Genomic DNA, 55,862 nt, shown 5'->3' with positions numbered 1-55,862 from the left:
GAACTCGCGCGCACGCACCACCTCGACCTCGGCGTCCTTCACCCAGGCCGGGTAGTACGGGCTCGTCTCCACGGCGTTCTTCATGCCGTCGCGCGACTTCACTTCCTTCTCGTCGCGGCTGACGATGGCCACCACCATGCGCAGCTCCGGCCAGTGCTTCTCGTCGAAGCGCTGCACCGCGTAGCTGTCCGTGCCGTCCGGGCGCTCGCCCCGCAACCACTCGCAGAAGCCGCCCTGCACGCTGCGGCACGCCGAGCCGCTCCCCAATCGGGACAGGATGCTCGCCGCCCGTGGATCCGCCGGCAGCCCCGCCGCCGCGCGAGCCGCCACCGCCAGCGCCGCGAAGCCCGCCGCGCTGCTCGCCAGGCCCGCCGACGCTGGGAAGTCCCCGCGCGACACCATCTTCGCCGGGCCGAGGTTGCGGCCCTTCGCCTCGGCGCGCACCGCGTCCAGCACGCGCAGCACGCGGTCGCGCTCGCTGCCCTTGGCCACGTAGCCGTTGAGCTCCACCTCGTCGGCCGAGCCCTCGCCGAAGGCCACCGTCGTCCGCACCGACAGCGGCGACAACGTCATGGAGAGGCTCGACTGGTGCGGGAGGATGAGCGCGTCGTCGCGCTTGCCCCAATACTTCACCAGCGCCAGGTTGGGATGAGCTCGGGCGGTCGCCTTCATGCCGCCCCCCTCGTCCCCTCGGAGCGCGGACCCGCGAGCTGGCTGTCGAAGCACCGGATGCCGAGCCGCGTGAGCTCGTGCACCGCCGGACCCGTGTCGTGGAAGAGGCCGATGACAGCGCCGCCATCCCCACCCGCTCCGGTCAGCTTGGCGCCCAGCGCGCCCATGTTGCGCAGCCGGTGCACCATGTCATCCAACCCCGGCGACGACAGGCCCAGCGCCGCGAGCAGACCGTGGTTGACGTTCATGACGTCACCCAGGGCCTCCAAGTCGCCCTCCTCCACGGCCTCGGCGCCCTCGGAGGCGAGCAGGCCGATCTCCCGGAAGATGCGCTGGTAGCGCTCCGACCAACGCTTCTGACGCTCGCGCAGCGCGCCCACCGTCAGCTTCGTCGGGCTGCGAGCGCCCGCCATCACCACCACCAGCTTCACCGGCTTGGGGCTCTCCACCACCTTCGCCCGGCCCTGCTCCGCGCCCGGCTTGCGGCGGTAGAGGATGAGCTGCTCCATGGCGCTCGTCGTGTGATCCACGCCCGAGGGCGTGCCGTGGAACTCCTGCTCCATCTCCCACGCCACGGCCGCCACCTCGGTCGCGGACGCCTTGCGCCCCGCCGCCTGCAGCAGCACGCGCGCGCACGCCACCGACAGCGCGCCGGAGCTACCCAGGCCCATGGACAACGGCAGATCCGTGTCGAACGACACCTTCACCCCGGGCTCGCCGCAAGCCGCCATCGCCCGTCCGAAGGCCGCCTTCAGCACCTTGCGCTGCTCCGCAGTCAGGGCCTCCGGAATGACGAGCTGGCACTTGTTCGACGCCTCGCCGCGCGCCCTCACGCCTCGCGACAGCGGACCGGCAAGCGCCGGGTAGCCGTACACCACGCTGTGCTCACCCAGCAGGATGACCTTGCCCGCGCCGAAGCCAGACAGGGAGGAAGAGTCGTTCGTGTCCATGTATTTCCTGTTTCTCCCAGGGGAAGTTGGGAGGTTTCAGCCCTCGGTGCCTGTGGCCGCGCGGAAGTCCTCGGCCGACAGGGAGGCGATGATCTCCCGCGCCTTCTCCACCTTCACGTGGCCCGCCGTCACCAGCAGCTCGGCGATCTTCTCCACCCAGTCGCCCCGCGCGCCCGCCGTCACCGCCACGCACCGCGCATGCAGCGCCATGTGGCCCTTCTGGATGCCGATGGAGCCCAGCGCGCGCACCGCCGCGAAGTTCTGCGCCAGTCCCACCGCTGCGAACACCATGGACAGCTCGCGCGCCGACGACACCTTCAGGATCTTCATGGCCACCTGCACGCCCGGGTGAATCTTGATGGGGCCACCCACCAGGCCCAGCGCCATGGGCAGCTCGATGCGGCCCACCAGGTGCCCGTCATCCACGTGCCACGTCGACAGCGGCCGGTACTGACCGTCCCGGCACGCGAAGGCATGCGCGCCCGCCTCGATGGCGCGCCAATCCTGGCCCGCGGCGATGGCCGCCGAGTCGATGCCGTTCATGATGCCTTTATTGTGCGTCGCCGCCCGGTATGGATCTGCCAGCGCGAAACGGCTCGCCTGGTAGATGCCCTCGGCGATGGACGCACCCGGCATGTCGAAGTCCGCCAGCAGCTCCACCGGAATCCGGCACGTGGCGCGCGCCAGCCGCCGGTCCGCCAGGTTGGAGAGGATGCGCAGGAACACCTTGCCGCCGGTGAGCTGCTCGAGCAGCGGCGCCACGCCCTCGGCCATGGTGTTGATGAGGTTGGCCCCCATCGCCTCCTGCGTGTCGATGATCAGGTGGACAACGAGCAGCGGCTCACCGCGCGGGCCCTCGGGGGCCGGCAGCACGCGCACCTCGATGTCCTTGCAGCCACCGCCCCGCTTCACCATGGACGGGTGGAAGCTGTTGGCCAGCGCGAGCAGCGCCTCCTTGGACGCGAGGATCTTCTTCGTCGCCTCGGTCGGGTCCCCATAACGGGTGAGCTGCACCTGGCCGATCATGACGGGATCATCCGCCTCGGCGGTGAAGCCGCCCGCCTCGCGGACGATCTTCGATGCGAAGGAGACCGCCGCCACCACCGAGGGCTCCTCCACCGCCATGGGCACCAGGTAGTCCCGGCCGTTGATCTGCAGGTTCAGCCCGAGCCCCAGCGGCAGCGAGAACGTTCCCACGGCGTTCTCGATCATCTGGTTGGCCAGACCCGGCTGGAGCGCGCTGATGCCCTGGAGCTGCGCCAGGTCCATCTCGTCCAGGTTCAGCATCTGGGAGAGCTTCTCGTGCCGCTCCACCATCGACAGCTTGTGGAAACCAGACAACCGGGACGTCAGCGTTTCAGACATTCGTTTCTCCGCAACGGAAGGCATTTCGGGGGGCCGCGGGAATAATCCCTACAGTGCCTCGAGCCAGTCCTTCAACTGGCCCATGATCACGCGGGGTTTCCGCCGCAGCTCCTCGCAGCTTTTGCTGCCAGTGAGTACGAGTGCCTGACGGAGACCGGAGAGGATGATGGCGAGCGCCTGCTCGGCCCCTTCCAGTCCGCCTGTCTGCTGGGCACGGAAGAGAGGGAGCGCCATGCCGGCCACATCCGCACCGAGCGCGAGCACCTTCGCCGCATCCAGTCCGGTGCGCAGTCCACCTGAGGCCACCAGCCGAGGCTCCGGACCCACCGCCCTGCGCACGGAGGCGATGGCCGCTGCAGTCGGAATGCCCCAGCTCGAGAACTCAGCGCCGACCTGGGCCTGCACGCCCGTGGCGCGCAGCTGCTCCACCCGCACCCACGAGGTGCCACCCAGCCCCGACACATCCAGGTTGCGCACGCCCAGGTCCACCAACCGGCGCGCCACCTCGGGACCAATGCCGCACCCGGTCTCCTTCACCAGCAGGCGGGAGCCGAAGACGCGCACCAGGCCCTCCACCACCTTGTAGCCACCGCGAAAGTCGCGATCGCCCTCGGGTTGGGTGAGCTCCTGGCCAGCGTTGAGGTGCAGCGCCATGCCGTCCGCGTTGATGGCCTCCGCCAGCCGCTGGACTCCGTCCACGCCCAGCTCCACGGCCTGGTACAGGCCGATGTTGCCGAGCAGCGGCACCGTGGGCGCCACCTGCCGCACCACGTAGCTGTCCGCCGCTTGCGGGTTCTCCGCCATGGCGCGTTGGCTGCCCACGCCAAAGGCCAGCCCGTGCCGCTCGGCCAGTGTCGCCATGTCCCGGTTCACGACCCCGGCCCGCTCCGTCCCACCTGTCATGCCGGTGATCAGCAACGGATAGCGCAGCTTCTTGCCGAGGAACTCAGTGGAGAGGTCCACCTCTTCCACCGCCATCTCCGGCATCGCGCAGTGCACCAGCCGCACGCACTCCAGCAGCGTGGTGTTCTCCGCCGGCTCGACATCCCCGGTCGCGCACAGGTCGAGGTGGGCGTCCTTACGCTTCGCCGTTGCCTCCTCACCCATCACGTCCCGCCTGCCCTGTTTAGGAACCATGTGCCTGAAAAATTACAAGAACGCCGATAGTGTCCGATATTCTGGAATCCCTAGCAAGTAGGGCAAGCAGGCGCAAGCCACGCCTCTTCAACAGGATCATACCCTGAGTACGAATGGACCCCGAGGCAGGGGAGCAGGGGCTCCCTGTGAGCCGAGTCCTGTGCGTACGAGACGTCGAGCGATTGCCAGGCCCGCTGGGGCACCCTCCTCCTCTGGGGCTACTGCCAGCGCGTTTGACGCACCCCGCCGCCTGCTTACGTTCAATCAGACCCCAAGAAAGGGAAAGGAAAGGCAAGGCAACGTCATGAGTGCTGGCGGAAGGTATGGATCGTCGATGCCCACGGAGGGCCTACGCGGGAGCGGCTGGGGCCACCGGCTGAGCAACGCGCTGAAGACGACGGTGCTGCTGGCCGGACTCACGGCGCTCCTGCTGTTCGTGGGCGAGCGCCTGGGCGGCCCGCAGGGGCTCGTCATCGCAGGCTTCTTCGTCGTGGTGATGAACTTCGCCTCGTACTGGTTCAGCGATCGGATTGCGCTGGCCATGCATGGCGCGCAGCCGCTGGAGTACGCCGAGGCGCCGTGGCTGCACCAGATGGTGGAGCGGCTGGCTGCTCGGGCGGGCATGCCCAAGCCGAAGCTCTACCTGCTGCCCACCCGGACGCCCAACGCGTTCGCCACGGGCCGCAACCCGGAGCACGCCGCAGTGGCGGTGACGGCCGGCATCGTGGACATCTTGGATCAGCGCGAGCTGGAGGGAGTGCTGGCGCACGAGCTGGCGCACGTGAAGAACCGCGACACGCTCATCGGCACCGTGGCGGCCACGCTCGCGGGCGTCATCAGCTACGCGGCGCAAATGCTCTTCTGGTTCGGCGGCTCCATGCTCAGCCGCGATGACGACGAGGACGGTCTCGGCCACACGCTTGGCAACCTGGGCGTGCTGCTGGTGGCCCCCATCGCCGCCACCCTGCTGCAGCTCGCGGTGAGCCGCTCGCGCGAGTACGGCGCGGATGCGACTGGCGCGGAGCTGTGTGGAGACCCCAATGCCCTGGCGGATGCGCTGATGAAGCTGGAGCGCGGCGCGGAGCTGATGCCCTATGACCGGGCGCCAGCCACTTCGCACCTCTTCATCGTCAACCCGCTGTCCGGCGGCGCCATCATGCACCTCTTCTCCACCCACCCGCCCATCCCCGAGCGGGTGCGCCGCCTGCGCGAGATGGGGGCCCGCCGGGGCTCGCCTCGCGCCTGGCGTAATGCCTGGGCGTAGGCTCCCTCTCCCTTCGGGAGAGGGACGGGGTGAGGGTACCAAGACCCCGGGTTGAACCCCGTGTCCACACTGAGCTCCATGGTTGGAAGAACAGGCTCGGATACCCTCACCCTAGCCCTCTCCCAGGGGGAGAGGGGACATTCCATCCAAAGGCTTTGGGGATACTCCACTAGCCCACGGCCGATACCGGCGGAGTGGCTTCCGCCGGCAACGAGGGGGCCACTTCGTCGATCTTGTCGAAGTGCTCGAAGGGGTTCTCCAGCATCTCGCGCAACGTGTTGGCCAGAACGCTGGCGTGGAAGCCGTCGATGAAGCGGTGATCAAACGACGCGTTCACGTTCATGATCTTCCCCGCCACCACCTTCCCGTTCTCCACCACCGCCGCGTCCTTGATGGCGCCCGGGGCGATGAAGATGGGCACGCGCGTATAGGGCACCAGCGGCACGTACGCCGTGTCCAGCCCCAGCGAGCCCACGTTCGTGATGATGGCCGAGCCGAACGCATCCCTCGGCATGCCCGCCCACCGCATGTCCAGGTTCAGCGTGTACATGAAGAAGGACATCAACCAGGTGAAGAGGTTGAGGAACATGTAGGGGATCTTCTGGACGGTCCCCTTGCCCTTCTCCAGCATCTCGTCCTTGCGCTGGCGAACCTTCTGCACCGCCGCCTCGAGCTCCGCGGCGATCTGCCGCAGCGACTTCTGCTCCGCGTCGTCAATCTTCGCCGAGGTCAGGTCCACCTTCCCGCCATCCGTCTGCACCACCAGCGCGGAGACGGTGATCTGCTTGCGCAGGTAGATCTTGTTGAAGCGCAGGATGGCGTTGGCGTCCGGACAGCGGCGCAGTGCCTCGGCCATGGCCTTGGCCAGCAGGTGCGTCACGGTGAGGCGGATGCCCGTCTTCTGACGGAAGGCCTCGATGTAGGCCAGGGCCTTGTCCATCCGCAGCGTCATCGTCCCGTAGACGGTCGGATCGTACGAGGTCTTCCAGCTTCCGATGGCGAGCTTGCGGAAGCTAGAGACGTTCTCCTTGGGAATGAGCTCCAGGTGAGCCATGACGCGGGGGTGCCTCCAGACGATGCGGGACCTCCAGCAATACCCCTTTTTCCCTGTTCGGAGAAAGCCCCCCTGCCCCACTGACACCCGGGCCCTGCAAGCGCGTCAACACATGGACTCCTAGTTTCCAGGAGCGGCTGACGTCCTCAGTTGGGGGAGGACGGGCGAGGTAGGGCCTGCTCTGCCGGCCTGAGAGCGGGCGACGAGACCTATTGACGTCCCGCCTCCTAACGCTAGGCTGCGCCGCTTTTTGCATCCTCCCCGGAGGTCAACCTCGTGCTGGAAGTTCTCCTCGTCGTCGTCTCGGTGCTCTTCCTCGCGGCGCTGGGCTACATCTTTTTCGGCCAGAAGCAGGCCACGGCGCTGCCCCCTCCCACCCACGCGAAGGCCGCCGAGCTGGAGTCCGACTCCAAGGCCCGTGCACGTCTGGAGGCCGACCTGGAGCGTAAGCGCAAGGAGCTGGATGAACAGCGGACGCAGCTCCAGGACGTGAAGGAGCAGCTCAAGCAGGCCAAGCGCAAGATCTACGAGCAGAAGGAGTCGGAGAAGGGCGAGAAGGACCTGGCCCGCGCTCGTGCGGAGGTGGAGCGCAACGCCTCCTTGCAGCTCGAGGTGGTCCGGGGCGAGCTGGCCCAGGCCGAGGCGGAGATCGCTCGATTGAAGTCCGAGATGGAGATGGGCCGGGGAGGTCGCCGGGGTGGTGCTCCCGCGGCCGCGCCTGCTCCCGCCGCCGTGGCCGCTCCGGCGCCGCAGCAGCAGCTCTCCGCCCCTGCTCAGCCGGAGGAGCGCGTGGTGACCGCGACCACGACCGTGGTGCCCGCCGCCACCCCCGCCGAGCCCGCCGCGGAGAAGGGCCCGCGCCGCTACCGCGACCTGAACGACGCCGACCGCGAGAAGATGGAGCGGCTGGAGGCGACGGCGAACAAGGAGCGCAGCCGGGCCGCCGAGCTGGAGCGTGAGCTCAAGCGCATCAAGGGCCGCGCGGACTCGCAGCAGCGCATCTTCGCCGCCAGCAAGAACGAGCTGGAGCTGGTGAAGGACAAGTACAAGGCGCTGGAGAAGCGCCTGAACCGCACGCTGCTGGAGCGGGATCTGCTGCGCCGCGCCATCAAGGACCTGGAGAAGAAGACGGGCATGCTGGCCGAGCGCACGGAGCTGACGCCGGACGAGATGGCGGCCAGCGACCGCAAGGTGGAGGAGGCCGCGCAGGCTCGCAGTGCCGCCGAGGCCGCGCAGCAGCAGGCAGCCGCCGCCGCGCCCGAGCAGTCCGGCGTGCCCAACGAGCAGCCCGCGTCGGGCGAGTCCAAGCAGGACGAGAACCCCTCGACGCCGACCGCGTAACACTCCCTCTCCCCCTGGGAGAGGGTCGGGGTGAGGGTATCGGGGGTCCCGGCCGCACTACCGGGCCCCCGATGTCCGAGGGTTCAGTCCAGGGGTACCGGCGTGTAGATGACCACGTCACCCAGCGTCGTCCGCCGGGCCCCGTTGTCCTCCAGACCGCCCACGACAAGCACCGAGCCATCCTCGAGGACCGTGCACGAGTGCTGGTGACGCGCCTGCGCCAGCGGCATCAACCCGAGCAGCGCCGTCGGGCCACCGTCCTTCCCCGGAACGAGCAGCTCCACGTGCGAGTCGCTCACGGGTCCGCTCGCGGTGGACTGGAGCCCGCCGAGGGTCATCACCCGTCCATCCGGCAGCGCCACCGCACACAGGTCGCTCCGGGCGAACACCTGGGGCCCCGCCGTCACCTGAGAAGCGGAACCCGGGGAGACGACCTCCGAGGTCGGCAGGAAGCGCACGCCCAGCACGTCCTCCAGGGAGCCCGACGCAACAGGCGAGTCGTGGCCGCCCACGTACAGCAGTCGCTCCGGCCCGTCGAACGACACGAGCGACGCGTCGCGACGGGGCTCCCGCAGCCGCGCGCCCTCGCCCACCAGCACGAAGGAGCCACCCTCGTACGAGAAGAACAGCACCTCCGGCCTCAGTTCCGTCCCATCCGAGCCGCCCACCACGGCGATGCGCTGGCCGTTCTGCACCGGCATCACCCCCATGCCCACTCGGGGCACCGGCGTGCTCACGGAGAACACCTGGCCCGAGCTGGTGTCATAGCCCTCGGCCTCCGACACCACCGCGCCCCCTGCCCCCACGCCTCCGACGAGCAGCACCCTGCCACCTGCGTCCACTGCCGCACCGTGGTGGCTGCGTGCCGCCTTCAACGCCACTTCCGTAGACGACCCCTGCGCAACATCCAGCACCCGGGCGTTGCCCACGGGCAGCGTTCCCTCCACCGACTTCACCTCGCCACCCGCCAGCAGCACCTTGCCTCCCGGCAGCCGCGTCGCGGTGTGGAACGCTCGCGGAGAACCCAGCGCCGGCACCTGCTCCAGCGTGCCCGTCACCGGGTCGAACAGCTCCGCCGAGGCGAGTGTGGCGTCGTCTTCCAGCGCATCGACCTGGAAGCCACCCACCACCAGCACCCGGCCGTCCTCCAGCAGCGTCGCGGTGTGCCCCGCTCGGGGGTCCGCGAGCGCCACGCACCCTGCTTTCGCCCCGCCTGGTCGCACGTACTCGTCCACCCGACGCACGGCGACGCGGACCGTCGGACGGCTCGCGTCCGCCGACTCCGGCACCTCGAAGGAATGCGAGCGCCCCACGGACACCACGCGGCCTCCCGCGCGAGGCAGATCCGTGTAACCGCGCACCTCCAGCACGCGCCCCGGACCGGAGGGGACGGCCGGCAGCTCCGCCGTGCCTCGATCCACCGGGACATAGCGCTCCACGGGCTCCATCCCTGCCCCCGTGACGCGGAAGCGCAGGTAGTTCACCCCGTCCAGCGCGGGCGTCCCAGAGCACGCCTGGGTGAGGAGCTCCGCCTCGTAGCGCGCCTCTCGCGGCCCGCAGCCAGAGACGAGCCCCAGCGCGACCACCCACGCCTTCCAACCTGGCGACCGGGCCCAGCCCTGTCCGATGCCCCTCCTGACGGGCGAGGTCCACCCGTGAATACTCCGCCCCATGGCGTTCCCCTTTTGCGGTTTCCGGCCACGGCGCAGGCAAAGATGGCTTGCGCTCGGACCGTCGCGAGCGTAGCGATGCCCTCTGGCTGTGGTCAACGCGGCCCCTGTTCCTGAATGAAGCTCTCGCTCGCCACCCGCATATTCCTCGGCTACGCGGTGGTGCTCGTCACCTTCGGCGCGGTGTCCCTGTTCAGCGTGGCCGAGCTCCACCGCAACCGGCTGGAGATCCGCCTGGTGAGCCAGGGCTACCTGCAGCTCTCCCAGGACGCGGCCACGCTCGAGTCCTTCCACACCAACCAGGAGAAAGACACCGAGCGGCTGCTCGAGGAGGGCAGCGTGGAGACGCGGCGGGCCCTCATCCGGCTGGCGCGGCTGTACTTCCCTTCCCTCATGGCCGAGCGACTCCAGGCGGCACAGGCCCGAGCCCGCGAGGTGCGCGCCCTGGCTCCCTCCGGAGAGGTGCACTTCGTCCAGGATCTGGAGTCGCGCATCGGCGAGCTCTCCAAGCGCTACCAGGCCTACGGACGTGCGGCGGAGGCCGTCTTCACGGTCCTCTCCGACGAGACACCCGCTCCGGAGGCCGTGTCCCGCGCCACCACCGAGCTGCGCCAGCAGGAGACCTCCATCGGCCGCGACATCCGCTTCCTTCGCGCCGCTCTCAACAACCGCATCCGCGAGCGCGTGGACGGGGCCGAGGATCGCGAACGGCGCACGGGCCTGGCCATCATCACCCTGTCCGTGTTGGCCATCGGTGTGGGGCTGGGCGCCACCGCCTGGTCCGCTCGCACGCTGCGCCCGGTGCGCACCCTCATCGAGGGCGTGTCGCGCATCGGCCGCGGCGACTACAGCGCGCAGCTCGGTGTGCGCGGTGAGGACGAGGTGGCGGTGCTCGCCCGCGAGTTCGACGCCATGGCCCGCTCGCTCCAGGCGCGCGAGGCCCAGCTCAAGGCCCAGGCCGAGGCCCTCATGCGCGCCGAGCAGCTCGCCGCCGTGGGCCGCATCTCCGCCCAGGTGGCCCACGAGGTGCGCAACCCCCTGTCCTCCATCGGCCTCAACGTGGAGCTGATGCAGGACGCCTTCGAGCGCGCCACCTTCGAGTCCCCGGTGGACGCCCGCGAGGCGCGCGAGCTGCTCGCCGCCGTCACCCGCGAGGTGGATCGACTCACCGAGGTGACGGAGCAGTACCTGCGCATGGCCCGCCCGCCCCGGCCCAGCCTCGAGCCCACGGACGTCACCGACGTGCTGGCCAGCGTGCTGGACTTCTCTCGCGAGGAGCTGGAGCGCGCCCACGTGGAGGTGGTGCGCGAGCTCTCCCCGGACACCCCGCGGGCCCTCGCCGACGAGGGCCAGCTACGCCAGGTGTTCCTCAACCTGCTGCGCAACGCCCGCGAGGCCATGCCCGACGGAGGCCGTCTCACCATCGCCACGCGCGTCCACGACCACGAGCTGGAGGTTGCCCTTCAGGACACCGGGCGCGGCATGAGCGAGGCCGAGCGCTCACGCATCTTCGAACCTTTCTTCACCACCAAGGAAGACGGCACGGGCCTGGGGCTCGCCGTCTGCCAGCAGATCCTCAAGGCCCACGGCGGCGCGCTCTCCTGTCAGAGCGAGCCCGGCCGGGGCACCACCTTTTCTGTCAGGCTTCCCCGCGCATGAGCTTCACCTACCACCGCGACGTCCTGCCCAATGGCCTGCGCGTCGTCACCGTCGAGACCCCCCACCTGCACACCGCCCTGCTCGCGGTGTACGTGCGCACCGGCAGCCGCCACGAGACGGCCGCCAACAACGGTGTCAGCCACTTCCTCGAGCACCTCTTCTTCCGAGGCACCGAGGGCTGGCCGGACACCATCAAGATGAACACCGCCGTGGAGGAGGCGGGCGGCAACCTCAACGGCGTCACCACGCGCGACCACGGCTACTACTACACCCCGCTGCACCCGGCGCACCTGGACGTGGGCCTGGCTGTCCTCGGGGACATGCTCACCCGCCCCAAGCTCACCGACATGGAGGTGGAGCGCAGCATCATCCTCGAGGAGATGCTCGACGAGGTGGACGAGAAGGGCCGGGACATCGACATCGACAACCTGTCCAAGCGCATCCTCTTCCCCGAGCACTCGCTGGCCTTCAAGATCGCCGGCACGCGCGAGTCCGTCTCGGCGCTCACCCACGCGCAGGTGCTCGAGCACTTCGCGCGCCACTACGTCACCGGCAACCTGGTGGTGACGGCCGCGGGCCGGGTGAAGCACGAGGAGGTGCTCGCGATGGTGGAGCGGCATTTCGCCCGGCTGCCCCAGGGCCCCGAGAGCATCGACGTCCCGCCGCCCCCCACGCCCGCAGGTCCCCTCCTCCACGTCGTCACCCACGACGAGGCCCAGACGGAGTTCCGCCTGAGCTTCCGCACCGTCCCCGAGCACCACGAGGACTGGCCCGCCCTGCAGCTGCTGCGGCGCTTCCTCGATGACGGGCTGTCCTCGCGGCTGCCCTTTGAGATCGTCGAGAAGCGCGGGCTCGCCTATTCGGTGCATGCCTCACTGGAGGCCTTCCACGACGCGGGCATCTTCGAGATCGAAGCCGCGAGCGCCCCGGATCGGGCCTCGCTGGTAGTGGCGGAGATGTTCCGGGTGCTGGGCGAGCTGTGCAACAAGGAGGTGGGCGAGGAGGAGCTGACGCGCGCCAAGCGGCGACACCGGATGCTGCTCGAGTTCGCGCAGGACTCGCCGGGCGAGCTGGCCGGCTGGTTCGGCGGCACGGAGCTGTTCCGCCGCCCGGAGTCCTTCGGCCGGCGCGCGGACATGGTGGACGCCGCCACTGCCGCCCACGTGCGCGATGTGGCCCGGCGCTACTTCGCTCGGGAGAACCTCACCGTGGTGGCCGTAGGCCAGCGCAAGGGCGTCAAGGCCCTGGAGAAGGTCGTGGAGACCGCTGAGGGGTTGCCCGCCTCAGATTCTCATAAGTAGAAAAGTCTCACTGTCGCCCTCCGAGAGGCCCTCGAAAATCCCACTCCAGGGGTCACTTCGGAGCGTCAACTCGCTGGAGAAGGTGTGGTAGAGGCCTCGGACCAAGGGGCACTCCAGCACGGAGCGCCCCTGCCCCAGGTTCCCCTTCGTCCCAGGGATGCTCCGATGACGACAGCAGCCGCGAACTCGAAGGAACCCGTCATCTTCAGTCAGGTGGTGGAGGCGCTCTTCAAGCACGCCATCAAGGAGCGGCTCGACGAGAGCACCCGGCGACGGCTCAAGACGATCGGCATCGACCTGGACCATCCCTTCCTGGTCGCCTACTCCATCCCAACCTGGTTCGCCGCCCTCCGCGTGTGCGCCGAGGTCCTCTATCCGGACCTCCCCAGTGAGCAGGCCCGCTATCGGATCGGTCGACTGGTGGTGGATGGCTACGGGCAAACCACGATGGGCAAGGCCGTGTTCGCGATGCTCCGGATGCTCGGCTGGGAGCGCTCGCTGACGCGGATCTCCCGCGGACTCCAGTCGGGGACCAACTTCCTCTCGGCGCGGACCCGCTTCCTGGAAAACGGCGCCCTCGAGGTCACCTTCGAGGTCATGCCCGAGTTCCACGCCGCCCTCGGCGCTCAGCAGGGCATCGACCCGTACTTCATGAACGGCACCATGGACGGGATGATGGCACTGGTCGGCGCGCCGTTCGAGGGCGGCAAGCTGCAGCCCATCGAGCCAGGCTCCCAGCACGTCGTCTACGTGCTGCGTCGCAGGGTCTGAGCCGGCTACTCGTCGAGCGGCTCGAAGTCCGCCTTGGTCGCCCCGCACTGGGGGCAGTACCAGTCCTCGGGAATCTGCTCGAAGGGCGTCCCCGGAGCGATGCCCGAGTCCGGATCGCCCTGGGCCGGATCGTAGATGTACTCACACATTTTGCAGCGGTAGCGCTTGTTCATGGATCAGGTCTCGCTCGCGTTGAGGTATCGGGTGAGGCGTAGCTTCAGGCCCAGTGGGGCGAAAGGCACGAACCAGGTGCCCAGGAGGTTGACGAGCCCAGGCACCACCACCGCCTTGCCTCGCTTCATAGCCCGATAGCCGGATTCCGCCACCTGTCGCGCATCTCCGCTCCCAAGAGGCCCGCTGAAGAGCCGGGGCCGCTGGTGCTCCGCCGCCCGCGCGGCGAACTCCGTCTCGGTGTACCCCGGGCACAGGGCCGTCACCGTCACGCCCCGGCCACGCAGCTCCTCGTGCAGCGCGGTGGAGAAGGACAGCACGTACGCCTTGGTGGCGTAGTACACGGACATGAGCGGCCCGGGTTGGAAGGCCGCCGTCGACGCCACGTTGAGCACGTACCCACGCTTGCGCGCCACCATGCCCGGAACGAGCTCGCGGGTGAGCGCGGTGAGCGCCCGGATGTTGAGATCGAGCATCCCCAGCTGGCCCTCGGCGGGCAGTTCCTCGAAAGGTCCGGCCAGACCGAAGCCGGCGTTGTTCACCAGCACCTCGATATCAAGTCGGCGCTCCTTCACCTCGCGCACCACGGTGGCCACACCCTCGGGCACGCCGAGGTCCGCGCCCACCACCACCGAGGGTGTCCCGTGAGCCTGCTGGAGCTGGTCCGCCAGCGCCCGCATGGGCTCGGTGCGCCGGGCCACCAACACCAAGGCGTACCCCTCACGCGCCAGGAGCATCGCCAGCTCCCGACCGATACCGCTGGAAGCCCCCGTCACCACCGCGTACTTGCGCGCCTGCTCGATGCTGTCCATGACACCACGCTTCCAAGGGAGCGTACGTGGCGTCAATGGCCTTGTGGATCTCACGGGGTGTACCCTGTGCCTCACTCCATGAAGCCCTCCCCCATTGATTGGCGTGCGCGCCTGGAAGCCTGTGGATTCGAAGGGGCGCAGTTCGTGCCCCCCACGTACGGCGCACACGTGCTGTGGTCCAGGAGGGAGATCCTGGCGGCCGAGGCGGCACTGAACGAGCAGCTCGAGCAGCAACCGGAGGACAAGGACGCCCTGAAGATGTTGATCTCCCTCCTCCGGGAGAGCGGGAGGGCCCACGAGGAGGCGCCCCTGCGCCGTCGGCTCCACGAGCGGCGCTGCCGTGACATGGGGGTCCCCCAGGAGGCGCTGGACACAGCCATCGCCTACCTGGAAGCAGCCGAGACCGGGAGCACGCCACCGGAGCGCTCGGCCGAGGCCTATGTCACCGCGCTGTTCGACGTCTACGCGCCAAGCTTCGATGACAGCCTGCGGGGCTTCCTCGCCTACCGCGCGCCCGAGCGGCTGATGGACGCGGTGCGCGTGGCGGTGGGTGAGCGACGGGAGCTCGACGTGCTCGACCTGGGCTGCGGCACGGGGCTGGCGGGTCCACTCCTGCGCCCCTTCGCCCGTCGCCTGGAGGGGATCGATCTCTCGACGGGCATGCTGGCCAAGGCGCGCGAGCGTGGTGTCTACGACGTGCTGCGGGCCGGGGAGCTCACCGCGGAGCTTGGCGTCTCCCGGGCCCACCACGATCTGATCGTCGCCGTGGATGTGCTCGTCTACATCGGGGCACTGGAGCTGCTCTTCGAGCGCGCGGCCCAAAGGCTCACGCCCGGTGGCCTGTTCGCGTTCACCGTGGAGAAGGGAACCGAGCCGGGGTACCGGCTCCTGCCGAGTGCACGCTATGCGCACCACCTCGACTACGTGCGCAGCTGCGCCAGCGCGGCGGGCCTGCGTCCGGTGGTGGAGCGCGAGGAGACCTTGCGCAGGCAGGCGGGTCAGCCCGTCATCGGCCACGTGGTGGTGTTGACCGGGAGCTGAGCCGCCCGCGACGCTCAGCGCCGCCCACCGCGGATGATGATGGGCCCAGACGCCTTTTTCCGGGGCAGTGCCTTCTTCAGCTCCTTCTGAATGTCCAGGTACTGGATATTGGTCGCGTCCTGCTTGAGCGCCTCGCCGATGAGCTTCAAGCCCTGCTCGGGCTTCATTCGGGTCTGCGCGTACAGGTCGGCGAGCGCCACCTTCTCCTCCAGCGAGGCCTCGCCCACGCCGACGAGCCGCTCCAAGGTGGCCATGGCCTCCTCCCGCTCACCGGCCTGCTGCTGCAAGCGCCACATCCGCGAGAGCGCCGGTGCAAAGCGGGGGTTGCCGTTGAGCGCGTAGCCGAAGTCCTCCTTCGCGCGCTTGAGGTCGCCCTGAGACTCCTGCACGCGGCCCCGCACGTACAGGGCACGAGCAGAGTCTGGCTGCACCTTCAGCGCCTGCTCCACCTTCGACAAGGCCTCGGTCTTGTGCCCCAGCGCCAGCTTCGTCTCGGCGAGCCGGGAGATGAGGTCCGCGTTCTGCGGGTAGAGCGCCACCGCCTTGGTGAGCAGCGCCTCCGCGTCCGCGTGGCGCTCGAGCGTGGTGAGCACCCGCGCCCGCACCGAGACGAGCTCCGGGTTCGTGGCGTCCTCGCCCTGCACCTGCGCCAGGTCCTGCTCGGCGTACTCCGCATAGCCGCTCTGGAGGAAGTAGCGGGCGCGCAGCACTCGCGCCGAAACGAGCCCTGGCTGCTCCTCCAGGAGTCGATCCATCAGCTTCGCGGCGAGCACCTCGTCGCCCTTGGCCAGGAGGATCTCCGCCTCCACCACCTTCGCGTTCACGTCGTCCGGACGCTCTTGCTGGATGCGCTCCAGTGTCTTGAAGGCGGCCTCGTGCTGGCCTTCCATCGTCTGCAGGTGGGCCAGCTTGAAGACGTCCGCGTCCCTGAGCTGATCCGTGTCGCGCAGTTCCACCAGGAGACCGATGGCCTCGCGGATGCGCCCGTCATGCTCGTAGCGCTCGGCCAGCTTGCGCTTGATGTCGGGGGCCTCGGCGGGGTTGAGGGCCATGGCCTGCTTGAGGGCCAGGATGGCCGCGCCTGTGTTGCCTGCCCGACGCTGGGCCTCGGCGAGCTCGATGAGCGGCTCGGTGCTGTCGGGCATCAGGCCCGCGGCCTCCGTGAAGGCTTTCGCGGCCAGCTCAGGCTGCCCACTGGTCATGAGGCTACGACCCTCGTCCAGCTTCGCCTGAATCTTCTTCTCCCGGCTCTGGACCGAGATCGTCTCGGGGTCCTTGCAGGCAAGCGGGAGCAACAATGGCAGGGCCCAGAGCGGGCGGAGAAGTTTCAAATGCATCGCTGAGATGGAGGGTACCGGATGTTATCCTGCGCCGTCGATGGACCCATTTGTGAGGCGCCTCGTGGAGAGGCTCCATGACCCAGCGCGACCCCTCTCGCGCAACCGGCACTTCCACACGTTCGACACCCCTGAGGGTCGGATGGCGCTGAAGGTGTATCGGCGGCTGAACAGCATCCACAAGGACATCCTCGCCTGTGTGCAGGAGGGCCGGCGCGCCCGCCTCTTCCGCCACGTCAATGACGAGGGCGAGCACCGCATCGAGCTCCACTTCGAGCGGATCGCCGGACGCCGCGTGTCCCACCTGAAGGCCGCCGAGCTGGAATTGCTCGCCCAGCTGCCGGGAGTGCGCGACGCGCTCGAAGGGGACCTCTAGGCCCCAGACTTCCTCGGCTCATGGCCCGGCTCATGGATGGGCAGCTCGATGCGCAGGCGGGCTCCCCCCTCCGGACGGTTCTCCGCGATGAGCGAGCCACCGAAGCGCTCCACCAGCTCGCGGGAGATGGACAGGCCCAGGCCCGTCCCCTTCTCCGGGCCCTTGGTGGTGAAGAAGCTCTCGAAGAGGCGCGGAAGGACCTGCGGCGGGAAACCCGGGCCGTTGTCCTCCACCAGCAGCACCACACGCTTGCCCAGCACCTCGCCTCGAACCCGGACCTCCCCTTGAGGCACACGCGCCTCCTCCAGGGCGTCACTGGCATTGACGAGCAGGTTGAGCAGCACCTGCGCGAGCCGCCGGGGCGTGATGAACACCTGGGGCAGCTCCGCGGGCACCTCCACCTTCAGCGTGCCCACGCTCTTGAGCCGGATCGACGCCAGGCGCGCCGCGTCCTGCACCACCTCTCCCAATGAGCAGACGCGCGCCTCCTCCGCGTCCATGCTGTGGGAGAAGCCCTTCAGATCCGTGACGATCTGCTGGATGCGCTCCATGCCCGCGCGAGTCTCGGCGAACACCTCCTCCAGCTCCTGACGGAGCTCGGCGGACAGCGGCTGGGCGAGCACCTCCGTCTCGACGAAGTGGATGTTGGCGCGGACGAAGGCCAGCGGGTTGTTGATCTCATGCATCACGCTGGCGGCCAGGCGGCCCACGGTGGCCAGCCGCTCGGACTGGGTGCGCTTGAGCTCGGCCCTGGCGAGCTTCTCCAACGTCTCGCGGCGGGCCCGCTCCAGGCGGGACTCGTTCTGCGCCGCCGCGGCCTTGCGGAACTGGTTCGAGCCGAAGACCCCAAAGAACGTGGCCGACCCGAGGATGGACAACCACCCCGCGGCCTGGGCGAAGGAGGCCGTCCCCATTGGCACCTGCGCCATTATGACCAGCGCGCACCCGATACCGCAGGCCACGGCCGAGCCCGACTCCTCGGGATAGGTGAAGGCCGTCAGCAGCGGCAGGGTAGGCACGAGGTGGACGTACGGGCTCTCAAGCCCCCCCGTGGTGTAGACGAGGGCCAGATAGAAAAAGCTGCCCAGCGCGCAATGGCCCAGGATGAGCAAGCGCCGCTGCTTCTCGGAGGCGTGCTCGAACAGCAGGGCCAGGGCCACCAGCTCCACGGCCCAGGAGGCTCGCGCCAGGAACGCGTCCAAGCGCAAGGAAGGCAAGGTGAACACGTCGAGCAGGGTCAGCAGCGGGAGGACCGCGGCGAAGACCAGGGACTTCCTGCCCGGGGTCGTGCTCACTTTGTCGAGGAGGGGGAGCCTCACGTGACGTTCCCGTGCCATCCTAATGCGAGCGGGAGGCCCGCGTCAGGCCGCGCAAGTCTACCCCTGTACGGGCCGCACTTCCTTTTATTCTCAGCGACCCTGGGCGCGGCGCTTCATACAGGCGCGACAGGCCAACCCGTCCCGCAGCGCCTGTCCCTCACGCAGGGACTTGCGCTGGCCACATTCGATGCACTCGAAGGTGCCCGCCCTCTCGGTGGGCGGCTCGTCCTCCAGGGAGATCTGCACGCTGGGGAGCTCGTGCTCCTCGTGAGCCGGCATGGGAGGCGGAGGCGGGGGGGCGGCAGCCGGACGTGGCGTGCCCGCGGGCTTGGGCAGGCCGGAGCGCGCAGGGGAGCGGCTGGGCTCCCGGACTCCGAGCTGCTCCAGCTCCCCGGCATCGAGGAACATGCCATGGCACGCCGAGCACACCTCGACGGCAACGTTGGAGGGGAGCACCGCGGGGGTCATGAGAATCCGACACTCCACGCAGTTTCGGACCGTCAGTCCGCCGATGAGCTGGTGCCAGGCAGAGGCGCCGAAGGCCTTCTGGATGCGTCCGCGCCCGCCCCAGCATCCCCCGCACTTGGGGCAGCGCTCCAGCTCGAGCCCCGTACCCGAGGGCGTCCGCACGCTGAAGGCCTGGAGGGAGTGAGCACAGCCGGGGCACTTGCTCTCGGAAATCATGGGCGAGGATCCTACCCGACAGTGGCGGGAGCCCGCGGAGCCTGCGCCTGGGGCACACCGGGCAGCACGGGTGCCGGGTTGAGGGCCAGGATGAGCAGGCTGCGCAGCGCCTCCGAGAGATCCTCACCCACGCTGGTGGCGCCCGCAGGTGCCCCCTGGAGTGCCGCGGGGACGGGGTGACCCACCACCACCACCGGCATGCGGATGTCCCACGCCAGGAAGTGCGCCAGCCGCACCGCCACTTCCGAGGTGTCGAAGAGGAGCGCGCCCAGTGCCCCCGTGCTGAACGGCCGCCACAACGGCCTCGCCGCCTCGGCTGGAGGAAGTACGCAGAAGTCCAGGTGCAGCAGCTCGCTCAGGTCCAGCCGCCCCAAGGTCCCGAAGCCGCTCTTCACGGCCGGAGGTTCAGCGGCCACGGCAGCGATGTCGGGAAGCTGGGTCAGCAGCCGCCGCGCCACGGCCGGGCCGCTGCCGCAGACGAAGAGCTTGGCGGTCGCCTCGCGCGAGGGACCCCGGCCCCGGAGGATGCGCCCGCGCAGTGCGTGCAGCTCGGCGGGTCCCAGCAGCGGACCGGTCCCCTCCTCCCGATCGCCCTCGGACATGCGGGCCACGCCCTTCTGGAGGAGCGTGTGCAGCACGCCCACCACCTCCAGGTCCGTGGCTGGCGCCAGGTCGAGCACCTCGCCGAGCGCTCGCGGCTGGCGCAACAATTCCACCACCTGCGCCGTCACCGGGTGCTGGTCCTGCGTCAGATCCGCCTCGGGCGCGAGCACCAACCGGGTGTTACGCGCCGGCAGCCCTGGCAGCAGCCGGTTCACCTCGTCCGCCTGCCGCATTGCCTCCAGCAGGGCGTCATCCACGGCGCGCTGAATGCGGGGCTTGCCGCCCGCGTTGCCCGGAGAGAAGGTGAAGGAGCCCTCGGTCCACACCAGCAGCCGGAAGAGGGCCTTCTCTCCCTCGGCCCGGCCCACGCGCGCGTTCACCGGGCGGCCCTCCACCACGACGATCTCCCCGCGCTCGTTGCCCCGCTCCAGCGTCAGCTTCCCGCTGCGCTTGTTCATCCCGAGGATCTGCATCAGGTCCGGGATGCTCAGCTGGCTGAGCGAGCCTTCGATCTCCTGGACATCGGTCTTGAGATCCTTCGCCGCCTCGTTGCGGCGGAAGACGTGCTCGATGCGGGAGAGCACCTCGTCGATGTTGAAGGGCTTGCGCAGGAAGCCGTCGCGCAGGCCGCGCAGCTTGTCCGCCTCGAACTGGCCGGTGGAGACCACCACCGGGATGTCATCCGTGCGCGGGTTGGTGCGCAGGATGTTGATGAAGGTGCGCGCGTCCAGCATCCGGCACGCCTCATCGAAGAGGATGAGGTCCGGGTGGCGCAGCACCGCGACTTCCAGGGCCCGCGAGCCGTCCGGCGCGTAGTGCACCTGGTAGCCTCGGGTGCGCAGGGCACGCGAGAGCGGGCGGACCGACTCGAGGTCGGGATCGGCGATGAGGATCTTTCGCACCTGGGCCACGCTCGCTCCTCTGGATCAGTACGGCTGCAGGTCGTACTCGGACTGCAACCGGGTGATGAGCCCATCCACCACGGCGGTGTCCGACGAGTGGAACCCCCAGGTGGCGCCGAGCCCCCGGCGCTGGATGAGCGCGTAGGCCGCGTTCTCCGAGAGCCAGAGGATGAACTCGTGCCGGCCCATGCGCTCGTCCCCCTCCAGGAAGACGGGCGTGAGCGCCGGGTGCGACTCCATGTCCGCGCGCCGCCCCAACAAGTAGACGCGCGAGCTCATGTCGGGAGGGGCCGATTCCAGCCCCAGCGCGATGGGCAGGTCCGCCTTGATTTCGGGGCTGCCCACGTACAACAACCCGCGCGAGCTCGGATCGCGCATCAGCTCGCGGGCGATCTCCGCCTGCAGCTCGTCGAAGAGGACGTCGCTCACCTTGCCGCGGCGCGAGGGCTCCGCGCCCTCCTCCACCGGGAGCTTGGGACTGGAGGCGTTGCCGAGCAGCAGATCCACCTCGTCCCAGAAGGGCAGCGTGTCCAGCATCAGCTTGCGCTGGAGCGAGCAGCGTCGCTCGTCCATGCGCCGGCGGCAGCGGTGCACCAGCTCGTCGAAGTCCTCGCCGTCCTTGGGGAAGGTGCTCGCCCCTCCCACCAGCGCCAGCGGCAGGCGGGCCTCCACCTCCTGCGCCTCCGGCTCCTCGCGCACGGCGGCCAGGGCGCGGCGCACGAACATCATCGCGCCGAAGAAGTCCGTCTCCGGCAGGAGCAGGTAGAACTCCTGATCACTCGCCTTGGCGATGACGTCCGAGTCGCGGACGATGCGCGAGAACGCCTTGATGATGCCGCGCACCGCGAGCTTCGCGTCCGCCGCCCCCAGGCGCATGCGCACCATGGGCAGGTTGTCCACGCTGAACGTCAGCAGCGAGAACGTCCGCCCGTAGCGCCGAGCCTTGTAGATCTCCTTGGAGGCGTAGTCAGTGAAGTAGCTGAGGTTGTAGGCGGCGGTGTCCCGATCCCGGAGCCCCAGCCGCTGCAGCGCCAGCATCCGGCGGCCGTTCTTGACGCCCACCGCCGCCGAGTCGCCGAGGATCTTCGCGTAGCGCACGTGCTCGGTGCGAAAGTCACCGGAGAGCGGATCCGAGAGCTGCGCCATGCCCATGATCTCCCCGCTGATCACAAAGGGGACGTAGAGCACGGGCGAGCGCTCGTCACGGGCGATCCACGGCATGGCCTCGCGCAGGCGGTTGCCGAGTGGCCCTTCCGGGCTCATGCGCTCGGCGAGGAACTGCCTGTCGAGCAGGCCGCGGTAGGCGCGCAGGACGAGGTGCCCCCGGTCATCGGAGATCCACAGGGCGGCGCTCTGGGCATCGCAGACGGCGGCGAGCTCGGCGGCCACACGCTCCTGGAGCCACTCGAGATCCGGCTGGGAGAGGAACTCCAGGCAGCGCTGGTGGAGGTTCTGGTAGCGGGCGAACTCGAGGTTCTCCGTCTGGAGCTGGCTGCGCTCGCGGCGCAGTTGCGCGCGCTCCATGGCCCGCTCCACGGAGAGCAACACGTCCGTCTCGTCGACGGGCTTGGTGAGGACCACGGCCACGTCGGCGCTCAGCGCCATGGCCGAGCCCCTCACGTCCGTGCGCTGGGTGACGAGGATGATCTCCTGGTCGGGATCCCGCTCACGCAGCCTGGCGGTGAGGGCGAAGCCATCCATCTCGGGCATCACCACGTCGGTGATGACCACGTCGAAGGCTTCGCGCGCCACCTCTTCCAGGGCCCGGGCGGCGCTCTCCACCGCGACGACGCGATAACCCCTCCGGGTGAGCATGTCGGAGGCGAGCTGCCGGAAGAAGTTGTCGTCGTCGACGACGAGGATGGGACCAGCCACGGCGGTGGACTCGGCGGGGGGAGGTGGACGGCAGAGGTTACCGGCCCGGGAGATCCGGAACAACGCCCGTGAAGACGAAGGACACGGGACCACGGAGACGGACGTCCGACAGGTCCGAGGGCACCCGGATGTGCAGGTCCCCGCCCGGCAGGGTGACGCGCAGCCAGGCATCGGCTGGGAGCCGCTTGGCGATCACCGCCGCCGCGGCCGCCGCGCAGGCGCCCGTGCCGCAGGCCTCGGTGAGACCACAGCCCCGCTCCCACACCACGACGGTCAGGCCGTCCTTGTCCACCCGGACGAACTCGACGTTGGTGCGCTCCGGGAAGCCGGGGTGCCGCTCCAGCTCGGGGCCCAGGCGGCTGGCGTCCCCGAGGGGCTGGTCGAGCAGCACGAGGTGCGGGTTGCCCATGCTGATGGCATGGCCGCGCAGCCCCGAGTGGCCGGGCACGGGCGCGTCGAGGAACGGCTGGCCGCTGGCACCCGAGGGCAGGTTGGAAGCCACGAGCCGGGCGGGCCCCATGGAGATCTCCACCTCGGCGACACCGTCCACGCCGTAAACGGGCGTGCACGAGAGGAGCCCTGCACCCGTCTCGACCTCGATGCGCTCGGGCTTCTCACCGGAGTGGTCCACCAGGTACTTCACCGCGCAGCGCAGACCGTTGCCGCACATCTCCGCGATGCTGCCATCGGCGTTGTGCACCACCATCCGCGCCATTCCGGTCTGCGACGGCAGCAAGCTGAGGACTCCGTCCGCGCCCACGCCCCGGCGCCGGTCGCACACCCAGCGCGAGAACTCCGCATCGATATCCGTGCCGGATTGACGGCAATCCAGCACGATGAAGTCGTTGCCGAGGCCGTGATACTTGAAGAAGAACTCTGCCGTTGTGCTCATGCTCGTGATCTGACTTCAGCCCTGCTCGTCGGGTTTCGGGTTCGGCGTGGACGCGGGGGCTGAAGCGGATGTGCCCCCCTTCGGGCGGCGAAGCAACTCATTCTTCACCGCGTTCAGCTCCGCGTTGGCGCGCGCGTAGATGTCCTGGACAGTATCGGCTCCCTTGCGAGCCGCCATGCGCTTGAGCGGAGCCAGCTCGGCCTCCTTGGCCTCCAAGAGGCGCTTCTGCTCCGCCAAGGCCGCATCGCGCTCGGCCACGGTGGCCTGGAGAGCCTCGATCTCCCCCTGCAGCCGCTCCACTTCCTCGGACATCTCCAAGATCGCCTCGGAGTCCGACACCGGCTTACGTGTCTCGAGTTGCTTGATCTTCTCGCGCAGTCCAGCACGTTCTGTTTCGAGTGTCTGGAGACGGGCAGTCAGCGCCTCGACGGCCTGCTGCTGCTTCGTCTTCTCCGCGCGCTCGGCATCGAGGAACTTCACCGCCTCGGCGGAGGCCGCCTCCAGTGCTGTCACCCGGCCTTCCAGTCGGATGCGCGCCGCGCGAGCCACCGTGAGGTCCGAGTTGAGCCGCTCGCGCTCGGACATGAGCGTGCCCTTCTCTGCCTCGAGCTTCGCGAACTGCTCCTGCACTGCTTGCGTGGAGCTCTCCCGGGCCTGCGCTCGCCGCTCCGCATCCTCCACCTGGGCCTGCAACTCGGCGAGCTTCGCCTCCGTGGACGCCTCGCGCTCCCGGGTTTGACGCTCCGTCTCCTCCGCCTGGGCCTCCAGCTCGGCCAGCTTGGACAGGATGGACGCCTCGCGCTCCCGGGTCAGGCGCTCCGTCTCCTCCGCTTGGAGCTCCAGCTCGGACTGCATTGCCTTCGCTGCCTCCAGCTCGGCGCGCGCCTCCGCGAGTCGGGACTCGAGCTCGCCCGCCGAACGCGCCACCACCGTGACCCGCTCCCGCTCCGCCTGGCCCGCGGCAAGCGCCTGCACCAGCTCGGCGCGAAGGGTCTCCAGATCGGCGCGGGTGGTTTCCAGCTCAGCACGTGCCGTCTCCAGCTCCGTCCGGGCTGACCCGAGCGCCACGCGCTCCTCCTGAAGGGCCGACTCGAGCGAGGGCGCCTTGCCCGCGATGCGCCGCGCGGATTCGAGCTGCACGGTGAGCAGCTCCATCTGCTCGTGCTCGGAGGTGAGCCGGGCCTTGGCTTCGGACAGCTCCTTCTGGAGGTGCGCGATGTGGGCGTCCCGATCCCTCAAGCCCTGGTGGGCCTGCTGAATCACCATGGAGGCCTGCTGCGCCTGGAACCGAGCGGCATCGAGCTGCGCCACCTGGGCGCGTAGCGCCGCCAGCTCCTGATCCTTCTTCGCGAGCTCGTCCTGGAGGCCCTCCAGCTCCACCCGGACTTCCACCGCGTCGCGCTTGCGGGCCTCGCGCTCGGAGGTGATGGCTTCCTCGCGGGCCCGAAGCTCTTCGACCAGCCGCTTCTGCTCCGCCAGGGAAGCGCCGAGCTCCGTCCCCTCACGCCGGGCCGCCTCCAGCTCCGCGCGCAATGCCGAGGACTCCTGCCGAGCCGCCTCCAGTGCCTCAATCTGGGCCTGCTCGCGCTCGTCCGCCCCAGCTCGAGCGGACTCCAGATCCGCGCGAGCCTCGGACAGCGACTGCTCCAGCTCCGCGCGTGCGGTGCGCTCGGATTCCAGCTCCTGTTGCAAGGACTCCGTCTCGGCACGGGCCTCGGCGAGCGAAACCTCCAGCGCCGAAAGCGTCCCCTGCGTCTCCGCCAGCGTCGAGCGCAGCTCCGCGAGCCCGCTCTCCACCTCGGCGCGAGCCCGCTGCTCTGTCTCGAGCGCGGCACGCACCTGGGACAGCAGCGCATCCGCCTCCTGGCGCTCCGCCGTGAACAACTCCTCGGCCTCGGCCCGCTGCTGCCGCTCGGCGTCGAGCTCCGTCCGGAGGGCCGCCAGCGATTCCTCGGAGAGGGCTCGGCCCTCGCGCTCCGTTTCCAGCTCGGCACGAACCGCCGCCAGCGACTCCTCGGCCTCGGCGCGCTGCTTCCGCTCGGTGTCGAGCTCAGCGCGAACCTGGACAAAGGACTCTTCCGAGGCCCCGTGTGCCTGCTGCGCGGACTCCAGCGCGGACTCGAGCTGGGTGACACGTTGCCGCTCGGCCTCCAGCGCCGCCCGGGCCCGCTTCAGCACTTCTTCCGCGTGGAGCCGCTGCTGACGCTCATCATCGAGCTCGGACCGGGTACGCGACCCTTCCTCGTTCGACTCGATGCGCAGTTGCCGCTCGGTTTCGAGTCCGGCGCGAGTGTGCGAGAGCTCTTCCCGGGCCGCCTCCAGCCGCTTCTGCTCCGCCGCGAGCTCGGCCTGAGCCCGAGCCACGGCTTCCTCCAGCCGAACCCTCCCCTGCCGCTCGAACTCGAGCTCGGCCAGGGCCTGCTCACGCTCCTCGTCGGCAGTCGCCCGAGCCTGTTGCTCCGCTGCGATGGAGCCCTGCGTCGCCTTCAGTGCCGCGTCGAGCCGGGAGATGGACTCCACGTCCGAGGCCCGCACCCGCTCCAGCTCCGTCAGCAGGGCCTCCACTTCCACCACGCGCCGGCGCAGGGCACCACGCTCGTCGGCCCACTGCTGTTGCTGTGCCTCCAGCTCGGCGAGGGCCCGCGCGGCGTCCTCACGCGCACCGGCCTCCACCGCCACCTGATTCTCAAGCCCCTCGGCGCGGAGCTCCTGGGCCTCGCGCGCGGCACGCTCCCGCGCGAACTCGGCCTCGGCCTTCTCCGCCCTCGCCCGCTCCACCGCGACCGCCTGCGCCAGCCGCTCCTCGGCGCGCCGACGCTCCTCGTCGATGGACTCCTCCAGCTCCACCGCGGCGCGGACCCGCTCCTCCTCCATCGAAGCCAGGCGCCCCTGGAGCTCGTGCAGGGACTGCTCGAGCTGGGCCGCCATCGCCCGAGCGTTGGCCTCGGCGCGAGAGCGGGCGTCCACCTCTGCCGTGAGCTGCTCCACGGTGGCTCGCGCCGCCGTCAGCTCTGTATCCAACCCACGCCACTCGGCCTCGCGAGCGGTGAGGCGCAGCTCCGCGTCTCGCCGGGCAGCCTCCGCGGCCGACACGCGCCGGACACCGTCCTCCACCTCGCGCGTCAGGCGCGCCAGGTCCGCGTCTTGGAGGCGCAGCGATTTTTCCGAGGCCTCACGCGCGCTCTCGGCACGGGCCACGTCCGACTTGAGCAGCTCCACCGCGGCGAGCGCCGTCGAGTACTGCTCGGCGATGCGCAGCTCCCGCTCGCGGGCAGCCTCCACCTGTCGCCGCAGCTCCTCGGACTGCTCCCGCGCGCGCTCGGAGGAGAGCCTGTCCTTCTCGCGCTCAACACGCAGAGCGGCCAGCTCGTCCTGCAGCTCGCGCAGCTGGGTGTACGCCTGGGTGAGGCGCTCGCGAGACTCCTCCAGGGAGGTGTTCAGCTCCTCGCGGCGGGCACGCTCCAGCCGCAACGTCTCCTGAGCACCCAGGGCCTGGACATCCGCCTCCTTCCGGGCGCGCTCCGCGGCCTCCAGCTCCAGCCGCTGCTGGGTGAGGCGCCGGTCCGCGTCCGTCACGCGCTCCAGGGCCACCTGCAACTCCAGCTCGGTGCGGCGCAGGCGGGAGGACAGCTCATCGCGCTCGCGGGCGGCCTCGGGGGTACCGCGCGCCTGCTCCAACTGCGCGGTGAGCCGGGCCACGTCGTTGCGAGCGACCTCCAGCGAGGGCTTGAGCTGGGCGAGCTCCGTCTCGCGATCCGTCAGCTCCGCGCGCAGCCGGGTGAGGGACTCCTTGAGGCGTCCGGTGCGCTCCTCCCACCCCTTGGCGCGCTGGGCCACCTCGTCCAGCTTCCCGCGGGTGAAGGCGAGCGGCTCGGGAGGCAGCTGCACCCAGGTGGGGTCCACGATGCGGGCGGGCTCCTGGCCGGCCACCACCACGAAGTAGGCCGCCTCACCGCCGTGGATGAGGGTGCCATCCACCTGGAGGCCATCCCCCTTCTCGAAGGCGAGCTGATAGCCCAGCACGGGAGACTGGGTGGCCACCTCCACCTGGGCGAAGTGCGGCGAGAGCGCGTCGAGCAACTGCCCATACGTGGGCGGCACCCCCTCCTCCACCTCCATGAGCTGCCAGAGGGCGAGGCCCGCCGTGTTGCGCAGGCCGCCGATGAGGTAACCCTGCCGGCTCACGAGCCGCGCCAGCTCGGCGAGCAGCGTGGGCGCGCGCACATAGGGGGCCAGGTCCGCCACCAGCACCAGATCGAAGCTGCCGGGCTCGAGGTCGTCGTAGACGTTGGCGCGGTAGCGCAGCGTGGCGCTGCCGTGGGCCTTCTGGGCCGCCTCGACCGCCTTGAGGTCCGCATCACACGCCACGACGGTGCGGGCGCCACGCTCCAGGAGGAAGCGCGCGCTCTCGCCGCCGGTGGTGGCAACGGCGTCGATCTCCAACACGCGTCGGCGTGCGAAGAGGCCCTCCGCGAAAATGTACCGGGGCAACAGCTCGCTGGTCCCCAGGCGGCGGAATGTGGGATGCATGAGGTCGGACAGCCGAGTATAGCCCTGGGGACGGTTGTCCCAAGGAAAGGACCGGGGCCGGGAAATCGCCTCCCCGCCCGGACGTCTGGGGAGCAAGCGATATGAATCCCATGATGAACCCTCAACAGAATCGGCCGAGCTTCGGTCGCCGGGCCACGAGCGCCTTCACGCGCCTGCTCGTCACCCTCCTCATCCTCGGTCTGGGAGGGGCGGTGGCCTTCTTGCTGTCTCAACTGAACGCCCGGACCTTCACCCTGACCTTGGAAAACGGGCAATTGGTGGTGATGAAGGGGCGGCTGCTACCTACGGGGGCGGTGCCCTACCGGCCCGGGGACGCGCGACTGGTGGACACCTATGCCCCCATCGCCGTGGAAGGCCGGGACGTCTCGTCCCTGCTGGAGCAGAAGTTCACCGAGCGGGATGAGCTGGACCGGGCCCTCTTTCCGGTGTTGGAGGGGCTTGCCCGCCCCAAGGTGCAGTCGGACAACTCGGAACTCCTGGAAAAAGGGCTTTACTACCTGCGGCGCGCGGAGCTCCTCTCCGGGCTGACGGAGGAGCAGCGTCGCACGCTGGAGACGATGAAGGCGGATGTGGCCTTCTTCCAGGCGAGGCAGAAGCTGGAGGAGGCGCGGCGAGACGTAACGGAGGCGCTGACGCAGTTGAAGCTGGCGGCGGAGAGCCGGAACCGGAACACGCAGCGGGCCAACCAACTGCTCTCCACGGTAGGCCCGGCGGCGCAGGCGCTGGAGAAGGCGCTGCGGGCCGCGGATGCGAGCTTCGGCGAGTCCAGCGACGCCTCGACGCCGCCCGAGACGCCCATTCCCCCGCCGGCCGCACAGGGGCAACAGCCGGCGCCGACGCAACAGGCACCGGGGAGCACGACGACACCTGCTGCGCCCTCGCAGGGAATGCGGACCACCGATAGCGAGACGCAGCAGCGCCCCACCGGGACGGAGCAGCCCGGGACGGGCCCGACGCGCTGAGCAACTGTCGAGCACACTGAGCGTGGAGGGGGACGGGGGCGCGCTTCATCCGCGCCACCGTGCGGTATACGTGTGGGCCCACGAGGAGACGTGCCCCATGACGATGACCCCTGTTCCCCCCGAGATGAAGAGACTCGTGCCATTCGAAATGGCCTTGCGCGAGGTGGGCATGCGCTACCCCGAGGTCACCGAGGACTTCCCGTGGGGCCACCGGACGCTGAAGGTGAAGGGCAAGGCCTTCGTCTTCATGGGAGTCAGCGCCGAGGGCTTCTTCATGTCCGTCAAGCTGCCGCAGTCGAATGGAGCGGCGCTGATGCTGCCCTTCGCGCAGCCGACCGGGTACGGCCTGGGCAAGAGCGGCTGGGTCAGCGTCAACTTCGGTGCGCGCGACACGCCCCCGGTGGAGTTGCTGAGCAAGTGGCTCGACGAGAGCTACCGCGCGGTGGCGCCCAAGAAGCTCGTGGCGCAGCTCAGCGGCGAGGCAGGAGAGACAACGGCTGCGCCCGCCAAGGCCCGGAGCGCCCCGGCCCGGAAGCCCGCGACGGCCGCGGCGAAGAAGACGGCAGCGAAGAAGCCCGCCGCGAAGAAGCCCGCCGCGAAGAAGGCCGCCCCCCAGAAGAAGGCGGCAAAGAAGACGGTAGCCAGCAAGCAGCTCCTGCGCACCTGAGGCTGGCTAATGAACCGAAGGTGAAGCGTCCTCCTCGAGGGAGGTCTCCCCGAATTCCTCGGCCTGCCCCTCTCGCGCACGCACGACCCGGGGCAGGCACAGTCGGAAGGTGCTGCCCCGGCCCGGCTCGCTCTCGAGTTCCAGCGTCCCGCCCTGTGCCGCTGCGGAACGGAAAGCAATGCTCAAGCCCAACCCAACGCCACCGGGTTGCCCTGGCTGCACGGGCCGGAATAGCTCCCGCTGGCGCTCGGGGCTGATACCAGGGCCGGAGTCCTCCACCTTGAACACCACCTCGTTCTCCTGCTCCTCCATCGTGACGCGCACGAAGCCTTTTTCGGTGTACTTGATGGCGTTCTGGATGAGGTTTCCGAGCGCGTCCACCAACAGGTCCCGGTCCACCGTCATGCGCGCGGACCAGTTGGTGGAGACGTCGAGCCGCAAGCCCTTGCGGCTGGCATCGTGCTCATAATCCGCGACGAGCTGGTCGATGACCTGGGCCGGGGCGAGAGACTCCGGGTGGACAGGCATCTCGTCGGGCTTGAAGCGCTCCAGCCGGAGAATGCCGTCGACCAGCCGGCTCAGCCGGTTCACCGTGCGGCGTAGCCGCTCCACGGCCCGGGTGTCCGGCGCGCGCTTCCCACCCTCTAGCTGCTGGACATACAAGCTCAGCGTGGAGAGTGGCGTGCGCAACTGGTGCGCGATGCCCGCCACGTACTCCGAGCGCTCACGGGCCACCTGCTCTCCCTGGTACTTCGCGAACCGGCGCGCCGACTCGGCGGCGAGCTCGAAGATGGCGATGGAGAAGAACGAGTACTCGTGGACGGAAACCTGCTCGTCCCGCTCTTCAAGCCAAAGGCGGACCTCCTCGATGACGTATGCGTACTCGCGCACCACCTCCTCGATGGGCTCCGCGTCGCGCACGCGCTGCTCGGGATCCAGCCGTCCAGGCTGCTCCCACAGCTTCCGGGGAGATTCAGAGGCACCTCCCTCGCGCAGCGTATCGCCGATAACCCGGAGTTGGACGGCCAGGTGATCCTTGATTGCGGCCTCCGTCATTCCATGGATCGCGGGCCCCTCCTGAAGCCATCGCGCGTACCACCGTTGTACGAGCTCGTCTGTATGGTTACAGAGCAGCTCTCCGAGTGAGGTCATTCCTCACCTTCCTATGGGGCTCCATCCCTCAGAGGAAAATGGAGATCTCGACCATTCTTGCCCACAGGGCCCCCGGTGCCCCACCGATTGGGGGGCAGCCGGGTGAGCAGTTCTACACCTGCTCTTCCACAACAAGGTTTGTGGTTGTTCTCGGGCTCGCTGCTGCTGACGACGGCGAGCGAGTGTAGCCTCCCAAACCAATAAGAAAATGTGACAACAGGAGCCGCCCCACCTGCGCTGGACAAACTTGCTAGAGAGGAGCGGCCAAAAAGGAGATAGGCGAATGTCGGGACGCTTCGAAGCGCACGGTGACGTGGGCATCCTTTGGATCGACAACCCTCCGGTGAACGCCATCAGCCAGGCCGTACGAGTGGCCATACTCGACGGGCTGAAGCAGGCGGAAGCCGATAGCGCCATCAAAGTCCTGGTCATCGCCTGCGCCGGCCGCACCTTCATGGCGGGCGCCGACATCACCGAGTTCAGCGGCCCGCCCAGGCTTCCGAGCCTGCCGGAGGTGATCGACGCACTCGACGCGTTCTCCAAGCCCGTGGTGGCGGCGATCCACGGAACGGCCTTTGGCGGCGGCTTCGAGGTCGCGCTGGCCTGCGACTATCGCGTGGCCCTGGCGAACGCCCAGGTCGGCCTGCCCGAGGTGAAGCTGGGCATCCTGCCGGGAGCTGGTGGCACCCAGCGTCTGCCGCGTCTGGTCGGCATTGAGCCGGCCCTGCAGGCCATGATCTCCGGTGACCCGATTCCGGCACCTGCCGCGCAGGAGATGGGCGCCATCGACAAGCTCGTGGTGGGCGACCTGACCGAGGCCGCTGTCGCCTTCGCGCGGGAGAAGATCGGCTCGCCGCGGCGCAGGGTCCGCGACATCACCCTCTCCCCGAACTCCCTCCCTGCCGGCTTCTTCGATACCGCACGCCAGCGCACCGCCAAGGAGAAGCGCAACCTCTTCTCCCCGCAGCGCATCATCGACGCCGTGGAGGCCGCGATCACCCTGCCCTTCGATCAAGGCATCCAGCGCGAGCAAGACCTGTTCTTCGAGTGCGCGAAGAGCAGCCAGGCCAAGGCGCTCCAGCACGTCTTCTTCGCCGAGCGTCAGGTCTCGAAGATCCCCGGCCTGCCCGCGGACGTGAAGCCGCGCTCCATCAAGTCGGTGGCCATCATTGGCGCGGGCACCATGGGCGGTGGCATCGCCATGAACTTCGCGAACGCCGGCATTCCCGTGACGCTCCTGGAGGTGAACCAGGAAGGGCTGGACCGAGGCCTGGGCGTCATCCGCAAGAACTACGAGGCCACGGCGGCCAAGGGGCGCCTGACGTCGGAGCAGGTGGAGACCCGCATGGGCCTCATCAAACCGACCCTGTCCTACGATGCGCTGGCGGACGCGGATCTCATCATCGAGGCGGTGTTCGAGACGCTGGAGATCAAGAAGAAGGTCTTCGAGACCCTGGATCGAGTCGCCAAGAAGGGCGCCATCCTGGCCTCCAACACCTCGTACCTGTCGATCGACACCATCGCCGGCTACACCTCGCGGCCGGAGGACGTGCTGGGAATGCACTTCTTCTCCCCCGCCAACGTCATGAAGCTGCTGGAGATTGTCCGAGGCGCCCGAACCGCGCCGGACGTACTGGCAACGGCGCTGGACGTCGCCAAGCGCATCAAGAAGGTGGGCGTGGTCGCCGGCAACTGCCACGGCTTCATCGGCAACCGCATGCTGGAGGGCTACGGGCGTGAGGGCAGCCTGCTGATCCTCGAGGGCGCCACGCCGCAGCAGGTGGACCAGGCGCTGGTGAAGTTCGGCATGCCCATGGGCGTGCTGCAGATGTTCGACCTGGCCGGCCTCGACATTGGCTACAAGTCTCGCAAGGACCGGGAGCCCGGCACCTTCGACGTGAAGTCCGGAGCCGTGGCGGACAAGCTGGTCGAGATGGGCCGGCTCGGCCAGAAGACCAAGGCGGGCTTCTACGACTACGAGTCGGGCCAGCGCACGCCCATCCCCTCAGACGTGGTCGCCAAGGTGATTGAGGAGACGGCCGCTCAATACGGCATCAAGCGTCGGGAGATCAGTGAGCAGGAGATCCTCGAGCGCTGCTTCCTGGCCATGGTGAACATCGGCTGCGAGGTGCTGCGCGAGGGCATCGCCTACCGGGCCAGCGACATCGACATCGTCTACCTCTACGGCTACGGCTTCCCGGCCCACCGGGGAGGCCCGATGTTCTGGGCGGAGCACGAACTGGGTCTGCCCAAGGCGCTGGAGAGGATCCGCGAGTACGCACGCCAGCATGGGCCTCGCTGGTGGACGCCATCCCCGCTGTTGGAGCGGTTGGTCGCCGAGGGCAAGGGCTTCGCCCAGGCTGTCTGAACCCTGAGCGGACTGGCATCCAACGAATCCAACGAGACACGTCCTGGAGACATCATGGATCTGAACTACACCCCCGAGGAACTCGCCTTCGCCGACGAAGTACGGCAGTGGGTACGGGCCAACCTTCCACCCGAAACGCGCGACCGGGTCCTCCAGCACCAGCACCTCAGCAAGGAGGAGCAGGTCGAGTGGCAGCGCCGGCTCCACGCGCGAGGCTGGGGAGGGCCGCGCTGGCCGAAGGAGTACGGCGGCCCCGGTTGGACCTCGGTCCAGCAACACCTCTTCGACGAGGTGCTGTCCGAGGAGGGAGCGCCCCAGGCCCTGCCCTTCGGCCTGAGCATGATTGGGCCGGTGCTGATGGCCTACGGCAGTCAGAAGCAGAAGGACTATTACCTGCCGCGCATCCTGCGGATGGACGACTGGTGGTGCCAGGGCTTCTCCGAGCCGGGCTCGGGCTCGGACCTGGCGTCGCTGAGGATGAAGGCGGAGCTCGACGGTGACGAGTGGGTGCTCAACGGGCAGAAGACGTGGACCACCCTGGGCCAGTACGCGAACATGATCTTCCTGCTGGCGCGCACGGATCCGTCGGCCAAGAAGCAGCAGGGCATCTCCATGCTGCTGGCGGACATGAGCACGCCGGGCATCACGCTCCGCCCGATCATCACCGTCGACGGTGCGCACGAGGTCAACGAGGTCTTCTTCGACAACGTGCGCGTGCCGAAGGAGAACATCGTCGGCCAACCTGGGATGGGCTGGAGCTACGCCAAGTTCCTGCTGAGCCACGAGCGCACCAACATTGCGCGGATTGGCCGCTCGAAGGCGGAGCTGACGCGGCTGAAGAAGATCGCCACGGAGGAGAAGGTCGAGGGCGTGCCGCTGATGGAGACCCCGGGCTTCCGCGAGAAGGTCGCGGCGGTGGAGATCGAGCTGATGGCGCTGGAGTTGACCAACCTGCGCATGATCGCCGCCGAGCAGTCTGGCCAGGCACCGGGGGCCGAGGCCAACATGCTGAAGATCAAGGGCTCGGAGATTCAGCAGACCCTGACCGAGCTGATGATGGAGGCCGTGGGCCCCTACGCGCTGCCGTACAACCCTGAGGCCCGAGAGTTCGGCTGGAAGAAGGGAGAGCCGATCGGTCCGGAGTACGCGGCCCCGTTGGCGCCGGACTACTTCAACTACCGCAAGGTGACGATCTACGGCGGTTCCAACGAGATCCAGCGGAACATCCTGGCCAAGGCCGTGCTCGGCCTCTGAGTCGGAGCGGAAGGAGAGAGAGTCACATGGACTTCAGTCTGAGCGACACGCAGCAGATGCTGCGAGACACGGCCGCCCGTCTCATCCGCGAACGCTACGGTTTCGAGGAGCGGGCGAAGATCCTGGCCTCGGAGGAGGGTTTCTCCCGGAAGATGTGGGCCACCTTCGCCGAGCTGGGCCTGCTGGGGGTGGAGATCCCCGAGGAGCACGGTGGCATCGGCGGCACCTTCCAGGATCTCGCGATCGTCCTGGAGGCATTCGGCCGAGGGATGGTGGTGGAGCCGTTCATCCCCACGGTCGTCCTGGGGGCGGGCCTCATCCGAGCAGCAGGCAGCGAGGCCCAGAAATCCGAGCTGCTACCCCGCGTGGCGGAGGGAGGGATGTTCCTGGCCTTCGCCCACGGAGAGCCCAAGTCGCGCTATTCGCTCACCCACGTGGAGACCACGGCGAAGCGAGACGCGAACGGCTACCGGCTCGACGGAGCCAAAGCGGTGGTGCTTGGGGGCGACTGCGCCGACAGACTGATCGTCTCGGCGCGCACGGCGGGCAAGACGAGCGACCGGGAAGGTCTGTCACTGTTCGTGGTCGAGCGCGGCGCGCCGGGCCTGAAGATCCGCGGCTACCCCACCGTCGACGGCACGCGTGCCGCGGAGGTCACGCTCGAGGGAGTGCGAGTCCCGAGCTCGGCCCTGCTAGGCCCGGAGGGTGGCGCGTTTCCATTCATCCAGCAGACGATCGATCGCGGCATCGCGGCGCTGTGCTCGGAGGCAGTGGGCAACATGCAGGCACTGAACGAGGTGACGCTCGACTACCTGAAGACGCGTACCCAGTTCGGCGTGCCGATTGGCAGCTTCCAAGTGCTGCAGCACCACATGGTGGACATGTACATCGCGCACGAGCAGGCGAAATCCATGGCGATCCTGGCCGCGGACCGCGCGGACAGCACGGACGCCCAGGCGCGAACGAAGGCGATCTCCGCCGCGAAGGTACAGATTGGCCGATCGGGCCGCTTCATTGGACAGTGGGCGATCCAGCTGCACGGAGGAATCGGCACGACGATGGAATACAACGCCGGGCACTACTTCAAGAGGCTGACGACGATCGACCGAACCTTCGGAGACGCCGATTTCCACCTGACGCGTTTTGCGACCGCGACCTAGTGGGAACAGACCCGTGGATGTCCCCTCTCCCTCTGGGAGAGGGCTAGTGGAGTGTCCGCGAAGTTTTTGGACATAGTCACAAGAGGCGGCGATCCACCCACTCGTGCATCTTGGAGCGAGTCCACGACCAGGTGAACGGGTGGGCGTAGAGGCGGTTGTATTCGGGCCAGCTGGCGTCGAGGTGCTCGATGAGCTCGTCACGGTTGGCCCAGCTTCCCCGCTGCAGGTAGTGCGCTGCGAAGGCGCGCAGCAGCAATTCGGCTTGGTTGAGCCAGGAGGCGTGAGCGGGCGTGAAGAGCACCCGGACATGAGGGTAGTTGCTGTACAGGAAGTCGAGAGTCTCCCGGGCGACGTGGCTGGAACCTCCATCCCAGATGAGGTGGATGCGGTGCGCGTCGCTGTGGTCCCCAAGCAGTTGGGGGAGCACTGCTCGCAGGCAAGCGCCGTCGTTGCGCTCCAGGCACCAGCCCCGCATCTGGCCGGTATGCACCACCAACTTCACCAGGAAGTTCACCGTGCCGTGCCGTGTGTACTCGAACTCTTGTTTCTCGATGAGCCCAGGCCTCGTCGAGCGCGAGGGATGGTTACGCTCCAGCACCTGGATGTTGGGCTTCTCGTCCAGGCACAAAACCACCTCACCTCGTGCGGCCAGCCTCTGGGCCTGCTCGTAACACCAGAGAATCTGCGCGGCCTGGTGGCGGAAGGCGTCATCAGGAGTCGGTGTCTTCCAGTACCGGGAGCGATGCGGTTGCAGGGCGGCATCCCGAAGGATGACAGCTACCGTGGAGTGTGAAATGGCGGGGGCGATACCCTTCAGGCGAGCAGCACGCGCCAGACTACGCGTGGACCAGTGGGTCATGTGCAGCCCTACTCCAGCCGGCTCACTGCACGCCAGGCGCTCTACCTCGACTCGCTGGAGGGGGGAAAGCTCCCGCGGTCGCCCGGGGCGGTAGGAGTCCTTCACTACATCCACGCCGAGAGCTTCGAAGCGACGACACAGTGCCCAGATGGTCCTGCGGTCCTGGCCGAGTCGGTCGGCCAACTCCGAGACGATGGTGGCTGGGTCAGCCATCTCCAGCAGGATGCGCGCCCGCCGGGCGATGCGTTGCTCGGTACGTCCGTCTCGCACCAGTTGCTCGAGGTACGTCACCTCTTCGGGCGAGAGGTGGATGAGTCGTGGGGGGCGTCTCCTCATCCACCGGAGTTATTCAGCCCCCCGCGACTATGTCCAAAAACTTCGCGGACACTCCACTAGGGTGAGGGTATTTCCACCCTGTGCTGCTCAATGGAAATGGGGATAAGGGACGCAACACGGGGTGACATACCCTCACCCCCCGCCCTCTCCCAGAGGGAGAGGGAGCATGCGCACCAAAAGATTCACCGGACACCTCACCAGGAGAGCCACGCCCCATGACGACCCTACCGAGTGCCCGGCCCGTGCTCATCGTGGGCTCCCGCGAGGACGCACACGTGTCGGAGATAGCGCGTCGGGTCGAGCAAGAAGGGGTGAAGACGCTGGTCGTGGACACCCTCACCTTCCCGGAGGAGACGCGGCTAGCGCTCACGGATGACCTCGGGGGCATCACCCTGGATGGCCGCCGGCTCGAGCGACCCGGAGCCATCTACCTGCGCAGCTATCACTCGCACCCGCTCGCTTTCGGGGTGGATGCAAGCGAGGCGATGGACGACGACTGGCGCACCACGCTCGTGGCCTTCCGCGAGAAGATGACCCTGTTGCGAGGGTTGGTGGGCCGTTGGGAGGCGATGGGCGTGCCGCTCTACAACCCGCTGTCGGTGGACTGGCGCACGCCCAAGCCGGTGCAACTGTCACTGCTGGCCAACGCAGGGCTTCCGGTGCCCGAGACGCTCTGGACGAACGACCCGGAGGCGGTGCGCCGATTCGCCGCGGGGCGGCGCGTGGCCTTCAAGCCCGTCGAGGGCGGCGCGGCCACGCGGGAGCTAGGGCCCGAGGATCTCACGGACGCACGGCTCGCCGCGCTGGAGACCGCTCCCGTGACCTTCCAGGAGCTCATGCCCGGCGAGGACGTGCGCGTCTACGTGCTCGACGGAGAGATCGTCGCCAGCCTGCGCATTCTCTCCAAGGCGCTCGACTTCCGGCAGAACGAGGAGCGCATCGAGACCTTCGAGCTCCCCCCCGAGGTGGCGCGCCAGTGCCTGCGGGCCACGGAGGTGGTGGGCTTGCGCTGGACGGGGATGGACCTCAAGCGCGACGTGAGGGGCACCCTGCGCTTCCTCGAGCTCAACGCCTCGCCCATGTTCCTCGGCTTCGATGCACGCGCGGGCACGGATCTACTCGGCCACCTCGCCCGAGCGCTCGCCAAGGCTGCACGCTCGCCCATTCCCTGAAGCCACCGGCCACCTGGCGATCGGTGTGCCGAAGGGCGAGCCGCCGACCGGGCAAAGGCCTCATGGCCATCACGGAGTGGGCTCACTCCGGCAGCCGTTCTTCCGGATGCAGGCTCCCTCGAGCCTGAGATCCCGCGGGATAGGCCTGCGGGTCACCCGATCCAGGAGCACGACATGGCGCAGGAGAAGGAGAAAAAGGCCAAGAAGATCAAGGAGCTGTTCGTGCAGGACCTCGCGCGCATCGAAGGTGGCAACGGAGCGACGAAGGATCCGAAGTGCCCGGAGTTCACCACCCTCGCTTGCGGCGAAGAGCCCGGGGGATGCTCCCCTTGCTGAGCAGTCTCGTTTGAACCCGAGCAGAGACGGTGGGGTCTACCCCACCGCCCTGCCCACCGCTCCGGGCTCACGGCAGCTGCGAGCCACCGGGTGCGCGGGGTGGCCAGGCCGGAGACCTACCGGGCGTGCGAAGCACGAAGGCTGCGCGGGACTACTTCCCCTTCATCACGCCGATGAAGGGCAGGTTGCGATAGCGCTCGGCGTAGTCGAGCCCGTAGCCCACGACGAAGACGTCGTCGATGACGAAGCCCTTGTAGTCGATGGGAATCTGGGCGCGCGCGCGAGACGGCTTCTCCAGCAGCGTGCACACCTTGAGCGAGGCCGGGTGCCGAGCCCTGAGGTTCTCCAGCAGGAAGCTCATGGTGAGGCCGGTGTCGATGATGTCCTCGATGACGAGCAGGTGCTTGCCCGCCATGGGCTTGCTCACGTCGGTGGTGATGCGCACCTCGCCGGTCGTCTCGGTGCCGCCCTGGTACGAGGACACCCCGAGGAACTCGATCGTCAGCGGCAGGTCCACGTAGCGCGCCAGGTCCATGGCGAAGAACGCCGAGCCCTTGAGCACGCAGATGAGCGTCAGGTCCTTGCCCTGATAGTCGCGGGTGATTTGCGCCCCCAGCTCGCGCACGCGCGCCTGGAGCTTCTGCTCATCGATGTGGATGCCGACGTCCTGCTCGAAGAAAGCCACGGTCCTACCTCTACACGTACGCGTTGTTCATGATCTCCCCGAAGCCGCCGCCACCGGGGACGATGTATTGCCGGTCATCCAGCCCCCGCTCCTTCTCCCACAGCTCGCCGGGCACCGTGCCGAACACCTCCGGCGGTGACAGCCCGCGGTCCAGGCGCAGCGCGTACACCACCACATCCGGATGCTCGCGGGAAATCCTCCGCAGGAACTCGGGGGTGACGATCAGGTTGAGGCTGAGGATGCGCCGGGGCGTGCCATGCACCTTGTCCTTGTACATGGACACCGCGGTGCACAGGCTGCCTCCGGTGGCGCCCATCGGATCCGGGAAGAGGACGAACGCATCGTCAATGTCCCCGCCAATCTTGGCCCCTCCGATGTTCGACCCCACCACCGTCTCCTTGGCGTCGATCATCCGGCTCATGATGATGTGATCCTGGCGCACCAGCACCGGATCCACCGTGGTGTTGAGCAGATCATACGCCACCTGGGAGGGCAGCGTGCCGGCTCGGGCGATATTCACCGTCACCGCGCGCACGGCGGGGTCGATGACCTCGCCCTGGTACATGCCCTGCGGCGTGTGATCGATCATCCGCGTGGGCATGGCCACCATCTTGCGCGGGAACTCCGCGTTGATGACCGTCTTCACCAGGTCCGAGTAGAGCAGCGCCACCAGCCGGTTGATCTCCGGCTGTACCGTCCCCTTCGAGCACAGTTTCGCCAGCTGCGAGAGCAGGAACGGATTGCCCACCAGGTGCACGTTGGGGCCATACCGGTGAGGCATCTCGCTCAACTGGAAGGGGACGTTGGCGTAGAGGGTGTCGCGCATGGCAGGGCCTCCGGAGGTTCAGTCCTTGAACAAATCGAGCGTCTGGGGAGGCGTGGCCTCGGTGGGCTCGGCCCGGTGGCACTTGCGGCAGCGAGCCTCATAGGCTCCAGCGGCGCCCACCACCACGCGCTCCCCGCGATCCACCAGCCGCTGCGAGCGGTTGGCCGGATTCCCACACACCACGCAGATGGCCAGTTGCTTCGTCACATACTCGGCGATGGCCAGCAGTTGCGGCATCGGCTCGAAGGGGCGCCCCTGGTAGTCCTGGTCCAGTCCCGCGACGACGACGCGCAGCCCCCGATTCGCCAGGGCCTCACAAACCGAGACCACCTCGGGCCCGAAGAACTGGACCTCGTCGATACCCACCACTTGGGTCCGCGGAGCCAGGTGAAGGAAAATTTCTTCAGCCCGTTCAATCGGAATGGAGGTCAATTTCAACTGGGAGTGGCTGACGACCTGGGTCTCGTCGTAGCGGTTGTCCAGTTTCGGCTTGAAGACCTGGACCACTTGTTTGCCGTATACGGCACGCTTGATGCGGCGAATCAACTCCTCGGTCTTGCCGGAGTACATCGAGCCGCAGATGACCTCTATCCACCCGATATCTGTGGGAAATTGATGCACGAGGAGGACTCGCTCGGGGGCCTGTGCGGGATCGCGAGACTCCTGTGTCACGCCCCTCCTAGCCCGTCAACTTTCAAGATCCCACCACTCCGGGCGGCGCCCGCCAGCCCCCATCCCACCGTGTTGGCAAGCATCTTGAAGAACCCCGCCCGAATTCCAACGGGGAGGTTCGGGTGGCGGCGACGACGCAGGCGACACGTTGGGCAGGTATTGAGGGAGCTTCGTTCCACATCAGCCCGGCAGCGGCGCTGCTGCTGGTGCTCAACCTGCTGGACGGACTCTTTACCCTCACCTTTTTACAACTGGATGTGGCCGAGGAGCTCAACCCGCTCATGCGGATGGCCTACGAGCACTCGCCCCTGGCCTTCATGGCCTCCAAGCTCGCCATCGTGAGCTTGGGGCTGACGCTGCTGTGCTTGCACCGCTCCATGCGGATCAGCCAGCGGGCAATCCAGGCTGGGGCTGCGCTCTACACTGTCATTGATATCTACCACCTGGCCTTCCTGGCCCACATGTGTTTCCGAAGCGTCGGTTGACGTACAACAAGCCCGGATAGACTTGATTTTCCGGGTCGGTCTGTCTCAGGCTCCCCCGCTAGCTCGGACCCCTAGAGGTCCGGGGGGGGACCATGAACATCACCGACGTCAAGGTGTATCCGGTCGACGAGGATAAGCTGAAGGCCTACGTGACCATCACCTTGGATCACTGCTTTGTCATCCGGGATCTCAAAGTCATTCACGGAGCGTCCGGCCTGTTTATCGCCATGCCGGCCAAGCGCCGGAAGGACGGGACGTACAAGGACATTGCACACCCGCTCAATGCCGACACGCGCAACCAGATGGAGCGAACCATCCTTCTGGAATATGAGCGGCACCAACAAACGGGGGCCGGGGGCTCAAGCCCCTTTCTAGCCGCCGCCGAGCACGACTGAGCACGGGGCCGAACGAGCCGGAGGAAGGGACTTCCCTTCCGTCGCGGGGCGCGTTAGTAGCGCGCCCATGCAGCCTCGCGACTTCAAGGTGTTCACCGGGAGCTCCAATCCAGGTCTGGCCCATCGCATCTGCGATTACCTCAAGCGTCCCTTGGGGAAGGCCTCCGTGGGCCGTTTCTCCGACGGGGAGATCCACGTGGAGATCGGCGAGAACGTGCGCGGACTGGACGTCTTCATCGTCCAGTCCACGTGCCCTCCGGCCAATGATCACCTGATGGAGCTGCTGATCATGTGCGACGCGCTCAAGCGCGCGAGCGCTGGCTCGATCAACGCGGTCATGCCCTACTACGGGTACGCCCGGCAGGATCGCAAGGTAGCGCCGCGTACGCCCATCACCGCCAAGCTGATCGCGGACATGCTCGAGGTGGCGGGTGCCACGCGCGTGGTGTCCATGGACATGCACGCGGGGCAGATCCAGGGCTTCTTCAACATCCCCTCGGATCACCTCTACGCCTCGCCGGTGTTCCTGGACGACCTGCGCAAGAAGTTCCCTGACTCGCAGGACCTGGTCATCGTGTCGCCGGACGCGGGCGGCGTAGAGCGGGCGCGCGCCTACTCCAAGCGGCTCAACTGCGGCCTGGCCATCATCGACAAGCGCCGGCCGCGGCCCAACTCCTCCGAGGTGATGAACCTCATCGGAGATGTGAGCGGCAAGGACGCGGTACTGGTGGACGACATGGTGGACACCGCGGGCACGCTCACCCAGGCGGCCGCCGCGCTGAAGGAGCGGGGCGCGCGCCGAGTGGTGGCCTATGCCGTCCACCCCATCCTCTCCGGACCCGCCATCCAGCGCATCCAGGACTCGACGCTCGAGGAGCTCGTCTTCACGGACACGGTGCCGCTGTCGCCCGCCGCCCTGGCCACTGGCAAGGTGCGCGTGCTCACCACCGAGCGCCTCTTCGGAGAGGCCATCGCGCGCATCCACCGCGCCGACTCGCTCAGCTCCCTCTTCGTCTGACGAAGAAGGGCTCCCCTGCCCGCCGGGCGGCTTGACTCTGGCCGCCCGCGCTGGCATGTCGCACCCACACCACGCCGGCCCTTCTTTCCGCAAGGCGCCGTCTCGGGGCCCGCCACGGGGGCGGGATGCCAGAGGCGCCGGGGTTCGTTCTGGCGAGGTCACATCGCAGTCCCCACACCGAGGAAATCCATGTCCATCGACAAGAGCACGCTCGAGGTCAAGCCGCGCGAGGGCTCCGGCAAGGGCGCCGCCCGCCGTCTGCGCAGCCAGGGTCTGGTGCCCGCCGTCGTGTACGGCAAGCACCTGGAGAAGCCGCTGTCCGTGGCGGTTGACCCGAAGTCCGTGCGCCAGGCCATCAACACCCCGCACAAGTTCAACACCCTCATCACCCTGAAGGGTGCGGGCGCCGGCGAGCAGCAGGTCCTCTTCAAGGACTACCAGCAGGATCCGGTCACCCGTGAGATCCTCCACGTGGACTTCATCGCCGTGCGCGAGGATGACCAGGTGAAGGTGAACGTGCCTCTGATCCTCACCGGCAAGGCCGAGGGTGTGGCCGAGGGCGGTCTGCTCACCCAGGCCCGCCGCGAGATCGAGGTCTTCGCCAAGCCGCGCGCCATCCCCGAGAAGATTGAGGTGGACGTGACGGCGCTGAAGATCGCCCAGGCGCTCCACATCAACGATGTGAAGCTGCCCGAGGGTGTGATCGTGAAGACCAACGTCAACTACACCATCGCCGTGATCTCCGCGCCCGAGGGTGCGGCTGAGGCGGCTCCCGCGGCGGCTGCTGCTGCGGCTCCCGCGGCGGCGGCGGCCAAGCCCGCGGCCGGCGCTGCGGCCAAGCCCGCGGCCGGCGCTGCGGCCAAGCCCGCGGCTGGCGCGAAGAAGTAGTCTCGTCTTCCTGCCGTACACGCGGGGTCAGCCTGAAGGGGCTGGCCCCGTCTGTTTTTCGGAGTCTCTGCCATGAAGCTCATCTGTGGACTGGGCAATCCCGGGCGTGAGTACGAGCGCCACCGGCACAACATCGGTTTCATGGTGGTGGACGCGCTGCTGTCGCGCGTGCGCGCCGAGCTCAACCAGGAGAAGTTCCAGGCCCGGGTGGGTCAGGGCACCCTGGGCGGCGAGAAGGTCCTCTTCCTGGAGCCGCAGACGTACATGAACCTGTCCGGCCGCTCGCTGGCCGAGGCGGCGCGCTTCTACAAGATCGCCGTGGAGGACATCCTCGTCATCCACGACGAGTTGGATATGCCCTTCGGTCGGCTACAGCTCAAGGCGGGAGGCGGCAGCGGGGGCCACAACGGGCTGAAGAGCAGCGTCTCCTCCCTGGGAGCGGACGGCTTCATCCGCCTGCGCTTCGGCATTGGTAAGCCCCAGGGCCCCAACGCCAAGGACCGGGTGGCCGGTTACGTGCTGTCGAATTTCGACGATGGCGAGCGCCGGCAGCTCGACGAGCTGATCGCCCTGGCGGCGGACGCGGCCGAGACGTGGGTGCGCGACGGGCTGGCGACAGCCATGAACCGGTACAACAAGCGGGCGCCTTGACTCAGGGTCGGGCCCCCCGTAGAAGGCCCCTTCCCCGCCTCCCGGAAGCCTCGGCGAGGTTGGACTGTTCTTTTTCATCATCCCGGGTGCGTGCACTCGGGACGAAGCGCGAGGGAGACGGGCGCGCGGTTTTCCCGTTCCCGGCGGACGATCCCCCTTGGACCGTCTGACCGTTTCCCCGCTCCTCGGGTAACCGGGGGGCACTCAACCCCAAGGGGAGAGAAACATGGCTGAGACGCAGGCCGCCACGCGGCTTCGTGAGTACGAGACCATCTTCCTGGTCAAGCCTGACCTCACCGACGACAACGTGGACAAGCTCAAGGAGCGCGTCCGCGGCATCGTCAACCGTGAGGGTGGCAAGGTCATCCGCTTTACGGTGTGGGGCAAGAAGAAGACGCTGTACCCCATCGCCAAGCAGCCCCGCGCCATCTACATCCACGCCAACTTCCTGGGTAACACCAAGCTGGTGGCCGAGATCGAGCGCAACCTCCGCATCTACGACGAGGTGACGCGCTACCTGTCCGTGAAGCTCGCGGACGAGGTGGATCCCGAGACCCGTCCGGTGCTCGAGGACCTGAAGCTGGCCGGCGACGTCGAGGAGACCCGCCCGGGTGCGGCGCCCAGCGCTGAGCGCGTCGACTCCGCGGACGAGGCTCCTGAGGCGGATGAGGAGGCCACCGAGGAGGCCTAGTGCCATCCCGGTCGTCTTCCACGGACCCATTCCAGAGACGAGAGAATACTCATGATCGGCAATGATAGGAACGCTCCGCGTGGCGGGGACAGGGACAGGGACAGGGGTGACAGGGACGGTGGCCGCGGCGGCGGCGCGGGTGGTGATGACGAGAAGCGTGGTGGCCGTGGCTTTGGCCGCAAGAAGGTCTGCCGCTTCTGCGCTGAGAAGAACGCCAAGGTGGACTTCAAGGATCAGTCGACCCTGAAGTACTTCGTCACCGAGCGCGGCAAGATCATCCCCCGCCGCATCTCCGGCAACTGCGCCAAGCACCAGCGTGAGATCGCCACCGCGATCAAGCGCGCTCGCGGTCTGGCGCTGCTCCCCTACAACGCGATGGTCGGCTAATCGCCCGGCCCCTCGAACGAACGGAGACATCACATGAAGGTCATTCTTCGTGAGGACGTCGCGAACCTGGGCAAGTCCGGGGAGCTCGTGACGGTGAAGGACGGCTTCGGCCGCAACTACCTGCTGCCGCGCAAGCTCGCGGTGCTGGCCACCGAGCAGAACGTGCGCCAGCTCGAGCACGAGCGCGCTGTCATCTCGGCGCGCAACGCCAAGCTGAAGGGCGCCGCCGAGGAGCAGGCCAAGAAGCTGGGCGCGGTGAAGGTCACCATCCGCCGCAAGGTGGGTGAGCAGGACAAGCTGTACGGCTCCGTCACCGTGCTGGACATCGCCGAGGCGCTCGCCGCCCAGGGTCAGCAGGTGGATCGCCGCCAGCTGCACCTGGCCGAGCCCATCAAGGCCACGGGTCAGTACGAGGTGGAGCTGCGGCTGCACCGCGACGTGGCGGCGAAGATCAAGGTCGAGGTCGCGGCGGAGGCCTGAGCCCTCCCCCCGCGGTTGAAGCACCAGGGCCGTCCGGGATTCAACACCCGGGCGGCCTTTCCTTTTGCGGGAGGGAGCCGGTCCAGGAGCCTTGGCCTGTCAGAGGCTGCTGCCAAGGTGCTCGCTACAGACCTGTAGCGACGCGGTATACTGGCCGGGCATCCATGGACAACATCCTCGATATTCGGACCGGTGGCAGGAAATCCCACGAGGACCTCGCCGCGGAGCGCGCGGTGCTGGGCGCGGTGCTCGCGGACAACACGATCGTCGCCAGCATCGCGGAAGTGGTGCACCCGGATGACTTCGCCAGTCCGGCGCACTCGCAGATCTTCGCCGCGATGCTCAAGCTGGACGGCTCTTCGCGGCAGGTGGACCACCTGACGCTGGCCGAGGAGCTGAAGGTGCTCGGGCAACTGGCGGGAGTGGGCGGCCCGGCCTACCTGATGAGCCTGGACCAGATGGTGCCCGTGCCGGGCAACGTCATCCAGTACGCGAAGATCGTCAAGGACCAGGCCATCCGGCGGAGGCTGGCCGGCGTGGGGCGGGAGATCCAGGAGCTCGCGAGCCAGGAGACGGGCGAGCTGGACGTGCTGCTGGACGAGGCCGAGCGCAAGGTCTTCAACCTGGCGGAGAAGAAGCGCGAGGGAGATCTGCGGCCCGTCAGCGAGCTGATGGAGCACACGCTGGACCTCCTGGACAAGATGAAGACCGCGACGACGGGCATCACCGGCCTGTCGACGGGTTACGTCGACCTGGACAACCAGCTCACGGGACTGCACGGCGGCGAGCTCATCATCCTCGCGGCGCGCCCCGGCTGCGGAAAGACGTCCTTCGCGATGAACATCGCGACGCACGTGGGTCTCGCGGATGAGCCCAAGGCGGCGGCCATCTTCAGCCTGGAAATGCCCGCGGATCAGCTGCTCATGCGTCTGCTGGCCTCGAGCGCGCGCGTGGACATGAAGAAGCTGCGCGGTGGCCGGCTCACCCCGCATGACGAGGAGAAGTTCCAGGAGATGGCGGGCAAGCTCTACAACGCCCCCATCTACATCGACGACTCCGGTGGTCTGTCCCCGTTCGACCTGCGCGCCAAGGCGCGGCGGCTCAAGCAGAGAGATCCGCGGCTGTCGCTGATCGTCATCGACTACCTCCAGCTGATGCACCAGAAGGGCAAGGTGGAGAGCCGCCAGCTGGAAATCGCGGAGATCTCTCGCGCGCTCAAGCAGCTGGCCAAGGAGCTGGAGGTGCCCATCATCGCGCTCTCGCAGCTCAGCCGTAAGGTGGAGGAGCGCAAGGGCGGCAAGCCGATGCTCTCGGACCTGCGTGAGTCGGGCGCCATCGAGCAGGACGCCGACGTGGTGATGTTCATCCACCGCGAGGACCAGACCGAGGGTGAGGGCGGCGGCGGTGGAGGAGGCGGCGGTGGAGGAGGCGGCGGTGGGGGCGGAGGAACCACGGCGATCCCCGTGCAGCTCGTCATCGCCAAGCAGCGTAACGGCCCCATCGGAGACATCGACCTGGTCTTCCTCGCCGAGTACACGCGCTTCGAGAGCCGGGCCCGTATGGAGTAGACCGCGTGCGGCCTGCGACTCTGGAAGCTCAGTCTCTGCCGGAGCGCAGGTAACGCGTCACATAGGCCTTCGCTCGGCGCGCGGCGGCAGTGGGCGACTTGCCCCTGCCCAGCTCCACCGCGAAGGCCGAGGCCAGCCGGCATCCCGTCCCCCGGCGCTCGGGTGGGCGCTCCAAGCGGGCGCCTTCCAGCACCACGTCTCGCTCCGGCAGGCACAGCACATCCACCGCTCCCGTGGCCCGGTGCCCTCCCTTCACCAGCACCGCGCCGAAGCCGTGGGCCACCAGCGCCCTCCCCGCCTCACGGGCCTCCTCCACTGTGCGCACCTCTCCCCCGCCGAGCAGCCACGCCGCTTCGTCCAGGTTCGGTGTGAGCACCACCTTTGGCCCTGCCAGCGCCAGGTAGTGCCGTTGCGTCAGTTTCGAGAGCAGCTCGCCCCTCGAGGTTCGCACGACCGGATCCACCACCCACCACGCGTCCACGCCGTCGAGAGCCTCGCGCAGCGCTGCCAGCAACGACGGCCCGGGCACCTGGCCCAGCTTCACCGCGTGCAGCGGCCCCAACTCGAGCGCCGCCTTCACCTGAGCCCTCAACACGCGCGGCGGCGTGGGCTGGTACAGGAAAGTCCCTCGTCCCTGCGCCGTCTGCGCGGAGGGCACCGCCACCGGTGCCCCACCGAGCGCCCGCACCGCGGCCACGTCCGAGAGCAGCCCCGCTCGTCCCGTGGGCTCGTGGCCCGCGCACAGCAGGATGCGCGGCACCTCACTCACCGCCGGTGCTCGCGTGCCTTCTGGATGAACGCCCGGTACACGCCCACGTTTATCGGCACCGTGTTGATCATCAGCTCCGGGTGCCACTGTACCCCCAACGCAAAGGTGTACTGGGGCGACTCGATGGCCTCCACCACCCCGTCCGGGGACACCGCGCTCACCACCACCTGGGGGCCCATGCGGCACGCCGCCTGGTGGTGCGTGGAGTTCACCATCAGCTGACCCCGGCCAACCGCGTCCGCCAGGAGCGTCCCGTCCTTCACGTCCACCGGGTGCTGCGGCTGGGTCCGATCATGCTTCTGCTCGTGCTCGTGTGCGCCCGGGACCTCTCGGCCAATGTCCTGGTGCAGCGTGCCTCCCAGCACCACGTTGAGCAGCTGCATGCCCCCGCAGATGCCCAGCACCGGCATGTTGCGCTTGAGCGCCCCACGCATCAGCGCCGTCTCGAAGGCGGTGCGCGAGAGCTTCAGGGGCCCCATCCCCTCACGCGCCGTCTCTCCATAAGCCTCGGGTGGAATGTCGAAGGCCCCGCCCGTGACGAGCAGCCCGGAGATGCGATCCAAGTACGCGTCCACACACGCCAGCTCGTCCGAGTACGGCAGCACGAAGGGCAGGCCCCCCGCACGCAGCACTGCGTCCGCGTAGGGCACCTTCAGCTCGTAGTACGCGAATGCCGAGTCCGGCCGGTTCGCGCTGTAGTCTGGGGTGATACCAATGTTCGGCCGGCGCGGAGGCTGGCCATGAATTTTGTGCGTCATACGTCTCCGCGCGCGAGGCTAGCCCCCTGAGCGCCCCTGTCAAAAGCAGAGGTCAGGCGCCGGACGCGCTCGGCAATGTCCTCGGCGAGCAAGATCAGGCCGCGGGGGAAGGGATGGCCGGAGAGGAACGTTCAACGGCTCCGGACGGGTGTGGGTTCAGTGGCGTTGACAGAGGGCAGCCCTGCTATAAGGTGGCGCGCCCTTTTCCAAGAGATTCCGAGGAGTTGACCATGGCCGATACGACAGACCCCAAGTACCTCGACAAGCGCACGGCCGAACGCTACCTGCGCAGTGGCGAGTTGGACGAGAAGACGTACAAGAGCCACATCGAGTCCCTGCCTGACGTGGCCGAGAAGTCCGTCCCGGTCGAGACGGTGATGCACGACGAGCTCGAGAACGACGACGAGGATTTCGACGACGAGGACGAGGACGAGGACGACGAGGAGGAGGACGAGGGCGACGAGGACTCCGAGTCGGCCGAGTGACGCCATGAGCGAGGAGAAGCGCGGAGAGACGTTCGTGATGCGGGGCGAGGCGCGGCAGAGCGCACCCGAGGCGCCCATCACCTTCAGCACCTTTCTCATCGGCCTGGCCTCCAGCGCCCTCATCCACCTGGGTGAGGCGCCCAACCCGGAGACGGGCAAGTCCGAGCGGGATTTGATTCTCGCCCGGCAGAGCTTGGATCTGCTGGGGATGCTGCACGACAAGACGCGCGGCAACCTCACGTCCGAGGAGCAGCAGCTCTTCGACAACCTCCTCGCCGATCTGCGCCTGCGCTTCGTGGAGGCGAGCAAGCGGTGAAGCAACCGGCCTCCCCCTCCCAGAGCCTGCCGCGAGGCATCCGCTTCGCGGCGTTCGTTTGCCTCGTGCTCTCCGCGTTCACGGGCTTCTTCGCCCTGCGCGAGTCCATGAATCTCGGTCGGCTCTCGGAGCTCAAGGAGGCCGGCGACAGTCAACCTGCCTTCGTGACAAGCCTCCTTGAAGCCCAGATCTCCGCGCTCGAGCCCATGCGCGAATCTCGCGCGCTCATCCTGGGGGCGCTCTCGGTGGCGTGTGCCCTCTCCTTCGTGGCCGCCGGCCGGATGCTCCGGCCCGAGGGGCTCCCCCTGGAGCGGATGCGCCGGATGCTCGGAGGGGCTGCCATCAGCGCGGCCCTGCTGCGTACCATCGACGGCGCCCAGGAGGCCGTGGTGGCCCGGCGCATGGCCCCCGCCATCATCGAGGCCATGAAGACCCTCCCCGAGCTCCAGGGGCAGGCCATTGAGCAGTTCCAGGCCGTTCCCTGGCTCTTCTCCGCCAGCACGGTGGGACTGACGGCGTTCGTCGCTGGCACCTTCGCCTTGCTCGGCCAGTACTTCCGCAGCGAGCGCGTCCGTCAGGCCATCATCGCTCAGGACGGCGATTTCGCCGAAGAGGAGGACTGAGCAGTGTCCTCGCCCCGGACCCTCCTCCTCAGGCCGAGGCGCCCCGCAGCAGCTGATCCAGCGGGGACCCTGGCTCCGACCCCGGGCCGTTGAGCACCAACCGGGTCCCCTGCATGCGGTGCAGTTGCAGCAGCAGCTCGCGCTCCACCCCGAACACCCACGCCAGGTGACCCATCGGCCACTGGGCCTGCATCCGTGCGAAGGCCTCGTCGTCGAACTCCCCATCGAGGCACTCGGGCAGCTCCACCTCGTCGTACAGCAGCCGCTCCCCTCCGACGTGCTGCCCTCCTCCGAAGGCCTTGACCTCCTCGAACTCCTGGGGGTCGTACACGTAGGAGTGCACGGTGAGGCCCGCCTCCCTGGACAGCAACCGAGCCAGGGCGTGGTGCTCGCTATACCAGTGAGAGCCCCTCCGCCCCGCGGTGTGGGCTCCATCCAGGGCCAGCCGGACGATCTTGCGCCGACGGTAGACGGACACCGTCAGCAGGGAGTCCGCCGGGGCACCGTCCTCGACGAGCGCCTGCCGGGCCAGCTCCATCAGCCTCAGGCCGCCCAGAGATTCAACTCGAATGAGATAACCGCCATGCGCTTCCAGTGGATGCCCCCCGGTGTGCGGGCGGCATATACCCGGGCTGGCCTGGAAAAGGCAACTCCCGGAGAGCCTGGAGGACAGTAGAGGATCCAACCATCCAGGCCGCACGGTGCGTGAAAGGTAGGGGGAGCCGCGCGTCTTGCCAAGGGGTCCTCGACCCTTACGTTGGTGACATGCGACTCGACAAATACACAGTGAAGGCGCAGGAGGCCATTCAAGAGGGGCAGTCCCTGGCCCGGCGAGCCGACAACCCGAACTATGAGCCGGAGCACCTCGCGACGGCACTGCTCGGACAGAAGGACGGCATCGTCGAGCCGCTGCTTCGCAAGATTGGCGTGGATGTCAAGCTGTTTGCCGGCCGGTTGGGTGAGACGCTGCAGAAGCTGCCGAAGATGCAGGGCGGCGAAGGCGCGATGCTCAGCCAGCGGCTGCTGAAGACTTTCGACAAGGCCGAGGACGAGGCGAAGTCCCTCAAGGACGACTTCATCTCCAGCGAGCACCTGCTGTTGGCCCTCACGCAGGACAAGGGGGCCGTGGGTGAGGTGATGAAGTCCTCGGGCGTGACGCGCGAGCGCGTGCTGTCCAGCCTGAAGGAGGTGCGAGGTTCCGGCCGCGTGACGAGCCAGGACGCCGAGTCCACCTACCAGGCGCTGGAGAAGTACGGGCGCGATCTCACGGACGCGGCGCGAGCCGGAAAGCTGGACCCCGTCATCGGACGTGACGAGGAGATCCGCCGCTGCATCCAGGTGCTCAGCCGGCGCACGAAGAACAACCCGGTGCTCATTGGTGAGCCGGGCGTGGGCAAGACGGCCATCGTCGAGGGCCTGGCGCGTCGAATCATCGACGGGGACGTGCCCGAGGGGCTGAAGAACAAGCGCCTCGTGACGCTGGACCTGGGCGCGATGGTGGCCGGTGCCAAGTACCGCGGCGAGTTCGAGGAGCGCCTCAAGGCGGTCCTCAAGGAGGTGGCGGACGCGGCGGGGGAGATCATCCTCTTCATCGACGAGCTGCACACCCTGGTGGGCGCGGGCAAGGCCGAAGGCGCGATGGACGCGGGCAACATGCTCAAGCCGGCCCTGGCGCGCGGTGAGCTGCACTGCATCGGCGCGACCACGCTGGACGAGTACCGCAAGCACATCGAGAAGGACGCGGCCCTGGAGCGGCGCTTCCAGCCGGTGATGGTGGGCGAGCCGAGCGTGCACGACACCATCAGCATCCTGCGTGGCCTCAAGGAGCGCTACGAGGTGCACCACCACGTGCGCATCCAGGACTCCGCGCTGGTGGCGGCGGCCAACCTGTCCAACCGCTACATCTCCGACCGCTTCCTGCCAGACAAGGCCATCGATCTTGTGGACGAGGCGTGCAGCCGCCTGCGCATCGAGATCGACTCGATGCCCACGGAGATCGACGACGTGCGGCGGAAGATCACCCAGTTGGAGATCGAGCGCGAGGGGCTGCGCAAGGAGACGGATCCGCACTCGAAGGAGCGGCTGTCCACGATCGAGAAGGAACTGGCGAACCTCAACGAGCGCTTCAACACGCTGAAGGCGCACTGGGACTCGGAGAAGAAGGCCATCGGTGGGATCGGCTCGCTGAAGGAGAAGCTCGAGAAGGCGAAGAACGACCAGGCGGCGGCCGAGCGGCAGGGTGACTTCAACAAGGCAGCGGAGATCAAGTACGGCGTCATCCCCGGCCTGGAGAAGGAGATCGCCCAGCAGAACGCGAAGCTGGCCGAGCTGCAGAAGAGCCACAAGTTCCTCAAGGAGGAGGTGGACGCGGAGGACATCGCGGCGGTGGTGGGCAAGTGGACGGGCATCCCCGTCTCCAAGCTGATGGAGGGCGAGGTCCAGAAGCTGGTGAACATGGAGGACCGGCTGACGAAGCGGGTCATCGGCCAGCGCAGCGCCATCGAGGCGGTGAGCAACGCGGTGCGCCGGGCGCGCTCCGGGTTGCAGGACCCGAACCGGCCCATCGGCTCGTTCATCTTCCTGGGCCCCACGGGCGTGGGCAAGACGGAGACGGCCAAGGCGTTGGCGGAGTTCCTCTTCGACGACGACAGCGCGATGGTGCGCATCGACATGTCCGAGTACATGGAGAAGCACTCCGTGGCCCGACTGGTGGGCGCGCCTCCGGGATACGTCGGCTACGAGGAGGGAGGCCAGCTCACCGAGGCGGTGCGGCGCCGGCCGTACACGGTGGTCCTGTTCGATGAGATCGAGAAGGCCCACCCGGACGTCTTCAACATGCTGCTGCAGATCCTCGACGAGGGCCGGCTGACGGACAGCCAGGGGAGGACCGTGGACTTCAAGAACACGGTGCTCATCATGACGAGCAACGTCGGCTCGCAGGCCCTGCAGGACGGGATGGCGGGCAAGGAGGAGCTGGACGAGGCGACGCGCAACGACGTGATGGGGATTCTGCGCCAGCACTTCCGACCGGAGTTCCTCAACCGTGTGGACGAGATCATCATCTTCGAGCCGCTGCGGAAGAAGGACATCCAGCGCATCGTGGAGCTCCAGGTGGCGAGGATGCAGAAGCTGTTGGCGGACAAGCGGCTGACGCTGGAGCTGACGGAACAGGCGGAGGCGCTGCTGGCCGAACGCGGCTACGACCCGACGTACGGGGCTCGGCCGCTGAAGCGGGCCATCCAGAAGTACCTGATGGATCCGCTGGCGCTGAAGGTGCTGGGAGGCGAGTACCTGCCTGGGGACCACATCGTGGTGGACGCAGGCAAGGACGGGCTGACCTTCGGCAAGGGCCAGGCGAAGGCCGCGTAACACAACACCTCACCCTCTCCCTCTGGGAGAGGGCCGGGGTGAGGGTATCGAGGGCCCCATTGACGATCGCGGACATCCGGCCGAGAGTCGGACCGTGATCCTCCCTCTGGTGGCCGCCCTCGTGGTGAGCCAGCCGATCGACCCCCAGCAGCAGCCCGGCGTGGGCGCCTCCAGCCCAGACGTCGTCGGACCCGCCATCTCCGAGCCCTCCCCTCCCCCGGCTCCACCCGAGCCCGAGGAGACCGACCGGAGCAAGCAGACAGTCGTCACCGCCTCGCGCAGCGAGCGCAAGCTCGAGGACGTGGTGGTGGCCACCGAGGTCATCACCCGGAAGCAGATCGAAGCGATCGGCGCCCGAGACCTGGGCCAGCTCCTCCAGCAGCACCCGGGCGTGGAGCTGGTTCAGACCTTCCGAGGCACAGGCCTGCGCCTACAGGGCCTGGATCCCGAATACGTGCTCGTGCTCGTCGACGGCGAGCGCGTGAGCGGCCGAGTGGGCACCACGCTCGATCTAGGGCGCTTCAGCCTGCGCGACGTGGAGCGCGTGGAGATCGTCAAGGGACCCGCCGCGGCGCTCTACGGCGCGGATGCCATCGGCGGCGTGGTGAACCTCATCTCCCGGCGCGTGCAGCGCCCGTTGGAGCTGAGCGCACGAGGCTCGTTCGGAGCGCTGCTGGAGGGCGACTTCCGCGCGAACGCGGGCACGAAGCAGGGCCCCTTCGAGGTGCGCGTGGGAGGCAGCTACCGGACCCGCAGTCCCTACGACTGGATCCCCACGGACGCAGCGACGAGCGGCGCGGGCATCCGCCGGTTCGACGGTGACGTCGCCCTCGCCTATGCCCCGGATGAGCAGTCACGCCTGTGGCTGCGCAGCCAGTACAACCAGCGCGACGAGAACGCCGTCGACCTCAACCCCTCGGGCGCGGTGCTCGATCGGCGGCAGAGGCAGGAGCAGTTCGACCTCTCGCTCGGCGGGAGGAAGCAGCTCGCCAGCGCCACCTCGCTGCTCGTGCGGGGACACTTCGGCCTGTTCCGGGACCAGCTCCTGCAGGACCAGCGCGGCTCGCGGGCGCTCGACGACTACTCACAGAACTTCAACCGGCTCTACGAAGGCGTCATCCAGGCGGACCACCGGATTGGCCATCACGCACTCACCGGGGGCATCGAGGTGCTCGGCGAGCGACTCTCCTCGGCGCGGATCGAAGAGAGCCCGGTGGGCCGCATCCGGGGCGGGGCGTTCCTCCAGGATGAGTGGGACGTGGCGTTGTCCTCGGACGACTCGGGGCCGAAGCTGAAGGTGGCGCCAGGCTTCCGCTTCGACCTGGACTCACAGTTCGGCGGAGCGCCCTCGCCACGACTCGCCCTCAAGCTGGATCCAACCCCGGCGCTGACGGCGCGCGCCTCCGTGGGACTCGGGTTCCGCCCGCCGTCCTTCCAAGAGCTGTACCTGCGCTTCTCCAACCAAGGCATCGGCTACGTCGTCGCGGGCAACCGCAACCTCAAGGCCGAGCGCTCGGCGGCGGTGAACGTGGGCGTGGATTGGCGCCCTCCCATCGCCGGGTGGATCTTCTCCGTGAGCGGCTTCCACACCCGGCTCAACAACCTCATCAACGTCACCGCCAGCGGAGTGCCGAACCCGGATGATCCGGTGACCTACAACTACGAGAACGTGGCCAGGGCGTACACGCAGGGTGTCGAGGTCAACGGACACTTCCGCCTGCCCATCCGCGCGACGTACCTGGACCTGTCCTATACGCGGCTCGACGCGAAGGATGTCACGCGCGACCGCCCGCTGGAGGGCCGAGCCCGACACCGAGTCAACGCACAGCTCTCCACGAGGTACCGCCCACTGAACCTCGAGGCGACCGTCCGAGGCTCGTGGGTGAGTAGCCGGCCGTACTTCCTGGGAACGGATGGAGGCATGGCGAACGTGATCGGCCTGGGCGAGGAGCAGGAGGTGTGGGCGCCGTCGTATTTCGATCTCGAGGCCCAGGTCTCCTACAAGCTGAAGGGTGGGTTCGAGGTCTTCGTCAACGGCTACAACCTGCTCAACGCGGGAGACCAGCAGTTCAACCCGCGGCCTCCGCGAGGCGTACTGGGCGGAGTCCAGTGGGAGTACTGAGCAAAGCCCCCTCTCCCTCTGGGAGAGGGCTGGGGTGAGGGTCGACATGCGGATGCGGATTCACGGAACGATGCTGCTCCTCGGCCTCTCGGTGGCGGGCTGCGCAGCAGACCTGCGCGAGGACTATCCGTTCGACGGCCAGGCCAGCGGCGACAAGCTCGTCGAGGTCACGGCGCAGGAGGACGGGAGCAACGTCGCCATCATCGATGCGACGAACAAATCCTCCACGGTCTTCTTCGACATCGACGAAGGCCGGGAGATGAAGACGGACGAGGCCTTCGACACCAACAAATGGGACCTGTCCTTCCAGCGCTACGTCATCACGATGAACGGAGGAGGCGGCAACCCAACGGGCGAGGTCGCGGTGGCGGTGCTCAAGGACACGAGCTGGGACGCGCTCACGTCGGCACCGGCCGAGGGCTACCAGCAGGACGCCTCGCAGCCAGTGTTCAGCGAAGTGGAGGGCGGCTGGTACGCCTACGATCTCGTCAAGCACAAGCTCGTCACTCGCGACGAGCTGCTGTACGTGGTGCGAAGCAGCAACGGGCAGTACTACAAGCTGCGGATGCTCTCGTACTACGACAGCGCGGGCACGCCGGCGCGGCTCTCGTTCCGCTATCAGCGGCTGGCATCGCCCTCCGAGACTCCCTGAGCCCCGAGC

Annotated in this window: 53 protein-coding genes (2 of these 53 running past the window's edge); 29 read left to right on the top strand and 24 right to left on the bottom strand. The window is 68.1% G+C overall.

Annotated elements, in window-relative coordinates; translation table 11 throughout:
* The 4 genes in view from mvaD to fni are tightly spaced (at most 48 nt apart) and all read right to left on the bottom strand, a layout consistent with a single transcriptional unit that may run on beyond the window.
* Positions 1-672 carry the 5' portion of a diphosphomevalonate decarboxylase gene (gene mvaD / locus F0U60_RS19720; RefSeq protein ID WP_395822247.1) on the bottom strand. It extends 321 nt beyond the left edge of the window, so only the first 672 of its 993 coding nucleotides appear in the window; it begins with the start codon at positions 670-672; its stop codon lies off the left edge, out of view.
* Positions 669-1,622 (bottom strand): mevalonate kinase, encoded by a 954-nt coding sequence (gene mvk, locus F0U60_RS19715; RefSeq protein WP_395822245.1) that lies wholly within the window; start codon positions 1,620-1,622, stop codon positions 669-671. Before mvk ends, mvaD begins: the two co-directional genes overlap by 4 nt.
* Positions 1,623-1,658: 36 nt before the next feature.
* Positions 1,659-2,987: a hydroxymethylglutaryl-CoA reductase, degradative gene (locus tag F0U60_RS19710; protein ID WP_395822243.1), complete on the bottom strand. Its 1,329-nt coding sequence runs from the start codon at positions 2,985-2,987 to the stop codon at positions 1,659-1,661.
* A 48-nt stretch (positions 2,988-3,035) separates the two neighbouring features.
* Positions 3,036-4,094: a type 2 isopentenyl-diphosphate Delta-isomerase gene (fni, locus tag F0U60_RS19705; protein ID WP_395822241.1), complete on the bottom strand. Its 1,059-nt coding sequence runs from the start codon at positions 4,092-4,094 to the stop codon at positions 3,036-3,038.
* A 364-nt stretch (positions 4,095-4,458) separates the two neighbouring features.
* Between fni and F0U60_RS19700 the strand changes: the two genes are divergently transcribed.
* Positions 4,459-5,388, top strand: a complete 930-nt coding sequence (locus F0U60_RS19700) for a zinc metalloprotease HtpX (RefSeq protein ID WP_395822239.1) — start codon at positions 4,459-4,461, stop codon at positions 5,386-5,388.
* 169 nt (positions 5,389-5,557) lie between these two features.
* Here the strand turns inward: F0U60_RS19700 and F0U60_RS19695 are convergent, their stop codons facing one another.
* A complete protein-coding gene (locus F0U60_RS19695) occupies positions 5,558-6,442 on the bottom strand; it encodes a 2-oxo acid dehydrogenase subunit E2 (RefSeq protein WP_395822237.1) in 885 nt (294 codons plus the stop codon).
* A 276-nt stretch (positions 6,443-6,718) separates the two neighbouring features.
* Between F0U60_RS19695 and F0U60_RS19690 the strand changes: the two genes are divergently transcribed.
* Positions 6,719-7,783 (top strand): cell envelope biogenesis protein TolA, encoded by a 1,065-nt coding sequence (locus F0U60_RS19690; RefSeq protein WP_395822235.1) that lies wholly within the window; start codon positions 6,719-6,721, stop codon positions 7,781-7,783.
* A gap of 83 nt (positions 7,784-7,866) precedes the next feature.
* Here F0U60_RS19690 and F0U60_RS19685 read toward each other — a convergent pair whose 3' ends face one another.
* Complete coding sequence (locus F0U60_RS19685) at positions 7,867-9,456, bottom strand: kelch repeat-containing protein (RefSeq protein WP_395822233.1); 1,590 nt, start codon at positions 9,454-9,456, stop codon at positions 7,867-7,869.
* Positions 9,457-9,570: 114 nt separating this feature from the next.
* Between F0U60_RS19685 and F0U60_RS19680 the strand changes: the two genes are divergently transcribed.
* The 3 genes from F0U60_RS19680 (at position 9,571) to F0U60_RS19670 (ending at position 13,184) form a co-directional block, all read left to right on the top strand.
* Entirely contained in the window at positions 9,571-11,112 is a 1,542-nt protein-coding gene (locus tag F0U60_RS19680) for an ATP-binding protein (protein ID WP_395822231.1), read from the top strand.
* The gene (locus tag F0U60_RS19675; protein ID WP_395822229.1) at positions 11,109-12,413 is read left to right on the top strand and encodes a M16 family metallopeptidase; all 1,305 of its coding nucleotides are present in this window, start codon (positions 11,109-11,111) and stop codon (positions 12,411-12,413) included. The genes F0U60_RS19680 and F0U60_RS19675 overlap by 4 nt, the downstream gene beginning before the upstream one ends.
* Before the next feature lie 165 nt (positions 12,414-12,578).
* Entirely contained in the window at positions 12,579-13,184 is a 606-nt protein-coding gene (locus F0U60_RS19670; RefSeq protein ID WP_395822227.1) for a DUF2378 family protein, read from the top strand.
* Positions 13,185-13,189: 5 nt separating this feature from the next.
* Here the strand turns inward: F0U60_RS19670 and rd are convergent, their stop codons facing one another.
* Both rd and F0U60_RS19660 read right to left on the bottom strand, forming a co-directional pair.
* Positions 13,190-13,357: a rubredoxin gene (gene rd / locus F0U60_RS19665; protein ID WP_395822225.1), complete on the bottom strand. Its 168-nt coding sequence runs from the start codon at positions 13,355-13,357 to the stop codon at positions 13,190-13,192.
* 3 nt (positions 13,358-13,360) lie between these two features.
* Positions 13,361-14,167: an SDR family NAD(P)-dependent oxidoreductase gene (locus F0U60_RS19660; RefSeq protein ID WP_395822223.1), complete on the bottom strand. Its 807-nt coding sequence runs from the start codon at positions 14,165-14,167 to the stop codon at positions 13,361-13,363.
* 78 nt (positions 14,168-14,245) lie between these two features.
* Between F0U60_RS19660 and F0U60_RS19655 the strand changes: the two genes are divergently transcribed.
* A complete protein-coding gene (locus F0U60_RS19655; protein WP_395822221.1) occupies positions 14,246-15,208 on the top strand; it encodes a class I SAM-dependent DNA methyltransferase in 963 nt (320 codons plus the stop codon).
* A gap of 14 nt (positions 15,209-15,222) precedes the next feature.
* Here the strand turns inward: F0U60_RS19655 and F0U60_RS19650 are convergent, their stop codons facing one another.
* Entirely contained in the window at positions 15,223-16,545 is a 1,323-nt protein-coding gene (locus F0U60_RS19650) for a tetratricopeptide repeat protein (protein WP_395822218.1), read from the bottom strand.
* Positions 16,546-16,585: 40 nt separating this feature from the next.
* On the opposite strand from F0U60_RS19650, the gene F0U60_RS19645 reads away from it, so the two are divergent.
* A complete protein-coding gene (locus F0U60_RS19645) occupies positions 16,586-16,921 on the top strand; it encodes a hypothetical protein (RefSeq protein WP_395822216.1) in 336 nt (111 codons plus the stop codon).
* On the opposite strand, the gene F0U60_RS19640 is transcribed toward F0U60_RS19645, so the two are convergent.
* The 6 genes from F0U60_RS19640 to F0U60_RS19615 form a co-directional block, all read right to left on the bottom strand.
* The gene (locus F0U60_RS19640) at positions 16,918-18,240 is read right to left on the bottom strand and encodes a sensor histidine kinase (protein WP_395822214.1); all 1,323 of its coding nucleotides are present in this window, start codon (positions 18,238-18,240) and stop codon (positions 16,918-16,920) included. The genes F0U60_RS19645 and F0U60_RS19640 overlap by 4 nt on opposite strands.
* A 90-nt stretch (positions 18,241-18,330) precedes the next feature.
* Positions 18,331-18,924, bottom strand: coding sequence for a zf-TFIIB domain-containing protein (locus F0U60_RS19635; protein ID WP_395822212.1), 594 nt, complete (start codon positions 18,922-18,924; stop codon positions 18,331-18,333).
* 11 nt (positions 18,925-18,935) lie between these two features.
* Positions 18,936-20,438, bottom strand: coding sequence for a DUF4388 domain-containing protein (locus tag F0U60_RS19630; RefSeq protein ID WP_395822210.1), 1,503 nt, complete (start codon positions 20,436-20,438; stop codon positions 18,936-18,938).
* A gap of 15 nt (positions 20,439-20,453) precedes the next feature.
* A complete protein-coding gene (locus F0U60_RS19625; protein WP_395822208.1) occupies positions 20,454-22,304 on the bottom strand; it encodes a response regulator in 1,851 nt (616 codons plus the stop codon).
* 37 nt (positions 22,305-22,341) lie between these two features.
* On the bottom strand, positions 22,342-23,196 hold the full coding sequence (gene dapF / locus F0U60_RS19620) for a diaminopimelate epimerase (RefSeq protein WP_395822206.1): 855 nt from the start codon (positions 23,194-23,196) through the stop codon (positions 22,342-22,344).
* A 15-nt stretch (positions 23,197-23,211) separates the two neighbouring features.
* On the bottom strand, positions 23,212-27,726 hold the full coding sequence (locus tag F0U60_RS19615) for a methyltransferase domain-containing protein (RefSeq protein WP_395822204.1): 4,515 nt from the start codon (positions 27,724-27,726) through the stop codon (positions 23,212-23,214).
* A gap of 101 nt (positions 27,727-27,827) precedes the next feature.
* On the opposite strand from F0U60_RS19615, the gene F0U60_RS19610 reads away from it, so the two are divergent.
* Both F0U60_RS19610 and F0U60_RS19605 read left to right on the top strand, forming a co-directional pair.
* Positions 27,828-28,709, top strand: a complete 882-nt coding sequence (locus F0U60_RS19610) for an IF-2 protein (protein WP_395822202.1) — start codon at positions 27,828-27,830, stop codon at positions 28,707-28,709.
* Between the two features lie 97 nt (positions 28,710-28,806).
* Positions 28,807-29,376, top strand: a complete 570-nt coding sequence (locus F0U60_RS19605; RefSeq protein ID WP_395822200.1) for an MmcQ/YjbR family DNA-binding protein — start codon at positions 28,807-28,809, stop codon at positions 29,374-29,376.
* A 6-nt stretch (positions 29,377-29,382) separates the two neighbouring features.
* Here the strand turns inward: F0U60_RS19605 and F0U60_RS19600 are convergent, their stop codons facing one another.
* The gene (locus tag F0U60_RS19600; protein WP_395822198.1) at positions 29,383-30,432 is read right to left on the bottom strand and encodes a sensor histidine kinase; all 1,050 of its coding nucleotides are present in this window, start codon (positions 30,430-30,432) and stop codon (positions 29,383-29,385) included.
* A gap of 379 nt (positions 30,433-30,811) precedes the next feature.
* Here F0U60_RS19600 and F0U60_RS19595 point away from each other — a divergent pair, with 379 nt between their 5' ends.
* From F0U60_RS19595 to F0U60_RS19585, 3 genes are read left to right on the top strand one after another with little or no spacing between them, the layout of a single operon-like run.
* Positions 30,812-32,896, top strand: a complete 2,085-nt coding sequence (locus tag F0U60_RS19595) for a 3-hydroxyacyl-CoA dehydrogenase NAD-binding domain-containing protein (protein WP_395822196.1) — start codon at positions 30,812-30,814, stop codon at positions 32,894-32,896.
* A 54-nt stretch (positions 32,897-32,950) separates the two neighbouring features.
* Positions 32,951-34,150: an acyl-CoA dehydrogenase family protein gene (locus tag F0U60_RS19590; protein ID WP_395822194.1), complete on the top strand. Its 1,200-nt coding sequence runs from the start codon at positions 32,951-32,953 to the stop codon at positions 34,148-34,150.
* A 26-nt stretch (positions 34,151-34,176) separates the two neighbouring features.
* Positions 34,177-35,310 (top strand): acyl-CoA dehydrogenase family protein, encoded by a 1,134-nt coding sequence (locus F0U60_RS19585; RefSeq protein ID WP_395822192.1) that lies wholly within the window; start codon positions 34,177-34,179, stop codon positions 35,308-35,310.
* A 76-nt stretch (positions 35,311-35,386) separates the two neighbouring features.
* Here the strand turns inward: F0U60_RS19585 and F0U60_RS19580 are convergent, their stop codons facing one another.
* The gene (locus F0U60_RS19580; RefSeq protein WP_395822190.1) at positions 35,387-36,505 is read right to left on the bottom strand and encodes an IS630 family transposase; all 1,119 of its coding nucleotides are present in this window, start codon (positions 36,503-36,505) and stop codon (positions 35,387-35,389) included.
* 215 nt (positions 36,506-36,720) lie between these two features.
* Between F0U60_RS19580 and F0U60_RS19575 the strand changes: the two genes are divergently transcribed.
* Together F0U60_RS19575 and F0U60_RS19570 are read left to right on the top strand one after the other, a co-directional pair.
* On the top strand, positions 36,721-37,677 hold the full coding sequence (locus F0U60_RS19575) for a RimK family alpha-L-glutamate ligase (RefSeq protein WP_395822188.1): 957 nt from the start codon (positions 36,721-36,723) through the stop codon (positions 37,675-37,677).
* Between the two features lie 174 nt (positions 37,678-37,851).
* Positions 37,852-38,013 (top strand): hypothetical protein, encoded by a 162-nt coding sequence (locus tag F0U60_RS19570; RefSeq protein WP_395822186.1) that lies wholly within the window; start codon positions 37,852-37,854, stop codon positions 38,011-38,013.
* A 151-nt stretch (positions 38,014-38,164) separates the two neighbouring features.
* On the opposite strand, the gene hpt is transcribed toward F0U60_RS19570, so the two are convergent.
* Genes hpt through F0U60_RS19555 form a run of 3 tightly spaced genes read right to left on the bottom strand, consistent with a single transcriptional unit; the run spans position 38,165 to position 40,145 of the window.
* Entirely contained in the window at positions 38,165-38,698 is a 534-nt protein-coding gene (gene hpt / locus F0U60_RS19565; RefSeq protein ID WP_395822184.1) for a hypoxanthine phosphoribosyltransferase, read from the bottom strand.
* A gap of 10 nt (positions 38,699-38,708) precedes the next feature.
* Positions 38,709-39,524: a uracil phosphoribosyltransferase gene (locus F0U60_RS19560; RefSeq protein WP_395822182.1), complete on the bottom strand. Its 816-nt coding sequence runs from the start codon at positions 39,522-39,524 to the stop codon at positions 38,709-38,711.
* An 18-nt stretch (positions 39,525-39,542) separates the two neighbouring features.
* Complete coding sequence (locus F0U60_RS19555; RefSeq protein WP_395825314.1) at positions 39,543-40,145, bottom strand: thymidine kinase; 603 nt, start codon at positions 40,143-40,145, stop codon at positions 39,543-39,545.
* 173 nt (positions 40,146-40,318) lie between these two features.
* Between F0U60_RS19555 and F0U60_RS19550 the strand changes: the two genes are divergently transcribed.
* From F0U60_RS19550 to dnaB, 9 genes are all read left to right on the top strand, one after another.
* Positions 40,319-40,681 carry a DUF5658 family protein gene (locus F0U60_RS19550; protein ID WP_203403447.1) on the top strand — a complete coding sequence of 121 codons (363 nt, stop codon included), beginning with the start codon at positions 40,319-40,321 and terminating at the stop codon, positions 40,679-40,681.
* A gap of 92 nt (positions 40,682-40,773) precedes the next feature.
* On the top strand, positions 40,774-41,076 hold the full coding sequence (gene spoVG, locus F0U60_RS19545; protein ID WP_395822180.1) for a septation regulator SpoVG: 303 nt from the start codon (positions 40,774-40,776) through the stop codon (positions 41,074-41,076).
* Positions 41,077-41,143: 67 nt separating this feature from the next.
* Entirely contained in the window at positions 41,144-42,094 is a 951-nt protein-coding gene (locus F0U60_RS19540) for a ribose-phosphate pyrophosphokinase (protein ID WP_395822178.1), read from the top strand.
* A 189-nt stretch (positions 42,095-42,283) separates the two neighbouring features.
* Positions 42,284-42,982: a 50S ribosomal protein L25/general stress protein Ctc gene (locus tag F0U60_RS19535; RefSeq protein WP_395822176.1), complete on the top strand. Its 699-nt coding sequence runs from the start codon at positions 42,284-42,286 to the stop codon at positions 42,980-42,982.
* 72 nt (positions 42,983-43,054) lie between these two features.
* Positions 43,055-43,633, top strand: a complete 579-nt coding sequence (pth, locus tag F0U60_RS19530) for an aminoacyl-tRNA hydrolase (RefSeq protein ID WP_395822174.1) — start codon at positions 43,055-43,057, stop codon at positions 43,631-43,633.
* A gap of 226 nt (positions 43,634-43,859) precedes the next feature.
* On the top strand, positions 43,860-44,324 hold the full coding sequence (gene rpsF, locus F0U60_RS19525) for a 30S ribosomal protein S6 (RefSeq protein WP_395822172.1): 465 nt from the start codon (positions 43,860-43,862) through the stop codon (positions 44,322-44,324).
* Between the two features lie 51 nt (positions 44,325-44,375).
* The gene (rpsR, locus tag F0U60_RS19520; RefSeq protein ID WP_395822170.1) at positions 44,376-44,711 is read left to right on the top strand and encodes a 30S ribosomal protein S18; all 336 of its coding nucleotides are present in this window, start codon (positions 44,376-44,378) and stop codon (positions 44,709-44,711) included.
* Positions 44,712-44,744: 33 nt separating this feature from the next.
* Entirely contained in the window at positions 44,745-45,191 is a 447-nt protein-coding gene (gene rplI, locus F0U60_RS19515; RefSeq protein WP_395822168.1) for a 50S ribosomal protein L9, read from the top strand.
* A gap of 164 nt (positions 45,192-45,355) precedes the next feature.
* A complete protein-coding gene (dnaB, locus tag F0U60_RS19510) occupies positions 45,356-46,759 on the top strand; it encodes a replicative DNA helicase (protein ID WP_395822166.1) in 1,404 nt (467 codons plus the stop codon).
* 28 nt (positions 46,760-46,787) lie between these two features.
* On the opposite strand, the gene F0U60_RS19505 is transcribed toward dnaB, so the two are convergent.
* Positions 46,788-47,528 carry a hydroxymethylpyrimidine/phosphomethylpyrimidine kinase gene (locus F0U60_RS19505; protein WP_395822165.1) on the bottom strand — a complete coding sequence of 247 codons (741 nt, stop codon included), beginning with the start codon at positions 47,526-47,528 and terminating at the stop codon, positions 46,788-46,790.
* Entirely contained in the window at positions 47,525-48,286 is a 762-nt protein-coding gene (locus F0U60_RS19500; protein WP_395822163.1) for a gamma-glutamyl-gamma-aminobutyrate hydrolase family protein, read from the bottom strand. The genes F0U60_RS19505 and F0U60_RS19500 overlap by 4 nt, the downstream gene beginning before the upstream one ends.
* A gap of 230 nt (positions 48,287-48,516) precedes the next feature.
* On the opposite strand from F0U60_RS19500, the gene F0U60_RS19495 reads away from it, so the two are divergent.
* From F0U60_RS19495 to F0U60_RS19485, 3 genes are read left to right on the top strand one after another with little or no spacing between them, the layout of a single operon-like run.
* Complete coding sequence (locus tag F0U60_RS19495) at positions 48,517-48,771, top strand: hypothetical protein (RefSeq protein WP_395822161.1); 255 nt, start codon at positions 48,517-48,519, stop codon at positions 48,769-48,771.
* Positions 48,772-48,775: 4 nt separating this feature from the next.
* On the top strand, positions 48,776-49,087 hold the full coding sequence (locus F0U60_RS19490) for a DUF1844 domain-containing protein (protein ID WP_395822159.1): 312 nt from the start codon (positions 48,776-48,778) through the stop codon (positions 49,085-49,087).
* Positions 49,084-49,710 (top strand): hypothetical protein, encoded by a 627-nt coding sequence (locus tag F0U60_RS19485; RefSeq protein WP_395822157.1) that lies wholly within the window; start codon positions 49,084-49,086, stop codon positions 49,708-49,710. The genes F0U60_RS19490 and F0U60_RS19485 overlap by 4 nt, the downstream gene beginning before the upstream one ends.
* 28 nt (positions 49,711-49,738) lie before the next feature.
* Here F0U60_RS19485 and F0U60_RS19480 read toward each other — a convergent pair whose 3' ends face one another.
* Positions 49,739-50,248 (bottom strand): hypothetical protein, encoded by a 510-nt coding sequence (locus tag F0U60_RS19480; protein WP_395822155.1) that lies wholly within the window; start codon positions 50,246-50,248, stop codon positions 49,739-49,741.
* Between the two features lie 227 nt (positions 50,249-50,475).
* Between F0U60_RS19480 and clpB the strand changes: the two genes are divergently transcribed.
* The 3 genes from clpB (at position 50,476) to F0U60_RS19465 (ending at position 55,853) form a co-directional block, all read left to right on the top strand.
* Positions 50,476-53,079: an ATP-dependent chaperone ClpB gene (gene clpB, locus F0U60_RS19475; protein ID WP_395822153.1), complete on the top strand. Its 2,604-nt coding sequence runs from the start codon at positions 50,476-50,478 to the stop codon at positions 53,077-53,079.
* A 94-nt stretch (positions 53,080-53,173) separates the two neighbouring features.
* A complete protein-coding gene (locus F0U60_RS19470; protein ID WP_395822151.1) occupies positions 53,174-55,201 on the top strand; it encodes a TonB-dependent receptor plug domain-containing protein in 2,028 nt (675 codons plus the stop codon).
* Positions 55,202-55,247: 46 nt separating this feature from the next.
* Positions 55,248-55,853, top strand: coding sequence for an HmuY family protein (locus F0U60_RS19465; protein WP_395822149.1), 606 nt, complete (start codon positions 55,248-55,250; stop codon positions 55,851-55,853).
* Here the strand turns inward: F0U60_RS19465 and F0U60_RS19460 are convergent.
* Positions 55,820-55,862 carry the 3' portion of a tetratricopeptide repeat protein gene (locus F0U60_RS19460; protein WP_395822147.1) on the bottom strand. The gene runs 986 nt beyond the window's last position, so the window shows 43 of its 1,029 coding nt (coding positions 987-1,029); its start codon lies off the right edge, out of view — the gene reads right to left on this strand; its stop codon occupies positions 55,820-55,822. The genes F0U60_RS19465 and F0U60_RS19460 overlap by 34 nt on opposite strands.

It is taken from the genome of Archangium minus (assembly GCF_044360475.1).
Lineage (GTDB): Bacteria > Myxococcota > Myxococcia > Myxococcales > Myxococcaceae > Archangium > Archangium minus.
Note: the sequence above shows the minus strand (reverse complement) of the source record. Positions and strands in the feature narration are given on the sequence as shown.

Excerpts from the sequence above, each read along its gene's own strand:
- mvk (WP_395822245.1), bottom strand. The coding sequence starts at position 1,622 with ATGGACACGAACGACTCTTCCTCCCTGTCTGGCTTCGGCGCGGGCAAG.
- F0U60_RS19710 (WP_395822243.1), bottom strand. The coding sequence starts at position 2,987 with ATGTCTGAAACGCTGACGTCCCGGTTGTCTGGTTTCCACAAGCTGTCG.
- fni (WP_395822241.1), bottom strand. The coding sequence starts at position 4,094 with ATGGGTGAGGAGGCAACGGCGAAGCGTAAGGACGCCCACCTCGACCTG.
- F0U60_RS19700 (WP_395822239.1), top strand. The coding sequence starts at position 4,459 with ATGCCCACGGAGGGCCTACGCGGGAGCGGCTGGGGCCACCGGCTGAGC.
- F0U60_RS19695 (WP_395822237.1), bottom strand. The coding sequence starts at position 6,442 with ATGGCTCACCTGGAGCTCATTCCCAAGGAGAACGTCTCTAGCTTCCGC.
- F0U60_RS19685 (WP_395822233.1), bottom strand. The coding sequence starts at position 9,456 with ATGGGGCGGAGTATTCACGGGTGGACCTCGCCCGTCAGGAGGGGCATC.
- F0U60_RS19680 (WP_395822231.1), top strand. The coding sequence starts at position 9,571 with ATGAAGCTCTCGCTCGCCACCCGCATATTCCTCGGCTACGCGGTGGTG.
- F0U60_RS19675 (WP_395822229.1), top strand. The coding sequence starts at position 11,109 with ATGAGCTTCACCTACCACCGCGACGTCCTGCCCAATGGCCTGCGCGTC.
- F0U60_RS19670 (WP_395822227.1), top strand. The coding sequence starts at position 12,579 with ATGACGACAGCAGCCGCGAACTCGAAGGAACCCGTCATCTTCAGTCAG.
- rd (WP_395822225.1), bottom strand. The coding sequence starts at position 13,357 with ATGAACAAGCGCTACCGCTGCAAAATGTGTGAGTACATCTACGATCCG.
- F0U60_RS19660 (WP_395822223.1), bottom strand. The coding sequence starts at position 14,167 with ATGGACAGCATCGAGCAGGCGCGCAAGTACGCGGTGGTGACGGGGGCT.
- F0U60_RS19655 (WP_395822221.1), top strand. The coding sequence starts at position 14,246 with ATGAAGCCCTCCCCCATTGATTGGCGTGCGCGCCTGGAAGCCTGTGGA.
- F0U60_RS19650 (WP_395822218.1), bottom strand. The coding sequence starts at position 16,545 with ATGCATTTGAAACTTCTCCGCCCGCTCTGGGCCCTGCCATTGTTGCTC.
- F0U60_RS19645 (WP_395822216.1), top strand. The coding sequence starts at position 16,586 with ATGGACCCATTTGTGAGGCGCCTCGTGGAGAGGCTCCATGACCCAGCG.
- F0U60_RS19635 (WP_395822212.1), bottom strand. The coding sequence starts at position 18,924 with ATGATTTCCGAGAGCAAGTGCCCCGGCTGTGCTCACTCCCTCCAGGCC.
- dapF (WP_395822206.1), bottom strand. The coding sequence starts at position 23,196 with ATGAGCACAACGGCAGAGTTCTTCTTCAAGTATCACGGCCTCGGCAAC.
- F0U60_RS19615 (WP_395822204.1), bottom strand. The coding sequence starts at position 27,726 with ATGCATCCCACATTCCGCCGCCTGGGGACCAGCGAGCTGTTGCCCCGG.
- F0U60_RS19610 (WP_395822202.1), top strand. The coding sequence starts at position 27,828 with ATGAATCCCATGATGAACCCTCAACAGAATCGGCCGAGCTTCGGTCGC.
- F0U60_RS19605 (WP_395822200.1), top strand. The coding sequence starts at position 28,807 with ATGACGATGACCCCTGTTCCCCCCGAGATGAAGAGACTCGTGCCATTC.
- F0U60_RS19600 (WP_395822198.1), bottom strand. The coding sequence starts at position 30,432 with ATGACGGAGGCCGCAATCAAGGATCACCTGGCCGTCCAACTCCGGGTT.
- F0U60_RS19595 (WP_395822196.1), top strand. The coding sequence starts at position 30,812 with ATGTCGGGACGCTTCGAAGCGCACGGTGACGTGGGCATCCTTTGGATC.
- F0U60_RS19590 (WP_395822194.1), top strand. The coding sequence starts at position 32,951 with ATGGATCTGAACTACACCCCCGAGGAACTCGCCTTCGCCGACGAAGTA.
- F0U60_RS19585 (WP_395822192.1), top strand. The coding sequence starts at position 34,177 with ATGGACTTCAGTCTGAGCGACACGCAGCAGATGCTGCGAGACACGGCC.
- F0U60_RS19580 (WP_395822190.1), bottom strand. The coding sequence starts at position 36,505 with ATGAGGAGACGCCCCCCACGACTCATCCACCTCTCGCCCGAAGAGGTG.
- F0U60_RS19575 (WP_395822188.1), top strand. The coding sequence starts at position 36,721 with ATGACGACCCTACCGAGTGCCCGGCCCGTGCTCATCGTGGGCTCCCGC.
- F0U60_RS19570 (WP_395822186.1), top strand. The coding sequence starts at position 37,852 with ATGGCGCAGGAGAAGGAGAAAAAGGCCAAGAAGATCAAGGAGCTGTTC.
- F0U60_RS19560 (WP_395822182.1), bottom strand. The coding sequence starts at position 39,524 with ATGCGCGACACCCTCTACGCCAACGTCCCCTTCCAGTTGAGCGAGATG.
- spoVG (WP_395822180.1), top strand. The coding sequence starts at position 40,774 with ATGAACATCACCGACGTCAAGGTGTATCCGGTCGACGAGGATAAGCTG.
- F0U60_RS19540 (WP_395822178.1), top strand. The coding sequence starts at position 41,144 with ATGCAGCCTCGCGACTTCAAGGTGTTCACCGGGAGCTCCAATCCAGGT.
- F0U60_RS19535 (WP_395822176.1), top strand. The coding sequence starts at position 42,284 with ATGTCCATCGACAAGAGCACGCTCGAGGTCAAGCCGCGCGAGGGCTCC.
- pth (WP_395822174.1), top strand. The coding sequence starts at position 43,055 with ATGAAGCTCATCTGTGGACTGGGCAATCCCGGGCGTGAGTACGAGCGC.
- rpsF (WP_395822172.1), top strand. The coding sequence starts at position 43,860 with ATGGCTGAGACGCAGGCCGCCACGCGGCTTCGTGAGTACGAGACCATC.
- rpsR (WP_395822170.1), top strand. The coding sequence starts at position 44,376 with ATGATCGGCAATGATAGGAACGCTCCGCGTGGCGGGGACAGGGACAGG.
- rplI (WP_395822168.1), top strand. The coding sequence starts at position 44,745 with ATGAAGGTCATTCTTCGTGAGGACGTCGCGAACCTGGGCAAGTCCGGG.
- dnaB (WP_395822166.1), top strand. The coding sequence starts at position 45,356 with ATGGACAACATCCTCGATATTCGGACCGGTGGCAGGAAATCCCACGAG.
- F0U60_RS19500 (WP_395822163.1), bottom strand. The coding sequence starts at position 48,286 with ATGACGCACAAAATTCATGGCCAGCCTCCGCGCCGGCCGAACATTGGT.
- F0U60_RS19495 (WP_395822161.1), top strand. The coding sequence starts at position 48,517 with ATGGCCGATACGACAGACCCCAAGTACCTCGACAAGCGCACGGCCGAA.
- F0U60_RS19490 (WP_395822159.1), top strand. The coding sequence starts at position 48,776 with ATGAGCGAGGAGAAGCGCGGAGAGACGTTCGTGATGCGGGGCGAGGCG.
- F0U60_RS19480 (WP_395822155.1), bottom strand. The coding sequence starts at position 50,248 with ATGGAGCTGGCCCGGCAGGCGCTCGTCGAGGACGGTGCCCCGGCGGAC.
- clpB (WP_395822153.1), top strand. The coding sequence starts at position 50,476 with ATGCGACTCGACAAATACACAGTGAAGGCGCAGGAGGCCATTCAAGAG.
- F0U60_RS19465 (WP_395822149.1), top strand. The coding sequence starts at position 55,248 with ATGCGGATGCGGATTCACGGAACGATGCTGCTCCTCGGCCTCTCGGTG.